We start from the raw sequence: 46961 nt of genomic DNA, 5'->3' as shown, positions 1-46961 counted from the left end.
CCAGGCCCCAGACACCTTCGAAAAACACGCGTCAGCTACACTTGACCTTGCAGCATAAACACCACCCCCATGTCCACTTTCCGGGGGTCGGGCCCGTCGGTAGCCAGGCACGCCGCACCGCTATCTGAACGCGCTACATTGGTGAATGCACGCAGCACGCTGGCACTTGGGCACACCGATGTTTCAATTAGTGCGTAGTACGGCTACTACGAGCTAAGCCGCTAAACCACGGCCGCAACGGTTTAGCACTACCGTCCTGCAACTTCGCCGCGGGCAGTTTCGTCAGCGTCATCATCGCCGTCATCATCGCCCTCGTCTACGTCGTCATCATCGTCATAGTAGTAGTCGTCGTAATCATCGTCGTCGAAGTCATCATCTTCGCCATTGTGATCATCGTCGTCGTACTCATCGGCGTCGTCGTAGTCGTCATCATCGTCTACGCCGTCCACGTCGTCGAAGTCGTCGTCTTCGCCGTCATGATCATCATCGTCGTCGAGATCATCATCGTCGTCGAGATCGTCATCGTCGTCGTCATCGAAATCGTATTCGTCGGCGTCGTAATCGCTGTGTGAATCATCGTCGTCGTCATCCGACCCCCACACTTCTAGCGGGGATTCGATACCGAACTCGGTAAAAATGACGTCGTCATACACGGTGTAAGCATCGGCAAGTGCGTCCGCTGCTTCGAGCACACAAGGCGCCCCCGGATCATCGGTTGTGGTCGCAACCTGGTGGAAATTCTCCAGAGCGCCGAGCAAACGGTCAAGCGCGAAACGTGGATTCGTAGCCATAGGTCTAGCCTACCGCGCAAATCCGAGCAAATGCCAACTTGGGAAGGCCTACCGCACCTGGTGTAAAAGAAAGGAAACGGGTGTGCCCTAACAGACCTGTGCGCGTTAGTCTGCCGGTGTGGCCGGGCGCGGCGTACCCGAGTTCGGCGTCTCGTACTTTTGCGGTTCTACAAGTTCGAGAGCGGAGCGTTCACTAGCCACAAAATCATGCGGATCCAGCGGATGCCCGGCTTCCATTTCCGCAATCATGAAACGCACAATAGCTTCCCGGTAACGGTGGGTTTGCGCCGAAATGGAAAGCATCCGCTGGTAGGGCGCGCCTACTTCCAAGACCTCAGACACCGCATTGAGTTCTTCCTCACAGCCAAGTTCGGCAGCGATTGGGGCGAGCGTGGTAACCATGCGCCGCAAAGTATCAGTAACGGGTTCTTCATTACCAGCGTCGTCCAAAATTAGTATTGCTTCCATTCCGTAGCGAGAGGCCCGCCACTTATTTTCGGAAACAAACCAGTCAGGGATCTTCGGTAGGGGTTTTCCGGCGTCGAGCTGCTGGGAGAAATATTCCACTAGGCACTGGCAGAGCGCGGCAATCATCCCAATCTCGCGAACATTCGTGGCCGCATCGCACATGCGTAACTCGAGAGTGCCAAATTTTGGCGATGGACGAATATCCCAGCGGATTTCATCGAAGTTTTCGATGATCCCAGTTTTCTTCATCCCTGCTTCATATTCTTCGATCTCTTCCCACCGGGAAAACTGGAGGGGCGTGCCGGCGGTAGGTAGTTGCTGGAAAACCATGGCACGGTTATCGGCATATCCGGTAAGCGAACCGCTCCAAAATGGCGAAGCTGCCGCCAAAGCTTGGATATGAGCAAAGCGGGTAAGCAAGGCCGAAAGGATTGGCAAAGCCTTTTCGGGATCATCGATCCCCACATGTACATGAGTGCCGTAAATGAGCATCTGCCGGCCCCAATATTGGGTACGTTTCACGAGTTCTGCGTAACGTTCCGAATCGGTGACGCGCTGATAAATAGGATTCGCGAAAGGATGTGTGCCCGAAGAAGCCAAAGTGATCCGCAAGGGACCAATAACTTTCTCTAAAATTTCCAGGCTATGTTCCAAATCCGCGCAAGCATCCGCTACCCGGCGGCGCGGTTGGGAAACTATTTCTACGGTATTGAGCAACATTTCCCGATGGATCATCGAAGTGTCTTCTGGTAACGCCTCGACGGCGTCCATCACCGCCGCTCCCGCTTGCCGCAAATCATAGGAATCAACGTCTATAAGTTGCAGCTCCCATTCAATACCAACAGTTGATCGGGGCGATTTCTTGAACTCCATTTCCCAAGCTTATGCGATCAGGAAATGACAGTCGTGAAACGTCCTTATGGTGGGAATGCAAGTGAAAGCAGGAGCACAAATTCGAGCTGGATTTTCAAGCGCTACTTCTTTACCCTTAATGGGAACGGTTCTCAATAAGGAGTTGTATGAAGGTCAGAGCTTCGCTGAAATCCTTGGCCAAGCAGCCGGGGGCCCAAGTGGTGAAACGCCGTGGGCGCGTCTACGTGATCAATAAGAAAAATCCGCGTCTAAAGGGAAGGCAAGGGTAAGAATACATGGCGAAAGTTTGCCAGGTAACGGGCCGCCGGCCCCAGTTCGGGAAAACGGTTTCTCACTCGCATAAGCGCACTTCGCGCCGGTGGAATCCCAATGTTCAGAAGAAAACTTACTATTCCCCGATGCTCGGGCGGAAAGTACGGCTCCGGGTAACGCCGAAGGGCATGAAAACCATCGATAAATATGGAATCGATGCGGTGGTTAGCGACATGCTGGCCCGCGGCGAAAAAATCTAAATCGGGTGCGGAGCCAGATCGTTCGTTGTAACTCCGCACCCCTTCCAACCCTAGTTTTTTATCGAGGAGGTTAATGATGGCAAAACCAGGAGATGTTAGGCCCATCATCAAACTCGTTTCTACCGCCGGTACCGGGTACACCTATGTGACGCGCAAAAATCGGCGTAATAACCCCGAGCGGCTAGAGCTCAAAAAATACGATCCGCGCGTGGGCAAGCACGTGCTCTTCCGTGAAACGCGTTAGCGGCGCGGCGAGTTAGCGCGGCAAGTTAGCGCTAGCCCGACTGGTTAGCGCGGTGAGTTTGCCTGGCCGGTTAGCGCAGTGAGTTAGCCCGGCGCGATGCAGAAATCTTAGACGGCGCTCTCGCGCCGTCTTCTACCTACTTTTGAAAGGTATACATGAAAAAGGGAATTCACCCGGATTACCATCCCGTAGTTTTTCGCGATATCCCTACGGGAACTACTTTCCTTACCCGTTCGACCGTGAATTCGCCGAAAACCATTACCTGGGAGGACGGTAATACCTATCCCCTCATTGAGATGGAAGTTTCGAGTTATTCACATCCCTTCTACACCGGTACTGCCCAGATTATTGACACTGCCGGCCAGGTAGAAAAGTTCAAGCGGCGTTACGGGATGAAGAACTAGCTATAGCTAGACACCTGTGCACTAAGGGATAGCTTTATGCCGGTGTTAGTAGTGCACGGCCTCGCGCGAGCGGTAGCTCCCGGCCTCGCCACGAGCTACCGCTCGCCGCATATTTGGACGTATAAGCGGCTTATAGGCTTATTGGACAAAGGCTGGGAATCGTCAAACCAAGAAATTACATGAGATGCAAAAAGACCACTCGCCGCATTGGCCGAATGGTCTTTTTGTTTCTCTAAATCTATTTTCTCAGTTTTCTCTCAATCGGACCGGTACTTAACGCTGACCGGTACTTAACGCTGGCTGGCACCGACTACTGGCCAATACCTAACCCAAACCATATTTTTGAGAGTACGCAACAATTATTCCAAGAGCTGCCTATGTTATCTTTTAGCTGTTGCAACATAGCAGCAATTGATTTTTACCCGTGCGCGGAGGGGGACTTGAACCCCCACCCTCTTATACGAGGACTAGCACCTCAAGCTAGCGCGTCTGCCTATTCCGCCACCCGCGCGGGACGTTTCCCGCGAGTTCTACCTCGCGAGCAACAGAGAAGAATTTAGCACGAGTTCACCCCGGTTTTCCAATTTACTACCCTTTTAGGTGCTGTGAGAACGGTTACGCACGCCGGCTCTCTCGCGATTATGCGCCAATATCTATACTCGGACCATGCTCGTAACCGAACTTGAAACCAGCCGTTTTATACTTACCGCTCCCCGGGAAAGCGATATTCCGCGTATTACTCAGATCTGCCAGGATCCCACTATTCAAAAGTGGACCACGGTACCTGCTCCCTACACGGAAGCCGATGCGCAGTTCTTTGTGGACGATGCTGCCGCGAAATGGGAAGCCGGCCAGCCCGTCTGGTTTGCACGAACAAAATCTAGCGCGGATGGTACTCCCGGCGAAGTCGTGGCCTGCGTGGATTTACATGCGTCACGGGCCGGCACGGCCGAACTTGGTTACTGGTGCGCTCCGGATGCGCGCGGCACCGGCGTCGTTCCGGAAATATGCCGGGCGGCTCTCAACTTTGGGTTCCAAGAGCTGGGATTGCAGGTGGTGCGCTGGTCCTGCGAGATCCACGATGGGGAAGTTAACTGGGCAAGTGCCAAGGTGGCGTGGAAGCTAGGCTTTACTTTTGAGGGTCGGCGGCGCGGCGGGGTGATCAATAAAGGCCGCGCTCATGACTGCTTGGATGGTTCTTTGGCGGCCGGGGAACCCATGGAACCGCGAGAACCATGGTGTGGGCCAGATCCGCGCCACCCGGCTTTTGGCGATCCGCACCAACCGGAACTGCTAGTACGCCAATTCCACGAAGTGTACGGCTTACCGATTGTGGAGGATACGCCGAATGTAGACCGGGAACGGGTACATATGCGGATGAGCCTGATTGCCGAGGAATTTATCGAGCTGACCACCGCTGTTTATGGCCCGCAGGCGGGTGAGAAAATTGCGACGGCCGTGCAGGAAGCCCGCGCACTTGATGATGGTTCGCGCGATACGGTCGAAGCAGCCGATGCTTTAGCCGATCTGACCTACGTGATTTACGGAATGGCGCTAGAGATGGGTATTCCTATGGCCCGCGTTTTGGCGGCAGTGCAGGCTTCAAACCTTTCCAAACTTGGCGCGGACGGTAAACCGATCTACCGGGAGGACGGCAAGGTTCTCAAAGGTCCGAATTTCTTCGACCCCGATATCGCCGGAGCGCTTGGTTTATAGGGTATTTGCCGCGGTTTTTCTGCGGCGCCCTACCTGTTTTTTTTAAAAAAACAATTGGCCTGCGGGCTACAGCGCCCCGAGTTTTTCGGGGTCTGAGCCGGCAGGCCTTACTATTTTCGTTTTACCGCAACGGTTTGCCCGTGGCGTGCTTATGCATCCGCCGCGTTGGTTTCTTCGGTCTTCCCGGTTTCGTTGCTTTTCTGGGTGCAGGTGGTCCCGGTTTCGTTGCTTTTCTGGGTACGGGTGGTACGGGTGGTTCCGGTTTGGCCGCTGCGGGGAGTTTGCGGGGTTTCTTCTTCAAATTCGGCGTCTTCGATTTCGTCAATCAGGCTGGCCGCCATGATTTGTTCGGCGAGTTGGTCTAGCCGGCGCGAAATCTCGCGTTTTTCGGAGCCGCGTTTGGAGCGGCTCATGGCGTTCAAAACTGGAATCGACCGTTCAATTGCGTCGAGCTTGGCCCGCCATTCGGAAGCTTTTTGCGCTACTTGCGGAGTATTGGCAGACGCATACAGGTAGGTCACTTGTTCTTTGAGGACCTGCACGCGGTGTTCGAAACTATCCCCCGTTTTCGTGCCCGGTTCCTTCGCCCCGGTCACGGCACGGAATCTTTGCGTTACTTTGGTGAGGAATTCCGGGTTTTGTTCCACGAGCTTTCGCACTTGCGGTCCATATTTTGCAAGTACAACGACGACGGCGGGCCCAATCCGCCGTGCGAGCCGAAACAGTTGTTTCAATACACCCTTTTTTGCCATTCCTGCCTGTCTCTTTCCGCAAGTTTGCCCTGGTTCTGCGTACTCTGGCTCTATGCACTCTCGTTCTACGTACTGTGGCGCTACGTGCTAGTGCGCAAAGCACTGGGGCTCAGTCTAACTGGAAGCCCGCGGCTTATTGAAAACATCGCTACATATGAGAAGGCTCCCCGGGGTCAGCGGGCACGGCGGGTTTAGCGGGCACAGCGGGCTTAGCGGGCTCAGCGGAAATCACGCGCGGGCATGTTTACCGGGAGGGGCATTTCTTCCATGCCGTCTGCGATAAATACTTGCGCACCCGAATCTCGTTCCAGCATGCCGCGCACAATCAAACCTTGTGCCCGCAATGCAACCGCCCGGTAGCGGTGCCACAGAGCCGGGGAGACGAGTACGTTGAGAAGCCCAGTTTCGTCTTCCAAAGAAAGAAAAGTGATTCCTTTCGCGGTGCCGGGCCGTTGCCGATGCGTCACGATTCCAGCGGCTCGTACCCGAGTTTTTTCGGGTACCTGTGCCAGTTCCGAAATCTTAAGCACGCCGCGGGCTTGCAAATGCGGGCGTAAGAACTGTGTGGGGTAAGAATCTGGCGATAAACCGGTGGCCGCGATATCGGCAATGTTCTTTTCTACCGGGCTCATATCGCGGAAAACCGGTACCGTGCCGAGCGCTTCCGTTCCGGGCAGGGCCGGCTGGTACCATCCTTTTTCGGTTATGCCGGCATCTTCCACGGCGTGGGCTAGCCAGATACCTTGCCGCCGCGTTACCCCGAGAGAACGCAAGGCCCCGGCTGTGGCAAGCGTTTCGATTTCTTTTTCGGAAAGCTGGGCCCGCTGGGCCAGGTCCGCCACATTCGTAAACGGTTTTTCGGCCCGGGCTTGCACAATCCGCTGTGCCCCGCGCCCCAATCCTTTAATCGAATCAAGCCCCAGTTGCACGTAATGCGTGCTACTAGCATCGACCAGTCTTTTTGCCGGCACCTGGCTCTGCTTTGCTGGCGCTGCCAAGCCGCTAGGCTTTTCCGCAGTTTCGGCGGTAGAGCCGCGGGGCCTTTCCGTTCCGGTTGCGTAGCTGCCGCCTCTTTCCCCCGTTTCGGTGGTAGGGATGCTGCCGGTTTCCGGCCGGCCTGTTTGCGCCCGGTTTTGGTCTTCCGTATAGGCAAGTACGCTTGCCTTTTCTGCTGCGGTAGTAACGTCTGCTCGTTTCACGGCGACGCCGTGGGAGCGGGCGTCTGCTACGAGGGTTTGCGGGGAATAAAAGCCCAGGGGCTGGGCGGCGAGGAGGGCTGCATAGAAATCTTCCGGATGGTGAACTTTCAGCCAGGCGGAAGCATAGACCAGATAAGCGAAGGAAAACGCATGGGATTCAGGAAACCCAAACTCGGCAAAAGCTCGCAATTTTTCGTAGATTTCTTCCCGCACGGCGGGTTCGATACCGTTTTTTGCCATGCCGGCCAAGAGTTTTTCACGGAGCTCTTCCATTCTTTCTGCCGAGCGTTTAGCCCCCATAGCTTTCCGAAGCCGATCGGCATCCGCCGCAGAAAATCCGGCCGCATCCATCGCTATTTGCATGAGTTGTTCTTGGAAAAGCGGCACTCCCAAAGTTTTCTCGAGGGCGGGCCGCAATAGTTCATGGGCGTAGGTCACGGGTTCCTCGCCGCGGCGGCGTCGTAAATAAGGGTTGACGGAACGGCCCTGTATGGGACCGGGGCGAATCAGTGCCACTTCGATCACGATGTCGTAGAAACAGGTGGGGCGTAGGCGCGGCAAGGTAGCCATTTGGGCGCGCGATTCCACCTGGAATACACCCACGGTATCCGCGGCCTGCAACAGTTCGTAAACACGCGGATCTTCTTGCGGAAGGTTGTGCAAGGCGAGCTGGCTGCCATCAGGGGCACGTACGCCGCGCTCCCCTATCGATTCGAAAGCAAGACGCAATGCCGTGAGCATCCCTAAACCGAGCAAATCAAATTTGACGAAACCCGCGCTCGCACAATCATCTTTATCCCACTGCACTACCGTTCGCCCGGGCATGGTGGCCCAGCCCACCGGGCAAACGTCAATCACCGGACGATCACACAAAATCATTCCAGAAGAATGTATCCCCAGGTGGCGGGGTAGTTTTTGCATACGGGCAGCTAGTTCTTCCACCGCGCGCGGGATCTGCCCGTCCCGGTTTGCAGTGCTTTTGGCAGACTCGGGGCAACCTGGTTCACTATTTTCAGTACGGTTGTTATTCGCGGTGCCGCTGTGTTTTCCGGTGCTACTGCTTTCAGTATTGCCCGGTTGGTGGGAAGTACTGCCCGGTTGATGGGAAATGTTACCCGGTTGGTGGGAACCGGGTTCCCGGCTTTTTATCCACCCGTCGGCTTGCCCACGCGAATAGCCGAGGGCGCGGGCGGCGTCGCGTATAGCGGAACGTGGCCGGTAAGAAATCACGTTGGCTACTTGGGCAGCATTATCGCGCCCGTAGCGCGAATACACGTGTTGGATCACTTCTTCCCGCCGCCCAGATTCGATATCCAAATCAATATCGGGCGGGCCGGATCTTCCCGGGGAGAGGAAACGTTCAAAAAGCATTTTGTGCCGTACCGCATCTACCGCGGTAATCCCCAGCGCGTAACACACCGCCGAGTTAGCGGCAGAGCCGCGCCCCTGGCACCAAATCCCTTGCTGGGCACAAAATTCTACGATTTCGTGGACGATAAGAAAATATCCGGGAAATCCCAGTTCGATGATGATTTGCAATTCATGGTCGATGAGTTTCCACGCTTCTGGGTTTTCTTGCCGCATCCCGTATCGTTCGCGCGCAGCTTTGGCCACGAGTTCACGCAAATAACTACTTTCGGTATGGCCGGCCGGTACCGGATAGGGCGGCAGTTGCGGGGCAATAAGTTGCAGGTCAAAGGCACAATCAGCCCCGATTTCTGCCGCCAATTCAATGTTTTTGCGCCGCTCGGGATGCAGTTCGAGCATTTGCGCCCCGGACCGCAAAAAAGCCCCATTGGCGGGAAGATAGGGATCCATTTCGTCCAAACTGCGCCCGGCGCGAATTGCGGCCAGTACGTCTGCCACCGGGCGGTCTGTGGGGCGAGCATAATGCACATTGCCGGTTACCACCGCGGGAACTCGGGCACGGCGCGCTACTTCACTCAAGGCCGCGCAGCGTTCCCTATCCAGTGGCGCCCCGGTAGCGCTAAGTTCGACGACGACGTTGCCCCCGAATTTTTCTTTCAGTTCTTCCACTGCGGCCAGGGCCGCATCTATCCCCCATGATCCCGGATTTGCTTCCAAAGCCCGCCGTACACTTCCCTTCCGGCAACCGGTAAGTGCGAGCACATCGCCCGAAGTGTTTTCCAGCTCGGTGTAGTGCGTTTCGCCCTTATTACCACTGGCCAACATGGCGGTACCAATCGTGCGGGAAAGGAAACGGTAGCCGGCCGGGTTGCGGGCGAGCAATACCAGATGATTGCCATCCGGGTCTATTTGGCCGTTCCTGGCCGCGCTGGCACCCACTGAGATTTCGGTGCCGGCAATTAGCGGCAGGCCGCACGTGCGCGCACTATTAGCGGCTTGTACGAGGCCGGGAAAACCGTCGTGATCGGTAATAGCCAAGGCTTCCAGTTCCAATTCGGTAGCCCGGTGCACCAAAGCATCGGGCATGGAAGCGCCGTCCAGGAAACTAAAAGCGGTGTGGGCGTGTAATTCCGCGTACGGGATCATTTTGCTACGGGCAGCTAGCTGTAACTTCCAGCAAGCTGCCATTCGCCTCCTTCCACATAGGTGAGATAAGCGTTCTGTTCGGTAGTGATTTGCAGGTAGGCACGCCGCACCCGCCGCGCCGGATCCCACCAGCGTTCTTCAAGCGCCCAGGGCCCGGCCCAATCAGTTACGAGGTAGCGGTGTTCGTCGATTTCTGCGTGCGCGGGAAATACTTGCCTGCAAGTACTTTTACCTACCTCTTCACCGATCTCTTCACCGATCTCTTCACCGGTATCAGTAGCGGCATCGGTACCGATATTTGCGCGCATCTGCGCAGGCATACTTTCGCCGATATTGCGGCGCGTGTCCTCGCTGGTATCGATATCCGCCCTTGCGCTGCAGTGGGGGCAGATAAAACTGCTGTTCGCGTTGACGGCGAGGAGCGCGCCGCAAGCGCAGAGCACCCGGATTTTGCGTGGATGGCCATACATAGTTAACGGCCGCGGGGCTGGAATCGCTCCGGGCCAAGTAACATTTTGCGCAAAATTTAGGCTGGTGTTTTCCGCGCGATCCGAGTTTTCTGTTGTAAGCAGGTGGTTGCCCGCCACCGCGGGCAGGTGAACGTTTGCGTTTGTGGTTGCGGGCGGATGGCCATGGGCGGTTGCAGGCGTGTGGCCGAAAGGTACATAGCTCAGCAAGTCTTCGGGGCGGCGCCCACCGCGTAGCACCGGGCTGAGTACAGCTTCTTCCCCGAGGAGAGCCTGGATACGGGTAGCGCCGCGGGCCGCACTTTCCGCGCTCGCGGTTTTACCTCCCCACAGAGGGCGGGCCAAGCTTCCCGCGGGCGCAAAATCGGTGACCACGAGTTCTAATTGGCTAATGTTTGCGCGGTCTGCATTTGCGGTAGACATCCAAGCAGATAGTTGCCAGCGCACCCGATCTACTACATCACGGGCCGCCATATGTTCCACCAGCCATTCCCGGCTCACTGTTTCCGCGGTTTCCAGGTGTGCATGGACGGCTAAACGGTGTGCGGTATAAGAAGTAGCGGCAAGTTTTTCTTCCAATTCGAGTGCTAGTTGCCGGGCCGCGAAGGCTGCTTGTTGCGCATTCACGAGCGGCGGATCGAAATTGCGATGGACGCGAATTTCTGGAACTACCCGCGCACCTAGCGGCATTGCCATATCGCCCCCGGCAATGAGTTGGGCAAGTTCTTGGCCGGTACTTCCAAACCGGGCAGTCAGGGCCCGCGCACCTAGTTTTTGGGCTTGCCCAATCGTCTGTATACCAAGCCGGGATAACAATTCCACGCAGCGGTGAAATTCGGCGTAGTGTTGCGGCGTCGTTGGTACTACCAGTACTGCTGCTAAAGGCTGTGCGGCCAGGTAGGTGTTTTCTTCCCCGGGAGCGATAGTGGCATCTTCGCGGGCGGCTAGCAAAGTGGCGAGCGTGCCTTGCGCAAAACCCACATTCGCTTCACAACCGGCAATATCGGTAACCGCGCCGAGCAGAGATTCGGCCAATATAGCTTCGCTACCTGCGGTACGGGTGGCGCTGCGGGCCGGAAAAATCACGGAGCCGGGTAGGCGGACGGTGACGCGGGCAACGAGGGTATCGATTGCTTGGACCACTGGTTCGAAAAATTGCATATCGCGTTGCGTATCTGCCGGAACGAGCGCCAGCTGCGGGCAAATGCTTTCCGCTTCCCGCTGCTGCATCCCCGGGTGAATCCCGTAGCCGCGCGCCCACGGATTGGCAGCAATGATTTCTCTGCCGGCAGCCACCGCGGCCGGTGCGGCCACCGGGAGCAGGCCTGCCTGCACGGCGGCTGTGATGGGCCAGTGCGGTACCCAGACGGACCCGTACCGCATTAGTCCACCACCCGTAGCCCTGGTTCTTGTTGCCATCCGGAAGCGTCCACGCGCAAGCGCAGTTTGCGGCCGTGCCGGGCCTGCATTTCCAGGTGTAAGGAGCGCAAATGCCCCCGGCCACGCCCCAGCCCGGTGGCAGCCACGTACTGGGCGGTAAGTGAGGTTTGGGCTTTCCAGCCTTCGCCCACAATGATCGCACCGCGGGTTCCGGCCCGGCGGGCCAAGGCTTTCCGGGAGCGTTTGTCTAAATTGAGGCCCGGCCCGCAAATAACGACGTCGAACCCATCGACTGCCGCGGCCGCTACTTTGCCTGCCGCCGCTGCAGAAATCTGCGGGACGCTCACCGTGCGGTCAAGCGCAATTCCCAAATCGGCAGCTCCGGCCCATCCGATATCCGCGCACCCCAAGTAGATGCACCAGGCGCCCTGGGAACTGGCCAGGGAGGCAATAAACATGGTGGCGAACCGGGAACCGAAAGTGCCGATGGTCATGCCGCGGTGCAAACCGCGCGGAAATAAGACGCGCAGTTCCTCCGGTAAATCCCAGGTTTCTGCCGGCACCGGGGCGCCCGCCGGTAATCTGCTACCGCTAGCTGGCAACGCTGTGCTCCCCGCGACTGTGCTCCCCGCGGCCGGCACCAGATTTGCGTGCAGCATCGAGGTTTCGGCGGGCAGCGCAGCGCTTTCCGTGGGCATTACCAAGTTCCCGACCGGGGTAACCAAACTTCCGGTAAGTCCCACCGAGGCTTCGGCCCGGGCCAAAGCCTCCCGCGCTCGGCCCAGTTTGCTCGCTTTACCAAGTTTCCCCGAATTCCCCGTATGGTCCAGCTTCCCCAGATTCCCCGGACTGTCCAGCTTCCTCGGCTTCCCCGGACTGTCCCGCTTTTCCAGCCGGCCTAGTTCCGCGATTTTTCCAGGATTTCCGGCCTGCGGATCCTCAGCTGGCTGCGCGGATTTTCTCTGCTGCGCCGCGGGGTCTTCCGCTGCCCATTGCCATGCCGCCGCCGCGTTTCCTGCCACTGTTTCCTCCTTCCCGTGTACTCACCCAGACTAATCGAACACCAGTTCGAACTTAAGTGTGAGGGTTAGCGAACCATCGGCTTTGGCCTTGCTAAATCACGGATTTCGGCGCGGCACGCCGAGCCGGTTTTCTCGCGCACAGTTTTGCTGTTGGCACCACGCGAGTACTCTGGGACGCGTGCTCAATATTGTTTTCTTCGAACCGCGCATTCCGGGCAATACCGGCGCGGCCATTCGCCTGGCGGCCTGCACGGGTGCCACTTTGCACCTCATCAAGCCCTTAGGTTTTGATTTTTCTGACGCGCATCTCAAACGCGCCGGCCTGGACTACCACGACCTGGCCGACCTCGTTATCCACGAGAATTTCCAAGAGTTTTGCGCCGCGGTTGGCGATGCCCGCATTTTTGCTTTTACCGGGCACAGTAGCCGTAATTTCGCCACGGTTTCCTACCGCACCACGGACTATCTTCTCTTCGGCCCTGAACCAACCGGCCTTCCGCCCGAAGTGCTCGATTCGCCCGCCATTACGGCCAAAGTGCGTATCCCCATGAAACCGCACCTGCGCTCCCTCAACCTAGCCAATTCGGCTTCCATCGCGGTCTATGAAGCTTGGCGCCAGCTCGGCTACGCCGGTTCGATTGACGCCATTGACCCCGGCAGCATCGAATAATTTCTTCCCGCGCACAACCGTGATCCGCCGAGCCGGCTTCACCGCCAGCTTCTCCGCCCACTTCGCAGCCCCGCTATTATCCGCCCCGCCGATAATGCCGCCTCCGGAGGGCCGGTTTTACCATGCGTTTCTTTTACCCGGTTCGTGCGGTTGCGTCCAATACCCCGCCGGCATATTTGCGGCTAATGCCGCCGGCGTATTTGCGACTAATACATGTGCGGTTCGCGCCGATCGGGGCGCTTTGCGAAAGAAGTTTCGGCTCCGGCCAACAAATCCCCGATAGGCATTTGCAAAGCTTCCGCTAGGTGCAACAGGGTTTGGGTTTTCGGGTTCGCGTTCCGATTATTTTTCAGGTCTGATTTTCCGGCTTCGAGGGCTTGCACGGTGGTGCGGTCGAGTTCGGCGCGGCGTGCCAATTCGTCTTGGGTAAGTCCTAACTGCTTGCGCCGGCTCCGTACCGTACGCGCAAGTTGCTTTGCCACCTGGTAGTCAACCCAGGAATTACCTCTCCACGCTTCTTCTCTCACTCCTCTAATTTCGGCCGGGCATACCCAGCATTCTGCTGGGTACACCCAGCTCTTTGCCGCAGAATACGCAATGCGCATTATTTGTTCACAAAAATGAACCGCTGCCGCGCGTGGCGCACTACCCCGCGCGTACACCGCACCCAACGCGGGCGGCACATCAAGCAGAGGTGAAGTGTCCGATGCCGACGGCACGCCCATCGTAACGGCCACACCCAGCACAGGTGCCGTACCGATCACGAGCGCCGCACCCAGCACAACCGGGGCGCCCAACACGGGCAAGGCCGGCAACGGGTTACTTAGGAGAGGAAAAAGCGCCCTAGGCGTCGTCGCGAACCCGCAGTTCCCAGCAGGCGACTGCGCTCGCGGCAGCTACATTGAGGGAATCGACGCCGCCATCCATGGGGATAACTACCGAATAATCGGCGGTAGCAATGGTTTGCGGTTTGAGCCCATCACCTTCCGTGCCCATAATGAGCGCGACTTTCGAATCTTGTGCCCGCACTTGCGGGAGCGCGGAAAACTCGTCGAGGGGAAGTGAATGCGGCACGAGGGCGAGTGCGGCCGTCACAAAACCGGCATCGTGTAAATGGTGGATAGAGTGCGGCCAGTTATGGATTCGCGTCCACGGTACCTGGAACACCGTGCCCATAGAAACCCGTACGGAACGCCGGTAGAGCGGATCGGCACAGTCGTCGGTTACTAGAACGGCGTCGATACCTAAAGCCGCGCAGGAACGGAAGATGGCTCCCACATTGGTGTGGTCTACCAGCGCTTCGAGTACGACGACGCGGCGGGCCGGCCGGCCGTGGCGCGCCCGGGCCAGTAATTCATCTGGGGCCGGCAATACCGGCCGGTTCATGGCGGCTAGCGCCCCGCGGTGAACTTTGTAGCCGGTAATGGCTTCCAAAACAGTTTCTGGGGCCACATATACGGGTACTTCGCCGCCGTCTTTGTGGCCCGTGGCGAGCTCTACCCAAGGGGTGAGGGCCGGTAGCCATTTCACCGAGGTGAGGAAAGAACGGGGTGTGTGGCCAGCCTGGATGGCCCGCATAATTACCTTCGTAGATTCGGCCATGTAAAGGCCGCGGTCGGTTTCGAGCTTTTTTCGCAAGTTGACGTCGGTGAGGCGCAAATAATCGTCAAGACGCGGATCGGTAGTATCACTCAGCTCAATAATCACCCGTTAACGATGCCACCCCGGAAGCCAAAGTTTCCTTCGACTCCCGGGGTAGCATCATATTTCACACTCGTGAGGCTGCGGGCTTTCACCTGCGGAGGCAGAAAACCAGCCGGGCTGCAGCCCTAGTTTTTAGCACTCCTAGTTTTTAGGGCCCCAGTTTTTAGCACCCGCAGTTTTTAGCACCCGCAGTTTTTAGCACCCACAGTTTTAGTGCCCGGCTTTTTGGGCTTCGCCCGAGGCTTGGGCGGCCTCTCCCTTCGCGGAGGCTAGTGCGGAATCGATATCTTCCAGCGAAGTATTGGCCAGGCTTTCAGCCACGCTGGCCGCACCCGCGAAATCGGCACCCACCTGGGTTTTTTCCTCTTCCGTATCGGTGCCCGTTGTCGGAGCTGGATCACTACCGCCGCTAAAGCCGCGCGCCACCGCTTCCAGTGCGGAGCTGAATTCGGAAGGAATCAGCCACAGCTTCGAAGACTGCGAATTGGCGATCTCCGGTAGCGTCTTAATGTACTGGTAGGAAAGCAGCTTGGGGTCTGCGTTGCCCTTATGGACGGCGTCGAACACCTGGAGAATAGCGCGCGATTCACCTTGCGCCCGCAAGATCGTGGCTTGAGCTTGACCTTCCGCCTTCAAAATCGCCGCTTGCTTTTCACCTTCGGCAGTCAAAATCTGCGACTGCTTGACCCCTTCTGCCGTCAAGATCGCGGCGCGACGGTCACGTTCCGCCTTCATCTGCTGTTCCATGGCGCCCTGCACGGTCCGCGGCGGGTCAATCGCCTTTAGTTCCACGCGGGAAACACGAATCCCCCACCGGCCGGTGGCTTCATCAAGCACGGAACGCAACTGGTCGTTGATACGGTCTCGGCCGGTGAGCGCCTGTTCCATATCCATGGTGCCAATAATGTTACGAAGCGTAGTAACCGAAAGCTGTTCGATAGCGGCCATCGGATCAGCAATTTCGTAAGTGGCCGCGTAGGCATTGGTCACCTGGTAGTAAATAACAGTGTCGATAGAAACGTTGATGTTATCTGCGGTAATTACCGGTTGGGGCGGGAAAGGTACCACTTGTTCACGCATATCAATGCGCTGGCGCACCGAATCGAAGAACGGAATGAGGAAGCGCAGGCCCGGCCCCAAAATCCGGTTAAAACTTCCGAGCCTTTCCACTACTACTTGGGTGCCCTGCTGCACGATGAGCACCGAACGCCACACCGTTACGATAATAAGTAGGAGGAATAGTCCGAGGACTATCAATGGTATTTGTTCACTCGACATATGCGCACCTTTCCTTTTGGCCGTTATTGGCAGTGAGTGATCGTGTGATTGTTTCTTTTCGAATGTGAAGAAATGGGCTTGCGGTTCTGTTACGCGATGCCTTGTGCTTCCGCCGCGCGGCGCCTTTGGGCTTTTGTATGGTCTATCCGCTCCTCTGCGGGTTATCCGCAAGCGCCTCGTTACCGCGCCGCCGTGCGCCGCTGTGCGCCTCGCGTTCAGTCCCGCTTAGTAGTGGGGCTTAGCGGTGTGGCTTAGTGGTGCGGGGCGGGCGGGTTAGTATTTTGCGGGAGTGGTTCGACGACGGCCGTAGCCCCGTCAATATAGGCCACCACAACCGTACTGCCAGCGGGAATGGCATTCCCATCGGTGCGGCCAGTCCATTCATCGCCCCCGATTTTCACCCGGCCGCCATTCACGTTGATCTCGGTTAACGCGCGGGCGGTGCGGCCTATATTGGCTTCCACATTGCCAACCGCCCGGCCTTTGGGATTCATATGGCGTTGGGCCCACGGCCGTACCGTGAGGATCAGCAAGACCGAAAGTACCGCGAAGGCGATAACTTGTATCGTGAGATTGGTGGGCAGGAAAACGGCCACCACGGTAGTTCCTAAAGCGGCGAGCCCTAACATCAGGAACGTGAAATCAAGTATGAAAAGCTCGAGCAAAGCGGCTACTAAGGCACCGATGAGCCAGATGTACCACTCCATATTTGTCTTTCCTTTCGGGAAGCAGCCCACGCCGCGTTTCTTGGTCACATTTTACACGGGATCTTCGCTACTTGCGCCCAAAAGCCACATATCGATCCGCCACCCGATTTACTTGCAAGGGATAGTCGAAGAGGGCGGAAAGGTTTTCGGAAGTGAGGGTTTCTGCAAGCGGGCCAGCCGCAAATGTTTGCCCATCTTTGAGCAAAAGGGCATGGGTGAAACCGGCCGGAATATCTTCTACGTGGTGTGTAACCAATACCAGCACGGGCGAATATGGGTGACTGGCCAACTGGCCCATGGTGGCCACCAGGCTTTCGCGCCCGCCCAAATCCAACCCCGAAGTGGGTTCATCCAAGATCAACAGTTCCGGATTAGGCATCAGTGCCCGGGCCATACCCAAACGCTTTAGTTCTCCTGAAGACAAAACTTGCACCCGCCGCTCAGCTATATCGGCGATCCCGAATTGGCGCAGTAATGCCCACACGCGCGCATCATCTTCGGCTTCATAGGTTTCCCGGAAGGCGGCCGTATGCCCGTAGGCGGCAGTTCGCACGGCCTGGAATACGGTTTCCCCGCGCGGTATACGCGCATCCACCGCGGCGGAAGTCACGCCCACCATAGTTCGCAATTCACGCACGTCTACCCGGCCGAGTTTTTCGCCAATGATTTCTACGCTTCCCGCGGTCGGGAAAAGCCGGGCCGCAGCTATTTGAATAAGCGTCGTCTTCCCCGCTCCGTTCGGACCGAGCACAACCCACCGCTCATCACTATTAACGTCCCACGTTACGCCGCGCAAAATCTCTGTGCCACCGCGGCGCAAGGCCGCGTTCTTGATTGCGATTACATCTCCCATAGCTCTAAGACTAATCGCAAATTTAGGACCACACGCCACCAGATCATGCTCGTTTTATATGCCACTGTTACAAGTTTCGGGCACCCGGTCGCTACCATCACATGGCAACAACCGGGTGCCCGAAGCTCTTATAGTGCCGGTTCTGGCAGACCGCGCCCACAACCGTCAAGCTGCCTAGTTGCCTGGCAGCCCCATACCTTCGAGCCGCTACTTACCAGCGAGCAGATCGCGGTAGAAATCCATGGTTTTTTCTGCGATCGAAGTCCACGAGAAGTGTTCTTCCACGCGGCGCCGGCCGGCCTGTCCCATTTCGCGAGCGCGCTCGCGGTTGGCAGTGACTTCGTTTAGTGCGGCGGCGAGGTCGGCTTCGAATTTTTCTGGATTAAGCGGGGTGCCACTACCGTCGTCTTTTTGTTCGATTGGTACCAGCAAACCGGTTTCGCCGTGCACGATGCAGTCGGGGATGCCGCCGGTATCGGTGCCTACTACGGGGATTCCGCAGCCCATTGCTTCGAGGTTGACGATGCCTAGCGGTTCGTAAATCGAGGGGGTGACGAATGTGGTGGAGCAGGATTCGAGCATGACGATTTGGGATTGTGTCAGTGTTTCTTCGATCCATACCACGCCTTCGCGTTCGGCTTGTAGTGCGGCTACGAGCCGGCGGGTTTCTTCCGCGATTTGGGGTGTATCGGGGGCGCCGGCACACAGGATGACCTGTACGCTTTTATCTACTTGGCGCAGGGCGCGTAGCAAACCGGGCACGCCTTTCTGGCGGGTAATGCGGCCCACGAAAATGATGGTGGGACGGTCGGGGTCCAGGCCGTAGCTGCGGAAGTAGGTACGTGCTTCTTCCCAGCCTGCTTCGGTTTGCGGGGCTTTCCAGGCGTCGAGGTCGATCCCGTTGTGGATTACGCGTACCTTTTCTGGGGATACTGCCGGGTAGCAACGCAAAATATCTTCGCGCATGGCCCGGGAGACGGCGACTACTCCGGCTGCTCCTTCGTAGGCGGTGCGTTCCATCCAGCAGCTCAGATCGTAGCCGCCGGCGAGTTGTTCGCGTTTCCAGGGGCGTAGTGGTTCCAAAGAGTGGGCGGAGAGTACATGCGGGATGCCGTACAAGATGGAGGCGATATGGCCGGCCATATTGGCATACCAGGTGTGGGAGTGCACGATATCGGCGCCTTCTACGTCTTTTGCCATGGGAAGGTCGACGCCGAAGGTACGTAGGGCTCCGTTCGCGCCGTCGAGCGAAGTGGGGTAATCGTAACCGCTCACTTCTACGCCCGCGGGCATTTGTGCTAGTTCGGCAGCGCTGCGCGGCCCGTCAAAGGCGCGTACGTGGACTTCCGCGAGCGGAGCCAATACCTTCGAAAGTTCTTGTACGTGTACGCCTGCTCCCCCGTACACATGTGGCGGGTATTCGCGAGTCAAGAGGTCAATACGCATGGTTACCTTCCTTTTGTAGTGCGGCCAACTACTATTTTGGCTTCGCTCACTACGGTTTGCCAGATTTATTCCTGCCCGTGTGCTTTACTCGCGCGCAAGTGTTTCTTGCTGGTAAAGCCAGTGGCGGGTAGGAGCCCGGCCCCGAAACCCACGGCCGTGTGGGTGATCGTGAGCACACATGTGAGTGTGAGACAAATCTAGTTCAACCCTACCCGGGATTACAGTCTTGCTGGCAGGCCTTGCGGCACACTGGCGTGTGACTGCGATGTACGTATGGTTGCGTTGTTCGTGTGGTTGCAATGTTCGCGTGGTTGCAATGTTCGCGTGGTTGCAATGTTCGCGTGGTTGCAATGTTCGCGTTGTTGCAATGCTCGTGCGGTTGCAATGTTCGTGCGGTTGCGGTGTTATTGCGCCCGGCTCCAGGATCGTAGGAGATAACTACGACGATAACTACGGCGTCGTAATAAGAAAAATGTGAAAACACGCCGGCACTGCATCTCACAATATGATACGCAGGGATGACTCTGCAAACGATAGCAAAAAGCACCTTCCGTTCCGTAAGTCCCTACACTTAAGCGGAAATATCGGTTAGGAAAGGCTAACAAAAGCCCCGAACTTACCGAAAACGTGTCGCACCCGTGGCACACCTCACTAAATAGGGTAGACTGGAGGTATGTCGAAAACCCCACGCGTATTAGCCATCGTCCTGGCGGGGGGCGAAGGTAAGCGTCTTATGCCGCTCACGAAAGATCGGGCCAAACCAGCGGTCCCCTTCGGGGGTATTTATCGCCTCATCGATTTCGCGCTGTCCAACATTGTAAATTCCGGATATTTGCAAATCGTGGTCTTGACCCAGTACAAGTCTGATTCTCTAGATCGCCATATTTCGCGCACGTGGCGTATGTCTAATCTCCTCGGGAACTATGTCTCCCCCGTTCCGGCCCAGCAGCGGCGCGGTACCAGCTGGTTTGAAGGTTCGGCGGATGCTGTCTATCAGTCGATGAATGTTATTGATGATGAACGGCCGGACTACGTGCTCATCACCGGGGCAGACAATATCTACCGTATGGACTTTTCGGCCATGGTAGACCAGCACATCGAAACCGGAGTAGGGCTCACGATTTCGGGTATTCGCCAACCCTTGTCACTCGCTCCTTCTTTCGGGGTGATTCATGCCCGTGACGATGACGCCACTCGGGTAGCCCAGTTCCTCGAAAAACCGCAAGATACTACCGGTTTGGGCTTACAGGACGATCCGGACCAGTTCCTGGCATCCATGGGTAACTACGTATTTACTACCAAGGCCCTCGTGGATGCTTTGCGGGCGGACGCCGCCGACCCGGATTCGAAGCATGATATGGGCGGTTCGATCGTCCCCATGTTCGTGGAGCAAAACGACTGCGGCGTCTACGATTTCACCTTCAATCGCGTCCCCGGAGAAGGTGAAGAACGCGATAAGGATTACTGGCGCGACGTCGGTACTATCGATTCCTACTACGCGGCCAATATGGATCTCATCTCGGTAGTTCCCGAATTCAATCTGTACAACGAAGATTGGCAGATCTACACCGGGTATACCGGGATTCCGCCGGCAAAGTTCGTGTACGGCCACCACGAGCGGCTCGGGCACGCCCTTGATTCGCTCGTCTCCCCCGGCACGATTATTTCCGGTGGCGAGGTAGTTGGCTCGGTCATTTCGCCGAAGGTACGCGTCAACTCGTGGTCTTCGGTACGCGAATCGATCCTTTTCGACGGCGTCAACGTGGGCCGCAACGCCACCGTGATCAAGTCGATCGTAGATAAGAACGTACAAATCGAAGAAGGCGCCCAACTCGGCGTCAACCACGATTACGATCGCGAACGCGGATTCTACGTCTCCGAAGGCGGGGTAACCGTAGTACCCAAGAACGCTATAGTGCGCCGCTAATGTGGTAGCCAGTGGCGTGCTGCCGCGTACGTGTTGCTAGCACGCGGGTGCTCCAGTGGAGCTCTGAGCACGCGGGTATCGCTACTACCGGTGGTTCTAACGACGACGCCGGGAGGCAGGCCATCTCCCTATATGGGACCGGCCGGCACCCCGGCGTCGTTTTCGCGTAAAACTTGAAAACACCAAATTGGCCAGCGGCAAACCTAGCTACCGCGTACCGTAGGACCAGCAAACACGCGTACCGTAGGACCAGCAAACACGCGGGTACCAACAAACACTCGGGTACCAACAAACACTCGGGTACCAACAAACACTCGGGTACCAGCAAACACTGGGATACCAGCAACCACGCGGCGAGCCGAGCCACTAGCGAACTGGCAAACCGAACCCGAGGCGAAACGTGAGGAACCACAATGAGCAAAGAGAGAATCGTGGTAGCACTGGGTGGAAACGCCCTTGGAAACACTCCCGAAACTCAGCTCCGCCTCGCCGCTAGCACCGCCCGCAACCTGGTAGACCTTATCGCCCTTGGCGCCGAAATAATCATCACCCACGGCAACGGCCCGCAGGTGGGCATGATCAAAGTCGCCACGGATTTCGCGGCCCAAGCCGGCCACAACCCTCACCTTCCCTTCGCCGAATGCGGCGCAATGTCGCAGGGATACATCGGCTACCACCTGCAACAATGCATCGATAACGAACTCCGCGCTCGCGGTATTGCTAAACCTTGCGCGGCAATTGCTACCCAAACCGTGGTGGATGCGGCAGATCCGGCTTTCGCTCATCCCACCAAACCGGTAGGTGCTTTTTATACCGAAACGCAAGCTCGCGCACTTGCCGCTGAAACCGGTAATACCTACGTCAATGACGCGGGGCGGGGCTGGCGGTGGGTGGTAGCTTCCCCGCAGCCGGTCGAAATCGTGGAGGCCCCAGTGATTGCGACGCTGGTGGAAGCCGGGGTGATTGTGATTGCTGCCGGTGGCGGTGGCGTACCCGTGGTAGATAACGGCACACTGGCTGGTACGGCTGCGGTGGTAGATAAGGATCGCACCGCCGCTTTGCTGGCATCCCAATTACAAGCCGATACGCTTCTAATTTTGACGGCGATTGACGCCGCCTACCGCAACTATGGGACACCCGCCCAAGAAAGGCTCGCCCAGCTCACTGTGAGCGCGGCGCAGAAAGCTTGTGAAAACGGAGAATTTGCGGCTGGTTCCATGCTTCCTAAAGTGGAAGCCTGCGTGCAATTTGTGCAGGGGCATCCGCACCGCCGGGCAATTATCACTTCTCTGGAGAAAGCTGCGGCTGGTCTGGCCGAAAAATGCGGTACAATTATCCACGATCACTAATAGCCCAATTGGCGGGCTGCAAGGAGCAGGCACCATGACAAGCGGAAATGCTTGGGACCCACAAAGCGGAAACAGGCGGGAGTCACAAAACGGCAACGCCTGGGAACCCAAAAACACGAATAGTGAGCCCTCCGGCGGCGGAACACAAAACCAGTACGTTTACGGCTCCGATTGGCAAGCCCAAACCAAAGCGGGCTACCAAACCGGAAACCAGCAGAGCCGCCAACCAGGAGCCGGTAATTACTATCCGGGATACGGGCAAGCTGGTCCCACCTGGAACACCGCGGGGCAAAACCCATACGGCACCTACCAGGCATATCCGCAAGGCGCGCCCTATAACTATCCATATGGTGCGCCCTACTACCAACAGAAGAGCCGCTTGATTGCGGGCCTGCTCGGCATTTTCCTGGGCGGCCTCGGGGTGCACCGGTTCTATTTGGGTTACACCGCCGTCGGCGTAGCCCAAATCGTGGTTTCGGTATTCACTTTCGGGCTGGGCTCCCTGTGGGGATTCATCGAAGGCATTTGCATTATCGCCGGGGCAGCGATCCAAGAAGACGTCCGCGGCATACCGCTACGCGACTAGCCGCGCACTAACATGCGCGTAGCGGCGCACCGCCACGCGCATAGTACCGGCGCTAACCCAGCACACCCGTAGCCATCCCGACCCGTAGCCTAGGCCAGCGAGACAAGTTCCAAATAGTCATCAGACCACAAGTCTTCGTCGCCGTCTGGGAGCAACAGGACGCGTTCGGGGTTGAGGGCTTGTACCGCACCATCGTCGTGGGTTACAAGCACCACGGCGCCTTCGTATTTGCGAAGCGCATCCAAAATCTGTTCCCGCGAAGCCGGGTCTAGATTATTCGTTGGTTCATCGAGGAGCAAAACATTTGCCTTCGAAACTACAAGCATGGCCAGCGAGAGCCGAGTTTGTTCCCCGCCGGAAAGCACACCGGCGGGTTTTTCGGCGTCGTCGCCCGAAAATAAGAACGAACCGAGCACGGTACGCAAACCGGTTTCGTCATATTCGGGTGCCACGTAGCGCAAGTTATCCACAACGGTTTTCGAAGTGTCAATAAATTCGTGTTCCTGGGCGTAATAGCCCAGTTTCAGGCCGTGACCGGCAATGACCTCTCCCGAATCCGGTTCTTCCACCCCGTACAGTAACCGCAAGAGCGTAGTTTTACCGGCACCGTTCAAACCCAACACCACGACTTTTGAGCCCCGGTCGATAGCCAAATCCACACCTGTGAATACTTCCAAAGAGCCATAAAACTTGGTTAGCCCTGTGGCGCGCAAGGGTGTTTTCCCGCAGGGGGCAGGCTCGGGGAAACGCAGTGCCGCCACTTTGTCTACCTGGCGTTCTTCTTCCAAACCGGCCAGCAGGTTCTCGGCGCGGCGAGCCATATTTTGGGCCGCCACCGCTTTAGTGGCTTTCGCCTGCATTTTCTGTGCCTGGGCGAGCAAAGCACTCGCCTTCTTTTCCGCGTTTGCCCGTTCCCGGCGGCGCCGCCGCTCATCAACTTCCAGCTGTTTGAGATAAGCATTCCAGCCGAGGTTGTAGACGTCGAGGCTGGCCCGGTTGGCGTCCAGGTGCCACACGCTCGTCACGGTTTCTTCTAGCAAGTCAACCGAGTGGGAAATAACAATGAACCCACCCGAATAGGTTTTCAAATAGTTGCGCAACCAGATGAGCGAATCATGATCCAAATGGTTCGTCGGCTCATCCAGGAGCAAGGTTTCTGCCCCGGAAAAGAGCACTCGGGCTAGCTCCACGCGCCGCCGCTGGCCGCCCGAAAGAGTTCCTAATTCTTGGGCGAGAATACGATCATCTAGCCCGAGCGAGGCCGCAATTTGCGAAGCTTGCGCATTCGCGGCCCACCCGCCCGCATTCGTGAACTCCTGGTCGAGCCGCACATACCGTTCCATCGCCTTTTGCTGCCGGTTGCCCGTGAGCTCAGACATTTGCCGCTCTGCTTTGCGGATCGCGCGAATGGTGGCATCAATTCCGCGGGCCTCTAAAATCCGGTCCCGTGCCAGCTGCTGCGGATCGCCACTGCGAGATTCTTGCGGCAAATAGGCCACGCTGCCGCTGCGCGTAATCTGCCCTTCGTAATCGACGGCATCAGAGGTGGTGCCTTCCCCGGCAAGCAAGCGCATCGTGGTGGTTTTGCCGGCCCCATTGCGGCCAACCATTCCCACGCGCATTCCCTTCGCAACGCGGAAGGAAGCATCTTTGAGCAGTTCGCGGCTACCGATACGTATGGTCAGATTCTGGGCACTAATCACGGTGCCCTAGTCTACGTCCCGTAGCCCTTTCGCGCACATTTGTGGTTGTGTCACGTTTGTAGTTATGTGCCGAAGCGAGCGCTAGCGCGGCGATTGCGAACCCAAGGGGAAGCAGAAGGATACCCGAGCATCCAGGAAGCAGGAGTCAGAGCAACTAGCAACGGCAGCACGCGATAGGGCGGGCACCGCCAAGTAAGACCAGCAGCTCCAGGCCTAAACCAGTAGATCCAGGCCTAAACCAGCAGCTCCAGGCCTTTCGACCTAGATGAAAAAAGCGCATACTGGAGGCGTGAACACATCTTCTGCTGATTTCCCGCCCGAGCATCCGCGCGAACCGAAAGAGACCGCGGATACGGGCGCTGCCGTGCCGGTTCCGGAACGTAGCGGGCGGGTCGATTCGGTGTCCGCCGCCGTTTTCGGGTTTAAGGATCCCACTTTGCCTGGTGACGGTGCCGATTTTGTACCAACGGCAAAAGGCGCCACACCGGCAGGTGCCACACCGGCAGGCTCGGGACCTGCTAACACCAGGAGGAAAGATTCAATCGCACCTCCCGGCTCGGAAGGTACCCGCGGGCCAACGTTCTTCCTGGCAAGCGGTATTGGACTTTGGGGCTTGGTGGTAAGCATGACGGCGGAGGCTTCTCTCGTGCAGTCCCTGCTGGGCTGGTTGTTCGCCGCAGGAGCGCTAATACTTGCCGGTCGCACGCTCGCCCAACGCATGCGCTACACGGACGGGCCGATTTCGCGCCATGATACTGCGGCCGCGAGCCTAACCATTATTTTCACTTGCCTTGCCGTGGTGCTCAGTGCCTGGCCTCTCACCCAAGCACTCATGGCTTTATAAGCCAGCTTTTCACTACGCGCGGCCACGCGCCCTACGCCAACTTGGGCGCGGCCCCAGGGACTCGCTGCAGAAAAAGACCTCAGCTACCCGCGGCAGAAAAAGACCTGCCCGCGTACTTAACCGGCAAGAAGGCGCGGGCCCGGGAGCCGCGGCAGAAAAAGACCTCAGTCTAAGAGCTCAGTCTAAGAACTCAATGCGTTCGGCTACGGCTTTCGCAAAGCGGTCGAATCCGCCCTCTACGAGCCGCAAATATAGTTCGGGTTCAAAAGCTTCTGCTTCGATAAGTTGCGGCTTGCCCGAAGATGGCGTGGCCACATCCACGCGAATATAAAGCGGTAGGCCCGCGGTAGGCGCCCAGTTTTCTTGCCGGGAAACCATACCAATAGCGCGGATCGTAGCGCGTGCCAACTCTAGTTCTGCCGCGCTCGGTTCCACAATCGTAATCCGTTCCGTATAGGTGCCGCGGTAGAGCCCGCCCCCAAGTTCGAGCACCGGAGCTTTGCGCGTGGTATGCGAATACTCGCCGTTAAAGAAGAAAATTCCGCGTTCTGCCCCATCTTGCACGGTGTCAATTGCCTCTTGGACGATTACCGTATTGCCCGCGGAGAGAATCTTTTCTGCCAGGGCCTGCGCCTCTGCCCCATAGTTTTCAAACAGGCCGGTATTGCGCGAAGAAGCCGAAACCGCCGGCTTAATAATCAGCCGCCCCTTTACTTTGGCCGCCGCTTCCTGGGTTTCTTCCAACGTCCGCGCATACGTAGTAGGAGGAATATTGACCCCTAAATCCGCCAAAACTTCCAAATAGTGTTTATCCGAATTCCAGGTGATCAGATCGGGATGGTTCAGCACATTGGTTTCTTGCCGAGCTTTTTGGAGCCAGGCCATAAACTCGGTGTACCGGTCCGGATAGTCCCACGGACTGCGAATAATTGCCGCTTTATAGCCGCGCAAAGACTTCCCCGAAGTCCATTCCACAATGTCTGCGTCTACGCCGTAACCGCGCAAAGCTTCCCGAATTGGTGCCAATTCCACGTCTACGTCACCGGAGGCACCCTTCGCCTGAGTAATAAGAGCCACGGTTCCCCGCGCATAGTCAGCTTGTTCCGCCTCGCCCACCAAATGCGAGTGTTCCGAGCTTGCGTTATTTGCGGTATCTGCCATGTGTTCCGTCTCCTTGCGCGCAACGGCGTGTTGTCCTGCGAAAACAAAGATCGAGTTTTCGTATTTTTCGGTTACTAGTTTTTTTCGGTTACTAGTCTAGAGATTGAACCCGATCGCGCGAAGTTGATCGCGTCCATCATCGGTAATCCGGTCCGGCCCCCACGGCGGTAGCCACTGCCAGTTAATATCCACTGAATCGACGATTCCCGCCGTCGCACTCTCAATTTCCGCGGCAATATATTCATCGAGCGGGCAGGCCGGAGACGTCAAAGTCATATCCAAATGCAAATGCCGGCCTTCCGTAGTAATTCCGTATATGAGCCCTAGGTCCACAATATTGATCGAAAGCTCCGGGTCGATCACGTCTTTGAGAGCTTCCAGCACCTCCGCCGGATCTACGTCCTCCCCCTCGGCCAACGGGGCGGCCGACGCCGCGTCCCCTGCCGATTCCGTTCCCGCGGTTTCTGCCACCGCAGATTCCAGAGCCGATTCCGCGACAGGTTCTGCCACAGGTTCCGTGTTCACCGGTTCCGCAACAGATCCTGCGGCGGGCGCTGCCGGTGCGGGTGCAGTTGTGACCGGCGCCGCCGAGTTATCTGTCTCGATGGTCGCTACGCTTTCGTGTGCGTCTTTCTCCATTTTCGCCTCCCTATAATCCGCTCTGTGCCCAATTTTAGTTTTGCTGTGCGGGTGCCTCGGCGTGGTGTGCGCGGGCTGCCAGCGCTTCCTCCGTAGCCTCGCGGGCCGCCAGCGCTTCCTCCGTAGCCTCGCGGGCTGCCATCCAGCCCAGAAGCGCGCATTTAATTCGCATGGGGAATTTCGCCACCCCCACAAAAGCGGTGGCATCTTCCAATTCGTCCGCTTCTGCTTCGGGCAGTTCTTTGCCGCGGCCATCCATCATTTTCCGGAAAAGTCCATACAGCTCGGCCAGCCGATCCACTTTTTGCCCAGCGATGAGGTCATTCATAATCGAGATTGAAGCCTGAGAAATCGAACACCCGTCACCCTGCCAGGCTAAATCGGAGATGGTTTCGCCGTCGTCGGAAAGCTTCACCTGCATATTCACTTTGTCACCACAAAGCGTATTCACTTGGTAAGACTCACCCTCCGGCGCTTCTAGCTCACCCTCGCCGTGCCGTTCCCGGGCCGCGTCCAAAATAATCTGCTGGTACAGTTCGTCCAGATCTCCCATACTTTCCCGTCTCTCGCTCGCTTATTCGCATCATGCTACGCGTTCATGCTTCCCGCACGATAGCTTTCCGGCTTTTGGAACCGTAACCGCGGCCCGCGTTTACGTAGGTGCCCCGGCCAGGGCGCCGATTGCGTACCTGCCGCTACCCGCCTCATTTCACGCTACTTTGCAGTAACTAGCTTTTACTCACGCTACTTTGCAGTAACTAGCTTTTACTCACGCCACTTTGAAGTACCGCCGTACCTGCCCCAAAGATTCCAGGAAGCTGTGCACATCCTCCGCGGTGTTGTAAATCCCCAGGCTGGCGCGAGTCGAGGCGCCCACGCCGAAGTGTTGGTGGATCGGTTGCGCGCAATGATGGCCCGTACGCACAGCTATCCCCCACGAATCCAAGAATTGGCCCACATCGTGCGGGTGTACACCAGCCACATCTACGGCTACAATCCCCGCCCGATCGCGCATGTCCAGCGGCCCGAGCACGCGCACACCCGGAATTTCTCGCAGGCCAGCCAATAGCAATGCGGTGAGTTGCTCTTCGTGGGCAGCCACTCGGTCCATCCCGATTTGCTGCAAATATTTCACCGCTAAGGCCAGCCCTACAATCTGTTGCACCGGCTGGGTGCCGGCCTCGAAACGTGCCGGACTTTCCGCGTAGCTCGTACCTTCCATGCGGACCTCAGCCACCATGGAACCACCGGTCAAAAATGGGGGCAGGGCCGCCAAGAGTTCAGCGCGCCCGTACAGCGCCCCCACCCCGGTAGGGCCATACATTTTATGCCCGGAAAAAGCCGCGAAATCCACGCCTAGCTCCGCGAAATTCACCGGCATGTGCGGCACCGACTGGCACGCATCGAGCACCACGAGCGCACCGTGACGATGCGCGTGTTCCACAATCGGCGCGACCGGCGTGACCGCCCCGGTCACATTCGAAACATGGGTTATCGCCACCACTCTCGTGGTCTTATCAATGCGCTTCAAAGTATCCAGGTCAATACGCCCAGTTTCGGTAACGCCCAGCCACCGAAACTCGGCGCCCGTGCGTGCACACAGCTCCTGCCAGGGCACCAAATTCGCGTGATGTTCAGCCACCGTAGCAACAACGGAATCTCCCGGCCCGAGCGCGAACCGCCGTGCAGCCGGCCCGCCGCGCCCCTGCGCAGCATTCGAAAACGCATAGGCCAACAGGTTCAAAGATTCCGTAGAGCCGTGCGTCCACACGATTTCTTCCGGCCCGGCCCCCACGAAATCGGCAAGTACCTGCCGGGCTTCTTCATAGGCCACGGTGGATTCTTCTGCCAATTGGTGGCTGCCACGTTTCACGCCCCCATTGCGGTGGTTGACGAAATCGGAAATACCGGCAGAAACCGCGCGTGGTTGTTGCGCGGTAGCTCCCGAATCCAGGTAGACCAGCCTATGTTCGCCGCGGATTGGCTGCGCCAAGATAGGGAAATCTGCGCGCGGTACGAGCCTTCCGTCATTTTCGGTCACTGGGCCTAGGCCTCGCTCTCTGCCTCAATGTATTTGTCATAGCCTTCGGCTTCGAGCTCGGCAGCTAGTTCGGGCCCGCCCGTGCGCACGATCTGGCCGTTAGCAAACACGTGCACATAATCCGGTTTCACATATTCGAGGATGCGGTTGTAGTGCGTAATCAGCAGGAGCGAGTTTTGCGTGCGTTCATGCACGTCCATGATCCCTTCCGCAACCACCCGTAGGGCATCCACATCCAAACCAGAATCAGTTTCGTCAAGTAAGGCAATTTTCGGTTCGAGCAATTCCATCTGCAGCACTTCGGTCCGTTTCTTTTCCCCACCCGAAAAGCCGACGTTCAAATCCCGCTTGATGAAATCTTCGTCTACCCGCAGTTTGTTGGTTACTTGCCGCAAGCTCTTAGCCCACTCGCGCAGGCGCGGAGCTTCGCCGTCGATCGCAGTTTTCGCGGTACGCAAGAAATTTGAAACCGAAACTCCCGGCACTTCCACCGGGTACTGCATAGCGAGGAACAGGCCTACACGGGCGCGTTCATCCGGGGTGGAATCCGTAATATCTTCCCCATCCAGGAGCACTTGCCCGCTCGTTATCTCATATTTCGGGTGCCCAGCTACCGCGTAGGCAAGCGTCGATTTACCCGAACCGTTCGGGCCCATAATGGCGTGGATTTCTCCGTCACCAATATGCAAATTCGTGCCGTGCAAAATCGGCTTATCACCTTCCGGAGTATGCACTGAAACGTGGAGATCAATGATGTCCAGGGTTGCCATTTAGAAATCCTCCAATACCTTATCGACGTCTACATATACGCCGCTCTCGTCGATCTGAAGTTCATATACGGGTACCGGTTTGGTGGCCGGTAAGGTGCGCGGATGGCCGGTAACCAAATCGAAAACCGAGCCGTGCTTCCAGCATTCAATTCCGCCTTCGTACACTTCCCCTTCCGCCAGGGAAATATTGCCGTGTGTGCAAGTATCCCCCAGGGCGTGCCAGCTCCCATCCGAATCGCGCGCAATACAAACCGAGTATTGCTTCCCGGCCGCATTGTTTACCTGTACGCGCAAAGCCGCTGCGGGAGCTACCGCATCTAGGTCACACACTCGTACCCGGCTCATGCGTCCGCCTCAGTTTCCGAGTTCGTTTCGGTTTGTGTACCTGCTCCGCGCTCCGCGTTTACTTCCGCCTGCGCGCCCGCCTCAGCTTCCGGGTTCGCCGCGATTTCTTCCGCGATTTCAGTGCCTGTGCTATCCATGAGGTCGAGTTCGCGTTCGATTGCCGCCATGAGCTTTTCGCGCACCGATTCCACTTCAATTTGCACAATCAGTTCCGCAAAGAATCCGCGCACCACTAAACGCCGTGCCACATCCGCCGGGATGCCCCGCGCCATCAGGTAGAACAGTTGCTCCTCATCGAATTTTCCGGTGGCCGAAGCATGGCCGGCGCCCACAATATCCCCGGTGAGGATCTCTAGATTAGGTACCGAATCGGCCTTGGTACCTTCCGTGAGCACCAGGTTACGGTTCAGTTCGTAGGTATCGGTTTGGGCTGCCCCCGCCCCGATCAAAACGTCGCCAATCCACACCGAATGTGCATCTTGCCCCTGCAAGGCCCCCTTATAGGTACAGCGGGAAACACAATTGGGTTCTTGGTGGTCCACAAAAACCCGGTGTTCTTGGTGTTCTCCCGCTTCCGTAATATAGGCCCCCAGCAGATTTACTTCCCCGCCCGGCCCGGTAAAGGAAGTTTCCGAAGTAATGCGAACGAGGTCGCCCCCGATCGTCACCACGATATGGCGCAATTTCGCATTCCGGCCCACCTCCATGCGCTGGCTGGAATGATGCTTAGCGCTACGTTCCTGCTCTTGCACGGAAACGACGGTAATATCCGCTTCGTCGCCCACCGAAATCTCCACGGTCTCGGAAAGATTTCCCGCCCCCGTGTGCTCGAGCACCACCGTGCCAGTGGCATGTTTTTCCGCGATAATCCGCGTATGGGAGGTGTTCATGGGCGCGGGAGCGTCAATCCCGAGTACGACGTCGCTGTGCTCACCACCGTGCATGGTCACCACGTGGGAGCGGTGGAAGGCCGCGTAGGCCAGGGCCGCTGCGCGGTCATCCGGAATGCCCACGGTGCCAAGCCGGGAATCTTCCCGCCCTACCTCTTCCACGGTGGCCCCGCCCGTACAGTCCACGCTTACCGGCGCGGCCGGGCCGGCCAAACCGTCGGCAATGAAAGGTTCTATCCGGTCCATGGGCGTAAAACGCCAGTCTTCCTCCTCTCCGCTTCCCGTAGGAATCGGGAAATCATCCGGGTTGAAACTCTTAAAACGATCCGAACGGTCTGCGTGTGCAATATGGAAGTGTTCTTCTTCCAGTTGCGGACCTTCCGCTGCCGGGCCGGTTGCCGTTGCGGCCCCTGTATTTTCTGGCCGGGTAGTTTCCGTTTGTGCCATCTAGCCCACGCTTCCTTCCATCTGCATATCGATGAGCCGGTTGAGTTCCAGTGCATATTCCATGGGAAGTTCGCGCGCAATCGGCTCCACAAAGCCGCGCACGATCATCCCCATCGCCTGCTCTTCCGAAAGGCCGCGCTGCATCAGATAAAACACTTGCTCTTCCGAAACCTTGGTAACGGTAGCTTCGTGGCCCATTTCGACGTCGTCGGTACGCACATCCACATACGGGTACGTATCGGTACGCGAAATATCATCTACCAGCAAGGCATCGCACTGCACATTAGATTTGGAACCGACCGCGACTTCATCCACTTCCACCAAACCGCGGTAACTGGAGCGCCCACCCCCGCGGGAAATCGACTTCGAAACAATCGAAGAGGTAGTGCGCGGGGCCATATGGTGCATTTTTGCGCCCGTATCCTGATGTTGCCCCGGCCCGGAAAACGCGGCCGAAAGCATCTCGCCATGCGCGTGTTCACCGAGCAGCACGCAGGCCGGATACTTCATATTTAGGCGCGAACCAATATTGCCGTCTACCCATTCCATGGTGCCGCCTTCTTCCACGGTAGCCCGCTGCGTCACCAGATTGAGCACGTTATTCGACCAGTTCTGTACCGTTGTGTAGCGGCAGTGCGCGTTACGTTTCACAACAATTTCGACGACGGCGGCGTGCAGCGAATCCTCCCGATAAATCGGGGCGGTGCATCCTTCTACATAGTGCACGTAGGAACCTTCATCGCAAATAATCAAGGTCCGTTCAAATTGGCCCATAGCCTGGGTGTTAATCCGGAAATAGGCCTGCAGGGGAATCTCTACATGCACATTTTTGGGTACGTACACAAAAGACCCGCCCGACCACACAGCCGTATTTAGGGAAGCGAATTTATTATCACCTGTTGGCACTACGGTACCGAAGTATTCTTCGAATAGCTCCGGGTGCTCTTGCAAGGCCGTATCGGTATCCACGAAGATCACGCCTTGGCGTTCCAAATCTTCCCGAATCGAGTTGTAGACCACTTCGGATTCGTATTGGGCAGCTACCCCGGCAACCAAACGTTCCCGCTCCGCCTCCGGGATACCCAAACGGTCGTAGGTGTTGAGGATTTCTGGGGGAAGATCTTCCCACCGGCGCACTTGTTTATCGGTAGCTCGCACAAAATATTTGAACTGCGAGAAGTCAATCCCGGAAAGATCAGCTCCCCACTGTGGCATGGGCCGGCGTTCAAACAATTTATAGGCACGCAAACGGCGTTTGAGCATCCATTCTGGCTCATTTTTCGCCGCAGAAATATTTCGCACCACATTTTCATCTATACCGCGCGGAGCAGCTTGACCACGTTCATCAGGATCGTGCCAACCGTACTCGTAAGTACCGCTGAGGTCCGCGATGAGCGATTCTTGCTCCGCTACGACTTCGGCCACGGCGGCTTCATGCCGTGTTTGCGTCATCCTCTTCCCTTCTCTATGCGTACTATTCGCATTTCACGTCTTGTTGTTCGGTCCTTGTGGGCCCGGCCGGAACCGTCAAAGTGCAGGTAAAACTACCAGACACCTGGGTAGCTATGCGTTGCACATGCACGCCTAAGATTTCACCGAAAGCACGTGTTTCGGCCCCGCATAAAATCTCATGTTCACCAGCAATTTTCCGAATTGGGCAATGCCCTTGGCACAGTTGCAACATCTGGGTGCCGGGTACGCTGCGTACCGAAGCCGCATACCCATCATGAGTTAGCGCGCGGGCTAAGGCCTGCAATTTATGGCGCATATCTTCCCCGGCTGTTTCTACCGCTTCACCATAGCGTTGGATTATCGCTTTGGTGCGAGCGTCCGCATAGGCTTGTAACCCAGCTTTACCCAGCTTTTCCGCAATAAAATCGAGGGCGGATAGCGCCACGTTTTCAGCGCTACGTCCAAACCTTTTCTGCAAGGTATTACCGGTGGCAATATATCGCCGTGCCGGGCGTCCCCGTTTGCCTGTACCGGCCCCGGGGCCGTTCTCGCGGTAGACCGCGATCCTCCCCTCTTTTTCCAGGGCCGTGATATGCCGGCGCACCGCCGCCGCGGTGAGCACCGTGATACGAGCAAGTTCCCCAGTAGAAATAGGGCCGTTTTCGACGATAAGCCGAAACACGCGTTCGCGTGTACGCTCCCTTTCTGCTTGCACTTGCGCCATGGGCCATCCCTCCAGTCACCAATTAAACAACATTTCTGTTGCATAATCTATGGCGTAGCTTCCAGCGCGATCGCGCAACCTCGATCAACGACGACGTAGCTGCCACCGATGCACTCGCGCTGCACGCTAACACCAGGGCTAAGGCTGCACGCTAACACCAGGGCTAAAGTTACGCGCTAACATCGCTGGCAACTGGACCGCGCTAACCCCGCTGAGACGCGGCGCATACTAGCGGCACTAGCAACTGGCACGCGCTAACCCCGCTAGCAACTGGACCGCGCTAGCGGCGTGCCGCATAGGCCAGTACGGCCATGAGCAGGGTCGGGCATTCCAGGTTGCCGGCCAGCGCGGCCGCAAGAACCGTTTCAAAAGAGAACCAGCGTTTTTCGATTTCTGCTTCTTCTCCGGTGCGCACAAAATCCGCCGCGCGCCCCGGGCGCAAATCGCGGGCAGTGTAGAGAGTCAGGTGTTCGTTATTGAAGCCGGTGCTACTGAAATAGCTGACGAGTTTTTCCAGTTTCCCCGCCTCGTAGTCCGTTTCCTCCAGAAGTTCGCGCCGGGCCGCGGTTTCTAGGTCCTCACCGGGGATATCTAATAATCCCGCCGGAATTTCCCACATGAGCCGCCGCACCGGCACCCGGTACTGGCGGATAAGCAAAACCTCTGTGCCCTGTTCTCCTTCCCGCAGCGGCAACACACCCACAGCGTCATCGCGGTCTACCCAGGTCCGCGCAATTTCCTCCCCGGTAGATTGCAAGACCACGGTATCTTCGCGCACCGTCACAAAGCCCTCATAAGGCGTGCGCCGCTCCACCAGCTGCACATGTTCCGGATCATAGATATCGTGCAAAACCGCGCGCTGCGCGCTTAGGTTTGCAGTTTCATCCGTGTGCTTGCTCATCTGTTCTCCTCCCGGCGCCGCCTCGCCCGGGCGGGCCAATCTACAATTCTTCGCCGCTCTTACCTGACGCTCTTATTTGTTACTTTTACTTGCCGAAGTTCATACCGATCGACGAAGAAGACCGCCCCGCCCCCAATCGCTAAGCAAATAATGCCGGCTCCCGCCGTCGCCACTAGGGCTGCAAGCAGCCCCGTACCTAGCGCGCTGAGCAACCATTGGCCACACCAATACCCGGCTAAACCTGCCACAACAGCGGCGGGTAATACCACGAGGGCGGAACGTGACAGCCCGCGCACCGCACCCGGCCCGATCTCCCGGCGAATCGCGAGCACTTGTCCAAGCGCACCGATCGTCATTCCAAAGGTGACGGCCATGCCAATCGCCATGAGTACTTGATCGCGGCCGTGCGCCCCGCTCGCCCAGGCAATAACCAGGCCGAGTACTACCGCTAACCAGGCCACAGAGTTGACGACGGTGACGGAACGGGCCGCTTCCACCGCGTAGAGGACCCGTGAGCCGTGATAGATAACCGCGTAGCCGAGCAGGCCCGGAGCCATCGCGATAAGGGCTTCGGCCATGCCATCGGCCGGCCGCAAAACGTCAAAAATGCTTTGCGCGGGAACCGCCACCGCAACCAACAAAGCGATACATACCAAGCCAATATCGAAAACGAGCCGGGTAGAACGCGCCGTGATTTTCGCTAGGCCGGGCCGGCCCGGCAGTGCGGCAGCTTCCGATAGTTTGGGGAATACCGCGGTGGCGATCGGTACGGCCAAAACCGCGTAGGGAACCATGTAAATCTGGTTTGCGAACGTGTAGACCGGGTAAGTTCCTACGTCCCCGCACCCGTTGGCGAAGATCATCACCGCCACAATTTGAATTTGTTGCGCCAGCAGGCCGGCCAGCCCGGCCCCCGCGAGCCGCAAGGCCCGTTTGGCTACCCCGGGCGGGAAACGTAAGCTGGGCCGCAAGTGCAAAGTGCGTGCTACCGGAATTAGTTGCGGGAGGGAAAAAACGGCCACTCCCGCCGTCGTTCCCCACCCAAGTACGTACCGTGCCACCGTGGGGATCGCGCCCGGATCTTCTTGGTTGCCACCACCTAAGTAAGCGAAAATGGCGAAGGTGGCTATGCACACTAAAGAACTGAGCAGCGGGGCGAGCGCTGGCAAAATGAAACGTTTTTGGGCTTGCAGGATTCCCGTGCACACCACCGATAACCCGTAAAGCGGGATTTGCAGGGCAAACATGCGCAGCAAACTGGCGGCAAAGGAAATCTCGGCCGCGCTAGCGTTCACGCCAAGCAGGAAAGCCATGATTGGGCGGGCGGTCAGGGCTACCACGGCCGCGATCGGAAACCCCACGGCTAACACCCAGGTGAGAAGCGCGGAAGCGGTTTGGGAGACTTCCTGGCGCATATGTTTGGCGAGGAATCCAGAGACCAGCGGGATCACGGCAGCGGCTAAGGCCCCGCCTGCCGCTAGTTCGAAAAGCACATTGGGAACGGTGTTCGCCGTCGAATAAGCTTCGCCTGCCACAGTTGCACCCAAGGCGCCGTTTTGTGCCCAGGCGCGCACGAACCCGGCGAAACGCGAGAGGAGGGTAAGGATTGAAATAGCTCCCGCGGCGCCAAGCGCCGAACCGAGAACTCGTTTCATCTTCTTCCTGCTTCGTCCAGGCTGCGCAAGATCGGTGTTTCTGCGATGATTTTGCTGAACGAAACCCGTTCGCTCGCCAAAGTGAGCCCGACTAGCCCAGCCAGGATTGCGCAACGAACCGTGCGGCGCGGCAGGAGTGCCCAGGCGGTGCCGAGCGTTGCCCCAAAAGCGTTCGCACCGGTATCGCCGAGCATCGTTTTTCCGGAAAGGTCATCTTCCGCGCACACCAGGCCTACCCCGCACACTCCGGCCGCCAAGCGGGAAGCGGGAAGCGGAACGCTATTTCCGAGCAAAGGAAGCGCGGCCAAGCCCGCAACTTTTAGGGCCCGGCCGGGGCGCAAATCGAAAAGGTTGATGATATTCGCGCCGCCGGCGATAAGGCCGGTACGCACGGCAGTGTCGAAGAAGGGTATATCGCCGGGCTGGCGCAAGGCCCGTGCACTCAGCGCCGCGCTGGAGGCAATCAGCATTAGTTTCACGTTCCCGGAGGTGAGGACGCCGCGCCGCAAGGCTCCCAGGTGGCCACGCAGGCCTTTCGGGTTTTCGGCAAAACGCTCCGCGCAAGTATCGTCAATGTACCCGGCTGTGGCGGCCCCGCCGGTAGCGAGCAGCGCCGCTCCGCCAACTGCGCTCAACCCTGCCGTCACGCTCAACCCAGCGGCTGCCACTACGCCTTCCTCCAAGCTCACCTGCCGGCCATCATGGGCTGTGCGCTGCCAGGCAGAGTGTTCGCGGCGCCGCAAAATCGCGCGGGTGCCAGCCGCGGCCAGGGCACCGGCCGCGGCTACCAGGGCGCGCCGTCTGCGCTTTCTTCTCATGCTTGTCCCCCACTTCGAGATTTCAATTCTCCCGGCACCCTCCGGTCTCCCGGCACCCTCCGGCCTCCCGGCACCCTCCGGCCTCCCGGCACCCTCCGGCACCGCGGCGCAGCCCCGCATAACTCGCGGCGTCCCGCGCTGCACGCAATAACTTTACTCGTGGCAGGTGGAAGCGTTAGGCCGCGGGAGTCACTTAGGCCGCGGGAGCCACTTCGGCAGCGTCTACGCGGTCGCCCAGGATTTTGCTGGCCCCGCTCCCCACGCCGAGGGAAACATGTTTGCCCGTAATTTCAGCGGCAGTTGCGAAGGTAGCATTCACGCCAGATAGCGCAGAACCGGCGGAATCGACCGTGGATCCGGTGCCATTGCGCCGTACTTTATCGAGCGTGGAATCCGGCACGTCCGTGGTACCCACGGCTACGGCTGGGCCGCGCGCCGCCCACACCGCGAAAGCATCAGCATGGATTTGCGCAATATTTCCCCGCGGCGTGGCATCCGCACTCGGACTTACCTCTCCGTTGGCGCCGGCATGGTCGGCGTCGTAAGAAATAAAGATGATGGCCGCGGCGCCGCCTTCTGGTTGCTGGGTAATATCCAGCAACTTGTTATCCGCAGAGGTAAGCAAGGTTTGCAGGCTCTTACCATTGGGATTGCCTGTGCCCCCGCGCAATAGTTCATCAACGCCCGCGGCAATAATCGCATCACCGGATGCGCCCGCATTGTCGCCCTGAATATAGGTTCCGAGGTTACCGGCGAGTACGCTACGGTAAGAAGCAGAAGAAGCGGCCGCATAGTTTTCGGTGAGCCGTACTACCCCGGAAATGTGCCCGCCCGCGCCTTCCACGCGTTCCCGCACGGCCTTCACAGCTTCATCAGGAGTGTCCGGAGCCGTCACGATCGCAATATTGCGACCGTTGAGAGTACCCGCGGTAAGTTGCTCGCCCGCGGCGATCACCGCCCGGTTAGCGGCGTCGAGCTCAGATTGTGCCTCCGAAAGTTCGACCCGCATAGCATCGCGTGATTCGCGCAAGGAATCCACCTGACCGGTAAGGGTGTTACCGATCGATCCTTGCAGGGGCCCGGCACCGAGGATGATTCCCACCGCGAGGGCCAAAAACACGGACACCAGCGAAACTACATGATATTTAAAATCTACCATCGACATCAATCCTTAAAAGAGGCTTCCCAGCCAGGCCCAGAAATCACCGAGCCTGGCACCGATCACGGAAATACTTGCTTGACCGGCTGCTGTAGAGGCGAGGGCTGCCATTATTGCCAGGAAACCGGCAATGATCAGGAGCACGATCATCCAGTTGGAAATCCGGGACCGGTAAAGCCGGGAAACGCCTTTGGCGTCTACCAGTTTGCCGCCAACCACGAGCCGGGTAAGGAAAGTAGAGGCCATCCCGGCCCGGCCTTTATCCAGGAATTCGACGAGCGTGTTGTGGCTACCTACCGCCACAATCAGCCCGGCTCCTTTCGCGTCTGCGAGGAGCATAGCCACATCTTCGGAAGTTCCGGTGGCGGGAAACACTACGTGGCTCACCCCTAAATCTTCCACCCGTTTTTTACCGGGCGCACGGCCATCCCGGTAAGCATGCACCACGATCTCGGCACCTGAACGTAAAGCTTGGTCGGATACCGAGTCCATATCTCCCACGATAATGTCCGGCTTGTATCCGGCTTCCAGGACGGCATCGGCGCCCCCGTCCACGCCAATGATCAGTGGGCGATATTCGCGAATATAGGGCCGCAAGGTGGCCAGGTCTTCTTTATAGCGGTACCCGCGCACCACAATCAAGACATCGCGCCCTTCGATTTTGGTGCGGATATCGGGCACGCCAGCACCGTCGAGGATGAGGTTTTGTTCCTCTTCCATGTATTCGAGCGTGTTGGTGGCAAAGGCCCGCAATTGGGTGGTCATCCCGGCTTTCGCCGCTTCCATAGCGTCCGCGATTGATTCGGCGTCTTGAATAATTCCTTGCGCTATTATTTGCCCGTTGCTGGTCACGCTACCGTCTTCTTCCACGGTGATGCGGGTACCTTCGCGAATGTCCATAATCGCAGAGCCAAAATCGTCAATCAGAGGGATGCCGGCCTCATTGAGGATTTCCGGACCCAGGTTCGGATATCGGCCCGAGATCGATTTGGCCGCGTTGAGTACCGCCGCCGGTTTAGCTTCCACCAGGGTTTCTGCCGCTACCCGATCCAGATCTACGTGATCGATAATCGCAATATCTCCCGGTTGTACGCGACGCACCAAATTTTTCGTCCGCCGATCCACGCGGGCCGGCCCGTTGAGTGTTCCGGGCGTCGCGACCACCGATTTACGTCGTTTTATCCATGCCACAAGCTTTATCGTGCCACAAACGCATTGCGAAGTAGTTCAGCGGCGTGGGCGCGTGCCACGTCAGTTTCATTACCCGAAAGCATACGGGCCAGTTCAGAAATGCGTTCTTCCCCGGTTAGTTCGACCACTTCGGTGCGGGCGGTACCGCGTGTGGATTGCTTGACTACGGCTATCTGAGTGGTAGAAAACGCAGCTACTTGCGGCAAATGAGTCACTACGATCACCTGTGCGGTTTCCGCTAGTTTGGCGAGACGTTTCCCTACCGCGGTGGCGGCTTTCCCGCCGATCCCCGCATCTATTTCATCAAAAAGAAACGTATGAGATCCCTCACTGCGCTGGCTGGCGAGGCTGACCTCTACGGCGAGCATGACGCGTGAGAGTTCTCCCCCAGAAGCTCCTTTGCCTAGCGGGGCAAGGGGTGCGCCGCGGTGGGAGGCGAGAAGGAATTCCACGGTGTCTGCCCCGGAGGGCCCGGGTTCGGCTTTTTCGACTCGCACTTCAAACTTGGCGTCTGGTAAGGAAAGGGCGGGTAGTTCTGCTGTGACTTGCGCGGCCAGGGCGGCACCTGCCTGTTGGCGCGCAGTGCGTAGTTTTTTGCCGGCTTTTTCCATGTGTGCGGTGGCTTCGCGTAATTCTTTTTCGATGGTTTCCCGGGTGCCTTCGGGGTCGCCCAGTTTTTCAAGTTCGCGACGGGCATGCGTGGCTTGGTCGAGCGCACTGTCAATGTCCATACCGAGTTCTTTGCGCAGGCCCGCAAGTTCTTGGCGCCGTGAGTAAATCTGCGAGAGGAGTTCGGGTTGGGCTTCGGTGGCGCGCGCGGCGGCGGCTAGTTCTTGCCCGACATCGTCTATTTCTGCTTCCACCGAGGCGAGCCGGCCGGCAAGTTCTTGCCCGGTGGGATCAGTAATTTCGGATAGTTTGGCCCGGGCTTCGGCTACTGCCCGGGAAGCGGGTAGTTCTACGGCATCAGAACCGGTGAGCAGACCGGCCGCGCGGGAAAACGCAGCATACAGTTCTTCGGAATTTTCGAGCCGCAAGGCTTGCGCACGCAGTTCTTCTTCTTCGCCGGGGGTGGGCGCTACGGCTTCGATTTTTTCAAGGAAAGCCGTGTAGGCAAGCCGCCGCTGGGCAGCTTCGCGCGCCCCTGCCTCAAATTCGTGCAATGCTTGGCCGGCTTCTAGATATTGGCGGTATGCCTGTTGCCACTGCGCGTTTGCTGCCGTGATTTTTTCTCCGCCATAGGCATCTAGAGCGGTACGTTGTTGGGACCCGCTAGCCAGGCGGATTTGGTCAGATTGGCCGTGCACAGTAACAAAAGCGGAAGCGATTTCGCGGAGCACGGCGGTGGGAACAGAACGGCCTCCCACATAGGCGCGGGAGCGTCCTTTGGCGGGCACGTGGCGGGCCACGATGAGGATGGCATTTTCTCCTTCTATTTCGAAGGCCCCGCCGGCGTCTGTTACTCGTTCGAGTACGGGCGAATCGGCGGGGATTACGAAGGTGCCTTCTACTTCGGCGGCGCGTGCTCCGGCCCGCACGCGTGAAGCATCGGCTTTTGCGCCGAGGAGTAGTTGGAGGGAGGTGACGGCCATGGTTTTTCCGGCCCCGGTTTCTCCGGTGAGTGCGGTCAGGCCCGGCCCGGTTGCGAGTTCTCCTTCGGCAATTACTCCCAGGTCTCGTATGGTGACGTGGTCGATCACTGTCCTACCTCCGTTTGGCTCCACCCCTTCACCGGTAGTTCGAATCGGGTGACGAGCCGTCCGGAGAACGGGACGTCAGAAAGCCGAGCAAGTTTCACGGGATTCGACCCGCGCACGGCCCGAATTACCGATCCGGGTGGGGCGGCCAGGCCGCGCCGCCCATCGCACCAAATTATGGAACCGGCTCGCAAAATCCGCACTTCGAGTTCCGAATCTGGGCCCACTACGAGTGGCCGGGTGAAAAGGGCGTGGGCAGCTACGGGCGTGAGGAGCATGGCTTCCACATCTGGCCAGACCACGGGCCCGCCGGCCGAAAAATTGTAGGCGGTAGACCCGGTGGGAGTGGAAATCAGCACGGAATCAGCTTTGAACGCGGATAGTTCACGCCCGTCTACCCCGATAGATACTTCGATGAGTCGCGAGCCGGAATCTTTTTCCACGGAGGCTTCGTTGAGCGCCCATCCGGTTTCGGTATGCCCATCGGGGTGGCGCACCATAACATCGACGGTCATGCGTTCTTCTACCCGCCAGTCTCCGGCGGCAATCCGCCGCGCTACTTGCGGCAAGGCGGCCGGTTCAGCTTCGGAAAGGAAACCCATATGCCCATAGTTGATTGCCATCACGGGCGCATCTACTTGCCGCCCAATTTCGGCGCCGCGCAGGAGCGTACCGTCCCCGCCGAGGACGAGAATTATGTCGCTACCTGCTGCGCCTTCTAGGGTTTCCGTTTCATCAATTTTCACGCCTAATTCGGTGAAGAGTTCTTTTGCTCGCTGGGCAGATTGCACCAGATTTTCCGGTAGTGCCTGGTTGACTACAAGCGAGACTTTGCGTTGCTTACTCACGCGCGACTCCCCTCGTTTCCTGCGCGCCGGTGCTCGTTTGCCCTATCGTAGCTGTTTTTCCGGCCGGCCCGTTAGCCACTGCCGTGCGGACCGCGTTTTCGAGGTTTTCGCCGAGCTGGTCTGGTGCGCCCGCGCGCATATACAGGAAGTATTCGACGTTGCCTGCGGGGCCGGGTAGCGGTGAGGCGGCTACCGCTTGGATACCCAGGCCGTTTGTGCGGGCACTTTGCGCTACTTTTAGGGTTGCTTCCACATGGAATTCCGGGTTGCGTACCACGCCGTGGGCACCGATTTTTTGCCGGCCTACTTCGAATTGTGGCTTGACCATGAGTAGGAATTCGGCGTCGCTGGCGGCTACCGCAACCAAGGCGGGGATTACCAAGGTGAGTGAGATGAAAGATAAGTCGCCTACCACGAGTTGCGGGGCGGGCGTGATTTGCCCGGCTTGTAGGCTGCGCACGTTCACCCGTTCCATTACCGTTACGCGGGGGTCTTCGCGCAGCTTCCAGGCTAGTTGTCCGTAGCCGACGTCGACGGCGGTGACGTGGGCGGCGCCGCGCCGCAAGAGGACGTCGGTGAACCCGCCGGTGGAGGCACCCGCGTCTAGGGCGTGTACGCCAGCTATTTGGGGGCCGGCTGCGCCGAGGGCGTCGAGGGCCCCAAGAAGTTTGTATGCCCCGCGCGAAACGTAATGTTCCAGCCCGGCTTCGCGCACTACTAAGGCTTGGGCCGGGTCCATAAGCCGGGCCGGTTTGGTTACTTCCCCGCCGTCGAGGGAGACGCGCCCGGCCCGGATCAATTCGCTAGCTTCGGCGCGAGAGCGGGCCATTTTGCGCCGCACCAGTTCGGCATCTACACGGATCATGCGGGCCATTATGCGCGTGCTCGCCCTAGTTGCCGGTTTAGTTCACTAACAATGGTTTCCAGGTCCGCGATTTGCTCCCCGATATCTTTACCTTCTAGTTCCGCCAATAGTGTTTCCACTTGTACAGGTGCCTGTGGTTTGGGCCCAGGTTTGCCAGAACCGGGCTCGGGCATAGGCGCAGTCCGCGGCGCAGGGGTAGGTGTAGGTATATGGGCAGAGGTAGGTGTAGGCCCGGTCTGGCCCGTTCCCTGTGCCTTTAGATCTTGCCCTGTTCCTTCCACCTTTACCCTTCCTGCTTCCTGTTAACTGCTTTTTGTTTCCAGCCCTCGCGCTAGAAGCACACATTTAGCCGCGTGCCTCTAGCGTCGTCCTTCTATCACCGTGCTATTCGCCCGGTCGTACTACTTGGTAATCGGGAAGCTCTGCCCCAAGCGTTTCGCGTGCCAGGCCGGCATCAATTGCTTCCCATACCGCGTGTACGGCCGCTCGGTAGGCGTTGAGGAAAATCTGGTCACCTTGTTGGTTGGAAATTTCCAGTTTGGTTCCCACTAGCCGGGCGGTTTCCTCGCCGCATGTCCAAGTATCACCGGTTTTGGTTATCTGCGGGTATACCTCATTGAGGGCCCGCAAATCATCAGCGAGGAAGGTCGGCCGTTCTTCTGGTACGGCAAGCATAATGTCGCGCGCCGAATTCACTCCCGTAAGTACATGCAGGGAAGGAATCCCGGCAGCGACCGCCCCACGCACATCCGTGTTGAGCCGGTCCCCCACCGCGAATGGGTTTTGGGCTCCAAGTTTTTCGGCTGCAATCTTATATATTCCGGGATCTGGTTTGCCCGGAGAAGTAGGTTGCACACCGGTCGCGTTAACGATCGCGGCAACTAGGGAACCGTTACCGATCATATGTCCGCGTTCTTGGGGAAGAGTGGCATCCAAATTTGTGGCGATAAACCGAGCGCCTTTTTGGATGGCGAGTGCTGCTTCGGAAAGCTGTTTCCATCCGATTTCCGGATAGAAGCCTTCTATCACCGCCGCCGGATTATCATCAGCCGAGGTTACCTGTTGGAAACCGGATCCTTTCATGGCCTCATGTAGCCCGGCCCCGCCGATCACGAGGACTTTCGCGCCTTCCGGCAAAAGCTGCTGTGCGAGTAGCACGGCTGCTTGCGCCGAAGTGAGGATGTCTTCCGGCCGGGTTTCTAATCCGAGTTCGTTTAGCTGTGCTGCCACTGTCTCTGGTGGGCGGGAAGCATTATTCGTCACGAACACGGCTTTCATGCCGGTGGCACGGGCCGCGCTATAGCCTTCCGCCGCGTGCGGGACGGGATCCCCGCCCAGGTAGGCTACTCCGTCCAGATCGAAAAGTGCTCCGTCATAGTTTTGTGCGAAAGGCTTTTGCATAGCTTTAGTCTTCCTTCTTACTTTCTTCTGCGGCAGTTGCGTCTACGTTCGCCGTCGTTTCCGAATTTTCTTGTGCTTCTTCCGGTTCCGCCGCATTATCCGTCTCCGGTTCCGGCTGAGAATACGCTACCGGTGCTGTTTCCGCTGCGGCTTCGACATGCGTTTTGCTATTAGATTCCGCCGCCGCATCGCTTTCCGAAACGGTCGGCTGCGAGACAGTTTCTTCCCCACCCGGCGTTTCTTCTTCTGCAGCCGGCGTTTCTTCCGGTGCCCGAGCTTCTTCTTCCGCTACCGATTCGGATTCTACTGGCAGTTGCGCCGGGGCTACTGTTTCAGCTTCTGCCGTTTCCGTGCCTTCCACGGACACTGTATCGTCTTGTGATTCCTCAGCTTGGGCTGGGGCTTCTTTCTCCGTTGTGGCTTCGGGGGCTGTGTCTTCCGGTATTTCGTCCCCAGCAGCTTCAGCCCCAGCAGCTTCAGCCCCAGCAGCTTCAGCCGCGGCGGCTTCATCCTGTGCCGCTTCTTCATCTCCTGCGCCGGCTGCTAGGTCTTCTGTGGCGGCTTCTTCCGCTGTTTGGTCTTCTTCCGGTTCTTCTTCGATTTCCATGAGGAGATCGACTTCGCCTTCACCTTCGTATACCGGCGTCCAGCGGCGGCGCAGTTCTTCGGCTTCCTCGGTCTGCCCGACCTCTGCGAGCCGGTCTGCCTTCACGAGTTCTACCCGGGCGCGGAGTTCTTCCCCGAGGTTTTCGGATTTGATTCTTTCGATCACCGAGAGTCCGCCGGCATAGTCGCCCGTGTCGGCGCGCGCCCCGGAAGTGACAATTGCGAGTTCGATTTGTGCTGCCGGGGAGAGTCGCTTCAGTGGTACTTCCGCAATGAAGGAAAGCGCCTTTTCAGGTTTGCCGAGCCCGCGTTCGGCGTCTGCTTCTAGAGGCGCATGGGAATAGTCGTCCGTCATGCGCCGGTAGGTGCGTAGTTCGCGTAGCGCTTCGCTGTAGCGTCCGGTCAGGTAGGCGGCAATACCCAGTGCCTCGCGTACGACGTCGACTCGGGCAGCTTGCCTATAAGCTGCCTTTGCGTGTTCGTAGGCGAGTTCGGGGTTTTCGTCCATCATCATGCCGGCATAGACGAGGTGTCGTGCAACCCGATCAGCGGTCCGCTTGGACAAGGATTTCAGGCTACGTGAAGTCTGGGGGTCCAGGTCAGAGGCCCGTACTGATTCGGGGACTTCTGGATCGCGGCGTCCTGCGCGTTGTTCCTGCGTGGTTTCGCGTTCCGGCCGGTGGGAGCGGAAGTCGCGCCGCGGTTCACGTTCTTGTGTAGCGGAGGCCTGGCTGTCGCTTTGCACGGCTTGTTCTTCAGTGTTTGTTGCCAGTAGGTCTTCTCGTTGGTCGCGGTCTTGGTCGCGGAAGTCGCGGCCCTGCCCGCGACCACCTTCACCAAAGTCGCGGCCGCGCCGATCATCACGATCAAAACGCCGACCCCGACCACCATCATCACGACGATCCCGGTACCCACGCGAATCTTCCCAACCACGCCCACGCCGATCATCACGACGCCGATCACGACCACCGAAATCACGATCCCGGCCACGGAAATCACGGTCCCGGTCCTGGAAATCACGCCCACGCCCGCGACCACCATCTCCAAAGTCACGACCGCGCCGATCATCCCGATCAAAACGCCGACCCCGACCACCATCATCACGACGATCCCGGTACCCACGCGAATCTTCCCAACCACGCCCACGCCGATCACGGTGCCCGTCGCGGTCGCGGCCACCGTCGCGGTCGCGGAATCCGCGGTCTGATCTCCTATCGCTAAAATCGCGCCGACCACGATGCGCTTCACCGGAGCCATCGCTCCAGAAGTGGCGGTCTCTGTTATCTCGCCGGCGGTCGCTTCTGTGACCCGAGGATCCCCGGCGCCCGGAAGCCGATTCCCATCCGCTCGAAGAGTCGTTACGGTCCCGACGCTCATTATCAGACATTAAATAAATCCTCGCAGTTCACTTATAAGCCAACCGAGCCATCCGGCTCTGAATACCATTTCATTCTACCTTCTACACGTACCTGAAACCACGTGGCGACGCCATTGGAGCGATCACCACCACAGACCCTTCAGGCTGGTTAAATAAAAAATGGGGGCCTACCCCGGCCCCCAAACAAAAACCAAAACCCGCACACCAACAGGCCGACCAACCAACAGGCCAACCGACCAGCCAACCACCCAGCTGCAACCAAAAACCAAACAGATTAGCGCGCAGACCAACCAGCAACCTTAGCCAGCCCCAGCGAGCCAACCAACCAGCAACCAAGCCCAAACAGACAAACCCCACCGGCTAAACCAAACCCCCGGGACCAAATCCCCGGAGTTTTTGCCTGTTAAATAGGGAAAGCGGGAAACACCCCAAAAGGAAATGCTTCCCGCTAAACCCAACCAAAAAAACATTTTGGCGGCAGCGACCTACTCTCCCACGCCCTCCCGAGCGCAGTACCATCAGCGCAGGCGACCTTAGCTACCGGGTTCGAAATGGAAACCGGGC

General features: G+C 58.1%; 43 protein-coding genes, 1 tRNA gene and 1 rRNA gene. 10 read left to right on the top strand and 35 right to left on the bottom strand.

Annotated elements, in window-relative coordinates; all coding sequences use genetic code 11:
• Window positions 1-248: 248 nt before the first annotated feature.
• Entirely contained in the window at window positions 249-791 is a 543-nt protein-coding gene (locus BLT47_RS09365) for a hypothetical protein (protein ID WP_083330171.1), read from the bottom strand.
• A 105-nt stretch (window positions 792-896) separates the two neighbouring features.
• Window positions 897-2132: a glutamate--cysteine ligase gene (locus BLT47_RS08060; protein WP_049620354.1), complete on the bottom strand. Its 1236-nt coding sequence runs from the start codon at window positions 2130-2132 to the stop codon at window positions 897-899.
• A 146-nt stretch (window positions 2133-2278) separates the two neighbouring features.
• On the opposite strand from BLT47_RS08060, the gene ykgO reads away from it, so the two are divergent.
• The 4 genes from ykgO (at window position 2279) to BLT47_RS08040 (ending at window position 3292) form a co-directional block, all read left to right on the top strand.
• Window positions 2279-2401: a type B 50S ribosomal protein L36 gene (ykgO, locus tag BLT47_RS08055; RefSeq protein WP_074663615.1), complete on the top strand. Its 123-nt coding sequence runs from the start codon at window positions 2279-2281 to the stop codon at window positions 2399-2401.
• 6 nt (window positions 2402-2407) lie between these two features.
• Window positions 2408-2644, top strand: coding sequence for a 50S ribosomal protein L28 (gene rpmB / locus BLT47_RS08050; RefSeq protein WP_074663611.1), 237 nt, complete (start codon window positions 2408-2410; stop codon window positions 2642-2644).
• Window positions 2645-2717: 73 nt separating this feature from the next.
• Window positions 2718-2888 carry a 50S ribosomal protein L33 gene (gene rpmG, locus BLT47_RS08045; protein ID WP_438356965.1) on the top strand — a complete coding sequence of 57 codons (171 nt, stop codon included), beginning with the start codon at window positions 2718-2720 and terminating at the stop codon, window positions 2886-2888.
• Window positions 2889-3043: 155 nt separating this feature from the next.
• Complete coding sequence (locus BLT47_RS08040) at window positions 3044-3292, top strand: type B 50S ribosomal protein L31 (protein WP_049620352.1); 249 nt, start codon at window positions 3044-3046, stop codon at window positions 3290-3292.
• 425 nt (window positions 3293-3717) lie between these two features.
• Here BLT47_RS08040 and BLT47_RS08035 read toward each other — a convergent pair.
• A tRNA-Leu gene (locus BLT47_RS08035) sits at window positions 3718-3803 on the bottom strand.
• A gap of 155 nt (window positions 3804-3958) precedes the next feature.
• Here BLT47_RS08035 and BLT47_RS08030 point away from each other — a divergent pair.
• Window positions 3959-5008 (top strand): GNAT family N-acetyltransferase, encoded by a 1050-nt coding sequence (locus tag BLT47_RS08030; protein WP_049620351.1) that lies wholly within the window; start codon window positions 3959-3961, stop codon window positions 5006-5008.
• A 149-nt stretch (window positions 5009-5157) separates the two neighbouring features.
• Here the strand turns inward: BLT47_RS08030 and BLT47_RS08025 are convergent, their stop codons facing one another.
• From BLT47_RS08025 to BLT47_RS08010, 4 genes are all read right to left on the bottom strand, one after another.
• Window positions 5158-5760 carry a hypothetical protein gene (locus tag BLT47_RS08025; protein WP_074663607.1) on the bottom strand — a complete coding sequence of 201 codons (603 nt, stop codon included), beginning with the start codon at window positions 5758-5760 and terminating at the stop codon, window positions 5158-5160.
• A gap of 218 nt (window positions 5761-5978) precedes the next feature.
• Window positions 5979-9515 carry a DNA polymerase III subunit alpha gene (gene dnaE / locus BLT47_RS08020; RefSeq protein ID WP_256332586.1) on the bottom strand — a complete coding sequence of 1179 codons (3537 nt, stop codon included), beginning with the start codon at window positions 9513-9515 and terminating at the stop codon, window positions 5979-5981.
• Window positions 9488-11323 carry a Y-family DNA polymerase gene (locus BLT47_RS08015; protein WP_074663600.1) on the bottom strand — a complete coding sequence of 612 codons (1836 nt, stop codon included), beginning with the start codon at window positions 11321-11323 and terminating at the stop codon, window positions 9488-9490. The genes dnaE and BLT47_RS08015 overlap by 28 nt, the downstream gene beginning before the upstream one ends.
• Entirely contained in the window at window positions 11323-12342 is a 1020-nt protein-coding gene (locus tag BLT47_RS08010; RefSeq protein ID WP_074663596.1) for a hypothetical protein, read from the bottom strand. Before BLT47_RS08010 ends, BLT47_RS08015 begins: the two co-directional genes overlap by 1 nt.
• Window positions 12343-12520: 178 nt before the next feature.
• Here BLT47_RS08010 and BLT47_RS08005 point away from each other — a divergent pair, with 178 nt between their 5' ends.
• Window positions 12521-13012: a tRNA (cytidine(34)-2'-O)-methyltransferase gene (locus tag BLT47_RS08005; RefSeq protein WP_049620347.1), complete on the top strand. Its 492-nt coding sequence runs from the start codon at window positions 12521-12523 to the stop codon at window positions 13010-13012.
• Window positions 13013-13218: 206 nt separating this feature from the next.
• On the opposite strand, the gene BLT47_RS09360 is transcribed toward BLT47_RS08005, so the two are convergent.
• From BLT47_RS09360 to glgA, 6 genes are all read right to left on the bottom strand, one after another.
• A complete protein-coding gene (locus BLT47_RS09360) occupies window positions 13219-13539 on the bottom strand; it encodes a helix-turn-helix domain-containing protein (RefSeq protein ID WP_176764508.1) in 321 nt (106 codons plus the stop codon).
• 316 nt (window positions 13540-13855) lie between these two features.
• Window positions 13856-14719: a TrmH family RNA methyltransferase gene (locus tag BLT47_RS07995; RefSeq protein ID WP_049620345.1), complete on the bottom strand. Its 864-nt coding sequence runs from the start codon at window positions 14717-14719 to the stop codon at window positions 13856-13858.
• 207 nt (window positions 14720-14926) lie between these two features.
• Complete coding sequence (locus BLT47_RS07990; RefSeq protein ID WP_065415272.1) at window positions 14927-15994, bottom strand: SPFH domain-containing protein; 1068 nt, start codon at window positions 15992-15994, stop codon at window positions 14927-14929.
• A gap of 251 nt (window positions 15995-16245) precedes the next feature.
• Window positions 16246-16701 carry an NfeD family protein gene (locus BLT47_RS07985; protein ID WP_049620343.1) on the bottom strand — a complete coding sequence of 152 codons (456 nt, stop codon included), beginning with the start codon at window positions 16699-16701 and terminating at the stop codon, window positions 16246-16248.
• Between the two features lie 67 nt (window positions 16702-16768).
• Window positions 16769-17554 carry an ABC transporter ATP-binding protein gene (locus tag BLT47_RS07980; protein ID WP_074663589.1) on the bottom strand — a complete coding sequence of 262 codons (786 nt, stop codon included), beginning with the start codon at window positions 17552-17554 and terminating at the stop codon, window positions 16769-16771.
• A 207-nt stretch (window positions 17555-17761) separates the two neighbouring features.
• The gene (glgA, locus tag BLT47_RS07975) at window positions 17762-19000 is read right to left on the bottom strand and encodes a glycogen synthase (RefSeq protein WP_074663585.1); all 1239 of its coding nucleotides are present in this window, start codon (window positions 18998-19000) and stop codon (window positions 17762-17764) included.
• 673 nt (window positions 19001-19673) lie between these two features.
• On the opposite strand from glgA, the gene glgC reads away from it, so the two are divergent.
• The 3 genes from glgC (at window position 19674) to BLT47_RS07960 (ending at window position 22862) form a co-directional block, all read left to right on the top strand.
• Window positions 19674-20927 carry a glucose-1-phosphate adenylyltransferase gene (gene glgC / locus BLT47_RS07970; protein WP_049620340.1) on the top strand — a complete coding sequence of 418 codons (1254 nt, stop codon included), beginning with the start codon at window positions 19674-19676 and terminating at the stop codon, window positions 20925-20927.
• A gap of 413 nt (window positions 20928-21340) precedes the next feature.
• Window positions 21341-22276 carry a carbamate kinase gene (gene arcC / locus BLT47_RS07965; RefSeq protein WP_074663582.1) on the top strand — a complete coding sequence of 312 codons (936 nt, stop codon included), beginning with the start codon at window positions 21341-21343 and terminating at the stop codon, window positions 22274-22276.
• A 34-nt stretch (window positions 22277-22310) separates the two neighbouring features.
• On the top strand, window positions 22311-22862 hold the full coding sequence (locus tag BLT47_RS07960; protein ID WP_074663578.1) for an NINE protein: 552 nt from the start codon (window positions 22311-22313) through the stop codon (window positions 22860-22862).
• A gap of 89 nt (window positions 22863-22951) precedes the next feature.
• Here BLT47_RS07960 and BLT47_RS07955 read toward each other — a convergent pair whose 3' ends face one another.
• Window positions 22952-24565, bottom strand: coding sequence for an ABC-F family ATP-binding cassette domain-containing protein (locus BLT47_RS07955; RefSeq protein WP_065415267.1), 1614 nt, complete (start codon window positions 24563-24565; stop codon window positions 22952-22954).
• Between the two features lie 289 nt (window positions 24566-24854).
• Here BLT47_RS07955 and BLT47_RS07950 point away from each other — a divergent pair, with 289 nt between their 5' ends.
• Window positions 24855-25409: a hypothetical protein gene (locus tag BLT47_RS07950; protein ID WP_143021819.1), complete on the top strand. Its 555-nt coding sequence runs from the start codon at window positions 24855-24857 to the stop codon at window positions 25407-25409.
• A gap of 177 nt (window positions 25410-25586) precedes the next feature.
• On the opposite strand, the gene BLT47_RS07945 is transcribed toward BLT47_RS07950, so the two are convergent.
• The 21 genes from BLT47_RS07945 to rrf all read right to left on the bottom strand — a co-directional run.
• A complete protein-coding gene (locus BLT47_RS07945) occupies window positions 25587-26570 on the bottom strand; it encodes an ATP-grasp domain-containing protein (RefSeq protein ID WP_083330169.1) in 984 nt (327 codons plus the stop codon).
• Between the two features lie 96 nt (window positions 26571-26666).
• Window positions 26667-27209, bottom strand: a complete 543-nt coding sequence (locus BLT47_RS07940) for a metal-sulfur cluster assembly factor (protein ID WP_083078665.1) — start codon at window positions 27207-27209, stop codon at window positions 26667-26669.
• A 34-nt stretch (window positions 27210-27243) separates the two neighbouring features.
• A complete protein-coding gene (gene sufU, locus BLT47_RS07935; RefSeq protein ID WP_049620335.1) occupies window positions 27244-27762 on the bottom strand; it encodes a Fe-S cluster assembly sulfur transfer protein SufU in 519 nt (172 codons plus the stop codon).
• A gap of 216 nt (window positions 27763-27978) precedes the next feature.
• Window positions 27979-29250, bottom strand: coding sequence for a SufS family cysteine desulfurase (locus BLT47_RS07930; RefSeq protein WP_074663570.1), 1272 nt, complete (start codon window positions 29248-29250; stop codon window positions 27979-27981).
• A gap of 5 nt (window positions 29251-29255) precedes the next feature.
• Complete coding sequence (gene sufC / locus BLT47_RS07925) at window positions 29256-30020, bottom strand: Fe-S cluster assembly ATPase SufC (protein ID WP_074663567.1); 765 nt, start codon at window positions 30018-30020, stop codon at window positions 29256-29258.
• The gene (locus BLT47_RS07920) at window positions 30021-30365 is read right to left on the bottom strand and encodes a non-heme iron oxygenase ferredoxin subunit (RefSeq protein ID WP_049620332.1); all 345 of its coding nucleotides are present in this window, start codon (window positions 30363-30365) and stop codon (window positions 30021-30023) included. It abuts the gene before it with no gap.
• Window positions 30362-31702 carry a Fe-S cluster assembly protein SufD gene (gene sufD, locus BLT47_RS07915; protein ID WP_083330168.1) on the bottom strand — a complete coding sequence of 447 codons (1341 nt, stop codon included), beginning with the start codon at window positions 31700-31702 and terminating at the stop codon, window positions 30362-30364. Before sufD ends, BLT47_RS07920 begins: the two co-directional genes overlap by 4 nt.
• Window positions 31703-33154 carry a Fe-S cluster assembly protein SufB gene (gene sufB, locus BLT47_RS07910; protein WP_074663562.1) on the bottom strand — a complete coding sequence of 484 codons (1452 nt, stop codon included), beginning with the start codon at window positions 33152-33154 and terminating at the stop codon, window positions 31703-31705. It abuts the gene before it with no gap.
• 22 nt (window positions 33155-33176) lie between these two features.
• On the bottom strand, window positions 33177-33878 hold the full coding sequence (locus BLT47_RS07905; RefSeq protein ID WP_074663559.1) for a helix-turn-helix transcriptional regulator: 702 nt from the start codon (window positions 33876-33878) through the stop codon (window positions 33177-33179).
• Between the two features lie 280 nt (window positions 33879-34158).
• Window positions 34159-34779: an NUDIX domain-containing protein gene (locus BLT47_RS07900; protein WP_074663555.1), complete on the bottom strand. Its 621-nt coding sequence runs from the start codon at window positions 34777-34779 to the stop codon at window positions 34159-34161.
• Between the two features lie 59 nt (window positions 34780-34838).
• Window positions 34839-36434, bottom strand: coding sequence for a murein biosynthesis integral membrane protein MurJ (gene murJ / locus BLT47_RS07895; RefSeq protein ID WP_074663551.1), 1596 nt, complete (start codon window positions 36432-36434; stop codon window positions 34839-34841).
• The gene (locus BLT47_RS07890) at window positions 36431-37252 is read right to left on the bottom strand and encodes a hypothetical protein (RefSeq protein WP_074663547.1); all 822 of its coding nucleotides are present in this window, start codon (window positions 37250-37252) and stop codon (window positions 36431-36433) included. Before BLT47_RS07890 ends, murJ begins: the two co-directional genes overlap by 4 nt.
• A gap of 193 nt (window positions 37253-37445) precedes the next feature.
• Window positions 37446-38411 (bottom strand): copper transporter, encoded by a 966-nt coding sequence (locus tag BLT47_RS07885; RefSeq protein WP_176764507.1) that lies wholly within the window; start codon window positions 38409-38411, stop codon window positions 37446-37448.
• 12 nt (window positions 38412-38423) lie between these two features.
• A complete protein-coding gene (steA, locus tag BLT47_RS07880) occupies window positions 38424-39602 on the bottom strand; it encodes a putative cytokinetic ring protein SteA (RefSeq protein WP_049620325.1) in 1179 nt (392 codons plus the stop codon).
• A gap of 5 nt (window positions 39603-39607) precedes the next feature.
• The gene (gene recN, locus BLT47_RS07875) at window positions 39608-41302 is read right to left on the bottom strand and encodes a DNA repair protein RecN (protein WP_074663543.1); all 1695 of its coding nucleotides are present in this window, start codon (window positions 41300-41302) and stop codon (window positions 39608-39610) included.
• Window positions 41299-42147 carry an NAD kinase gene (locus tag BLT47_RS07870; protein ID WP_074663539.1) on the bottom strand — a complete coding sequence of 283 codons (849 nt, stop codon included), beginning with the start codon at window positions 42145-42147 and terminating at the stop codon, window positions 41299-41301. The genes recN and BLT47_RS07870 overlap by 4 nt, the downstream gene beginning before the upstream one ends.
• Entirely contained in the window at window positions 42140-43021 is an 882-nt protein-coding gene (locus tag BLT47_RS07865; RefSeq protein ID WP_074663535.1) for a TlyA family RNA methyltransferase, read from the bottom strand. Before BLT47_RS07865 ends, BLT47_RS07870 begins: the two co-directional genes overlap by 8 nt.
• Window positions 43022-43396: 375 nt before the next feature.
• Complete coding sequence (locus BLT47_RS07860; RefSeq protein ID WP_074663531.1) at window positions 43397-44413, bottom strand: HAD-IIA family hydrolase; 1017 nt, start codon at window positions 44411-44413, stop codon at window positions 43397-43399.
• Between the two features lie 4 nt (window positions 44414-44417).
• On the bottom strand, window positions 44418-45584 hold the full coding sequence (locus BLT47_RS09625; RefSeq protein ID WP_256332585.1) for a tetratricopeptide repeat protein: 1167 nt from the start codon (window positions 45582-45584) through the stop codon (window positions 44418-44420).
• Between the two features lie 5 nt (window positions 45585-45589).
• Entirely contained in the window at window positions 45590-46276 is a 687-nt protein-coding gene (locus BLT47_RS07850; RefSeq protein WP_143021818.1) for a hypothetical protein, read from the bottom strand.
• A gap of 593 nt (window positions 46277-46869) precedes the next feature.
• A 5S ribosomal RNA gene (gene rrf, locus BLT47_RS07845) occupies window positions 46870-46961 on the bottom strand; the annotation flags it as partial.

The organism is Actinobaculum suis (assembly GCF_900102025.1).
In the GTDB taxonomy this organism is placed as follows: domain Bacteria; phylum Actinomycetota; class Actinomycetes; order Actinomycetales; family Actinomycetaceae; genus Actinobaculum; species Actinobaculum suis.
This window is presented reverse-complemented; position numbering and strand designations above follow the sequence as displayed.

Excerpts from the sequence above, each read along its gene's own strand:
- BLT47_RS07940 (WP_083078665.1), bottom strand. The coding sequence starts at position 27,209 with ATGGAGAAAGACGCACACGAAAGCGTAGCGACCATCGAGACAGATAAC.
- BLT47_RS08030 (WP_049620351.1), top strand. The coding sequence starts at position 3,959 with ATGCTCGTAACCGAACTTGAAACCAGCCGTTTTATACTTACCGCTCCC.
- BLT47_RS07885 (WP_176764507.1), bottom strand. The coding sequence starts at position 38,411 with ATGGTAGATTTTAAATATCATGTAGTTTCGCTGGTGTCCGTGTTTTTG.
- BLT47_RS07945 (WP_083330169.1), bottom strand. The coding sequence starts at position 26,570 with ATGGCAGATACCGCAAATAACGCAAGCTCGGAACACTCGCATTTGGTG.
- BLT47_RS07890 (WP_074663547.1), bottom strand. The coding sequence starts at position 37,252 with ATGAGAAGAAAGCGCAGACGGCGCGCCCTGGTAGCCGCGGCCGGTGCC.
- BLT47_RS08060 (WP_049620354.1), bottom strand. The coding sequence starts at position 2,132 with ATGGAGTTCAAGAAATCGCCCCGATCAACTGTTGGTATTGAATGGGAG.
- BLT47_RS07990 (WP_065415272.1), bottom strand. The coding sequence starts at position 15,994 with ATGTCGAGTGAACAAATACCATTGATAGTCCTCGGACTATTCCTCCTA.
- sufC (WP_074663567.1), bottom strand. The coding sequence starts at position 30,020 with ATGGCAACCCTGGACATCATTGATCTCCACGTTTCAGTGCATACTCCG.
- BLT47_RS07960 (WP_074663578.1), top strand. The coding sequence starts at position 22,311 with ATGACAAGCGGAAATGCTTGGGACCCACAAAGCGGAAACAGGCGGGAG.
- BLT47_RS07905 (WP_074663559.1), bottom strand. The coding sequence starts at position 33,878 with ATGGCGCAAGTGCAAGCAGAAAGGGAGCGTACACGCGAACGCGTGTTT.
- BLT47_RS08015 (WP_074663600.1), bottom strand. The coding sequence starts at position 11,323 with ATGCGGTACGGGTCCGTCTGGGTACCGCACTGGCCCATCACAGCCGCC.
- BLT47_RS07920 (WP_049620332.1), bottom strand. The coding sequence starts at position 30,365 with ATGAGCCGGGTACGAGTGTGTGACCTAGATGCGGTAGCTCCCGCAGCG.
- BLT47_RS07900 (WP_074663555.1), bottom strand. The coding sequence starts at position 34,779 with ATGAGCAAGCACACGGATGAAACTGCAAACCTAAGCGCGCAGCGCGCG.
- sufB (WP_074663562.1), bottom strand. The coding sequence starts at position 33,154 with ATGACGCAAACACGGCATGAAGCCGCCGTGGCCGAAGTCGTAGCGGAG.
- BLT47_RS07985 (WP_049620343.1), bottom strand. The coding sequence starts at position 16,701 with ATGGAGTGGTACATCTGGCTCATCGGTGCCTTAGTAGCCGCTTTGCTC.
- rpmG (WP_438356965.1), top strand. The coding sequence starts at position 2,718 with ATGATGGCAAAACCAGGAGATGTTAGGCCCATCATCAAACTCGTTTCT.
- BLT47_RS07980 (WP_074663589.1), bottom strand. The coding sequence starts at position 17,554 with ATGGGAGATGTAATCGCAATCAAGAACGCGGCCTTGCGCCGCGGTGGC.
- BLT47_RS09365 (WP_083330171.1), bottom strand. The coding sequence starts at position 791 with ATGGCTACGAATCCACGTTTCGCGCTTGACCGTTTGCTCGGCGCTCTG.
- glgA (WP_074663585.1), bottom strand. The coding sequence starts at position 19,000 with ATGCGTATTGACCTCTTGACTCGCGAATACCCGCCACATGTGTACGGG.
- BLT47_RS08025 (WP_074663607.1), bottom strand. The coding sequence starts at position 5,760 with ATGGCAAAAAAGGGTGTATTGAAACAACTGTTTCGGCTCGCACGGCGG.
- BLT47_RS07865 (WP_074663535.1), bottom strand. The coding sequence starts at position 43,021 with ATGGCCCGCATGATCCGTGTAGATGCCGAACTGGTGCGGCGCAAAATG.
- BLT47_RS07860 (WP_074663531.1), bottom strand. The coding sequence starts at position 44,413 with ATGCAAAAGCCTTTCGCACAAAACTATGACGGAGCACTTTTCGATCTG.
- ykgO (WP_074663615.1), top strand. The coding sequence starts at position 2,279 with ATGAAGGTCAGAGCTTCGCTGAAATCCTTGGCCAAGCAGCCGGGGGCC.
- rpmB (WP_074663611.1), top strand. The coding sequence starts at position 2,408 with ATGGCGAAAGTTTGCCAGGTAACGGGCCGCCGGCCCCAGTTCGGGAAA.
- dnaE (WP_256332586.1), bottom strand. The coding sequence starts at position 9,515 with ATGGCAGCTTGCTGGAAGTTACAGCTAGCTGCCCGTAGCAAAATGATC.
- sufD (WP_083330168.1), bottom strand. The coding sequence starts at position 31,702 with ATGGCACAAACGGAAACTACCCGGCCAGAAAATACAGGGGCCGCAACG.
- BLT47_RS07850 (WP_143021818.1), bottom strand. The coding sequence starts at position 46,276 with ATGGCTCCGGTGAAGCGCATCGTGGTCGGCGCGATTTTAGCGATAGGA.
- sufU (WP_049620335.1), bottom strand. The coding sequence starts at position 27,762 with ATGGGAGATCTGGACGAACTGTACCAGCAGATTATTTTGGACGCGGCC.
- arcC (WP_074663582.1), top strand. The coding sequence starts at position 21,341 with ATGAGCAAAGAGAGAATCGTGGTAGCACTGGGTGGAAACGCCCTTGGA.
- glgC (WP_049620340.1), top strand. The coding sequence starts at position 19,674 with ATGTCGAAAACCCCACGCGTATTAGCCATCGTCCTGGCGGGGGGCGAA.
- BLT47_RS08040 (WP_049620352.1), top strand. The coding sequence starts at position 3,044 with ATGAAAAAGGGAATTCACCCGGATTACCATCCCGTAGTTTTTCGCGAT.
- murJ (WP_074663551.1), bottom strand. The coding sequence starts at position 36,434 with ATGAAACGAGTTCTCGGTTCGGCGCTTGGCGCCGCGGGAGCTATTTCA.